Genomic DNA, 55,173 nt, shown 5'->3' with positions numbered 1-55,173 from the left:
CGATCGCTCCGGCAAGGGGCTTTCCGTCGCCGCCGCTCACACTTCCCGAGACGTAGAGCGGCTGGCCCTCCATGCCGGCGGAAATGTCTTCGCCCAGCGTCTTCTCCGGCGGGGACTCCACATAGAAGGGGCCGAGCACTGTCGTTTCCGTCGCGCCGCCGCCCGCGGGATGGTTGATGGCGTCGATGAGCATGGAAATGCCCAGCGTGTCGGAAAGCAGGATGAACTCCTGCCGCTTGTCGTCGGATATCTGGCCCGTGCGGGTGAGGAAGTCGATGACAAATTTCCATTCCTCCTGGGAGGGGCGAACCTCCCGCACAAGCGCATGCAGATGCCGGACCACCGCCTCGCTGATTTCGCGGATGCGCGGGTCTTCGGCCTCGTGCACGCGCTCCACCACTGCATCGGTGATTGTGAATTCGTTGAAGTTACCCATCAGCATCCCTCGATGTCCTGCGTTCGGGCTCGCCGAGCCCGGCGAGCCACTCGGTGTGTTTGACGGGGGCGATGAAGTCGAGCGCGCCTTCACCGCGGGCGACGATGGCGGCATAGGTCTCGCGCACCAGCGCGGTGAGCGGCATGGGCACGCTGCCGGCCCGGCCCGCCCCGATGATCAGGTCGAGATCCTTGATCATCTGCTTGCACGAAAAGGTGGAGGTGAAGTCGCGCTCTGCGAGCGGGCCGACCTTGTACTTGACCATGGGCGAGGCGGCGGCACTGTCGGCGAGCACGTCGAGCATGTCCTGCCAGTCGAGTTTGCCCCGGCGTGCGAGCGCCAAGCTCTCGCCCAGCATCACGGCGGTCGCCGCCATCATGAGATTGATCGCCAGCTTGGCGTAGCGCGCCTCCTCGCCCGGGCCGAGATGGACCTGTGCGCGCGTGAAGGTGGCGAGCATCGGCAGGATCTCTTCGAAGACCTCTTTCGGCCCCGAGGCGAAGCAGGAGAGATTGCCTGTATGCGCTATGGAAGCGTTGCCAGAGATCGGCACGCGCAGATAGTGGACACCGGCCGCCTCGGCGGCTTTCGCGACCTCGGCGGAAGCCTCCGGGCTGACGGTGCTGATCTCGACGAAGACCGCGCCCTTGCGCATGAGCGCCAGCAGCCCCTGCTCGCCGAGCGTGGCGGCGCGCAGCGCCCGGTCGTCGGGCAGGCAGGAGAAGACCACGTCCGCCCGGGCGGCACTTTCCATCGCAGCCGTCCCCTCGATGCCGCGCCCGGCGGCAAGCGCCAGGCGGTCCGATGCCGGGTCATAGCCGGTCACGGAATAGCCGGCTTCGGCAATTCTCCCGGCGATGGGCAGGCCGAGCTTTCCCAGACCGATCCAGCCGATTGCTGGCTTTTCCGTCATTCCCTCCTCCTCGCTCGCGCGTTCTTCCTTTGCCGCCCTCCACACTAGCGCAAGGCGGACGGCGGCTCGCCCGCCCAGGCTCTTGCGATCAGCGTTTCTATGGCGTCCCGCCCGATCGGGCGCGGATTCCAGTAGGGATTCTCCAGCGCCAGCTCTGCGGCAGGGGCAATGCCATCCTCCGGCATTCCGATCTGCCTGAGCGCCCGCGGGGCGCCGAGCTTCCCTGCCAGATCGAAGAGGGCCTGCGCCGGATCTTGCGTACCGAGCGCCCGCGACAGGGCCGCGGCCGCGCTCTGCGCCGCCGCCGCATTGTAGGCGAGCGCATGCGGCAGCACGATGGCGTGGGTTTCGGCATGCGGCAGGTCGAACGCGCCGCCCAGCACATGGCAGAGCTTATGATGCAGCGCCATCCCCACCGAACCGAGGCACATGCCGCACAGCCAGGCGCCGTAGAGCGCGTCCGTGCGCGCGCGCCTGTCCACGCCATCGGCTACGACCTTCGGCAGGGCTGAGGCGAGCGCGCTGACCGCCTCTTCCGCGAGAAGCGCGATCACCGGATTGCGGTCTTTGGCGTAGAGTGCTTCCACCGCATGCGCCATCGCGTTCAAGCCTGAGGTCGCCGACAGCAATGCAGGTAGCGTGAGCGTCAGATCGACATCGTAGATGGTGACCTCCGGCAGCACCTTCTCGGTGCGCTGCGTCGTCTTCACACCGTTCTCGGTCTGGCCAATGATCGGCGTCATTTCCGAGCCGGCATAGGTGGTTGGGATGCAGATCTGCGGCAGGTCAGCTCTGAGTGCGATCGCCTTTCCCAGCCCAATGGTGGAGCCGCCGCCGAAGGCGACCGTGCAGTCGGCTTCGAGTTCCCGCGCTATTGCAAGGGCACGCTCCGTCACCTCGACCGGGGTATGCATCGTAGCGCCGTCGAAAAGCCCTGCGCCATGCTCGCCCAGATCTGAGAGGAGCTCGCGCGCCTTGTCGGCTTGTTGCGGCGTGGAAAGGACGAAAGCACGACGGCACTCCAGCCGCTCCATCTCCTCGGAAAGCTGCGCCAAGGTGCCTGTACCGAAGACGACGCGGCCGGGAAGTGCGGTATAAGCGAAGGCATCCATCCTCTCACGCATGAAGGCACCTCCAATCACCGGCATCAAGTTTAAAGGCAGCCGGGAACCCACGCCGGCCTCCCATTGCCTCGCACACCGCACCCACCGGCAACATACCAGGATATGCGCACGTGGCTCGGCCCGTCATTGCTGCCGCTCAAACCTCAGCTACACACGTTCAGCTGAGATATACACGTTTCATTTGCATTAACAAGCAAGCTTCACAGCGACGCCATTATGGCGCAGCTTCCCTTACGGGAGCGCGCCTTCTTGTGCTTCAACTAGCGACGTATTGTTCAGTATAGATGCACGATTGGTTCTGGTATATGCTCCCAGCAAGGGAATGGGAAAGCCCCGTGTGGGCTGGCGTGCTGGCAGAACAGGGAGGAGACTCACATGTGCGCGATCTGCGGTCACGAGCATTCGCATAGCAACATATTTCCGCATCTGGCGGCTGCAGGTCCCCTTTCAGCGGCAGGCGGATCGGCGCCGCAGGAGCAGCCCCGGACGGGCAGAAACCCCGTGCCGGTCCCCTCCGAAAGCGGCATGCCGGGCCGCAGAGTTCTGATCCGGGGCGGCGCTGTGCTCAGCATGGATCCGGCGGTCGGCGACTTCGTGGAGACCGACGTGCTCATCGAAGGCAGCAGGATTGTGGCGGTAGGGCCCGATCTAACAGCCTCAGACGCCGCCGTCATCGACGCCAAGGGCATGATCGTCATGCCGGGCTTCATCGACACCCATCATCATCAGTTCGAGACCGCCCTGCGCGGCTTTCTCGCCGACGGCATTCTCATCAATGACGGCGCACCGCATAGCCTCGTCAATTACTATGAGCACATCCTGCAAAAGTTCTCGATGGTCTACCGACCCGAGGATGTCTACATCAACGAGCTCTTCGGCTCGATCGCCCAGCTCGACGCCGGCGTAACGACGGTGATGGACGTGTCGCAGATCCATCACTCGCCCGAGCATACGGACGCCGCGGTCGCCGCGCTGAAGGATGCCGGACGGCGCGCCGTTCTCGGCTACTTCGAAGGGTGGGGAGAGAAGTCGAAGTATCCGCTCGATGCCCAGCGCATCAAGACGCATCATTTCGCTTCGGACGACCAGTTGCTGACGATGGTGATGGGCGGCGAGATCTACCTGCCGGGCTACGAGACGGCATGGCAGATCGGCCGGGAGATCGCCGTGCCGGTGGCGCTTCACGTGGTGGGCACCTTCGGCATGGCGTCCACTTTCGACGAGCTTGCCAAGGCCGGCCAGTTCGGCCCGGACAACATCTTTATCCACATGACCGGCATGAGCGATTTCGCCTGGCAGGTGGCGGCCGAGGCGGGCTCGCATGTCTCACTCGCCGTTCCCATCGAGATGACGATGCGCCACGGCATGCCGCCGATCCAAAAGGCGCTCGACCTCGGCATGCAGCCGTCGCTTTCCAGCGACGTGGAATGCACCATGACCGCCGATCCGTTCACACAGATGCGCTGTGCGCTGACGCTGCAGCGCGCTTTCGTGAACGAGATGGCGCTGGGCGGCGAAACGGACCTGCCGCCGCTCCTGACCTCACGCGACGTGATCCGCTTCGCGACGGTCGAAGGGGCAAAGGGCCTGAAGCTCGACGCCAGGACGGGATCGCTTACGCCCGGCAAGGAGGCCGACATCATTCTGCTGGATGCGACCGCTCTCAATGTTGCACCTCTCAACCACGTGCCTGGCGCGGTGGTCACGCTGATGGAGCGCAGCAACGTCGATACCGTCATGGTGGCCGGCAGGATCCGCAAGTGGAGGGGCGAACCTCTGGATGTGGACGCGGGGAAACTGCGGCGCGAGTTGGAAGCCTCCCGCGATTATCTGTTCGAGGCGGCGGACGTGGAGCATAACCTTTTCCGGCTCTAGAGCGGAACCGGCACCTATGCCGTACAGATTGCCAAAACGCTCGGGGCTGAAGTACCGGGAGTGCGCAGCGGCGGCCGCGCGCGCCGGATCTCAGATCGGCAGCGGCCGGCGCTCCTCGATCGCCTCCATGGCGAAATAGGATGTCACGGATTCCAGCTCCACCTTCTGGATGAGGCGCTGATAGACGGAATCGAAGCTCGCCATGTCGGTGGTGACGATGCGCAGCATGTAATCGTAGTCGCCGCCGATGCGGAAGAAATCCACCACCTCGGGAATACCCGAGACGTGCTGGCGGAACGTCTGCAGCCAGGCGGCGGAATGGTGGCGCGTCTTCACCATCACGAACACCACCAGGCCGAGGCCCAGCTTTGCACGGTCGAGCCGGAGCGTGCGGCCGCGGATAATGCCGCGATCCTCCAGCGCCCGAAGCCGGCGCCAGCAGGCGTTCTGGGACAGGCCCACCTTGTCGGCCAGTTCGCGCTGGGACAACGAGGCATCCTTTTGAAGCTCGCGCAGGATGCGCACATCAAATTGATCTATTTTTTCCCGTTCCATTCGTTCATATGAACGAGAACATGGCATTTTCACAACGCTTTTTGTGAAAATCATCGCACCGGATTGTGCGAAGCTTTTAGTCGAGCCGAGTGCACGATCATTCGCGAGGACCAGAATGCGCGCAAGCGTCCTAACGGAATTTTCCGAAAGCCTGAAAGGCGACGACCTGCCGGCGCGCCTGCACGGGGGGCTGATCGGCGAGAGCGCCTCGATCGGCGGTCCCTATGGGACTAAGCCCCTGATCTACGCCGATTACGTCGCGTCCGGCCGGGCGCTCGCCCAGGTCGAGGATTTCGTGCGCGACCGCGTGCTGCCCTACTACGCCAATAGCCACACCGAAGCCTCCTTCTGCGGGTCCTTCTGCACGCGGCTGCGTGAGGAGGCGCGTTCGGTGGTCAAGCGCGCGGTGGGCGCGGACGAGGAGACGAGCGTCGTCTTTGCCGGCTCCGGCGCCACCACCGGCGTCAACAAGCTCGTCCGCCTCCTGCAATTGCCCGAAATGGCAGCAGCAGGGCGTCGGCCGGTCGTTTTCATGGGCCCGTACGAGCACCACTCGAACATCCTGCCCTGGCGCGAAAGCGGGGCCGAGACGGTTGAGATCGACGAGACGCCCGATGGCGGCCCGGACCTCGACATGCTGGCGCACGCGCTGGAGCGGCACGCCGATGCGCCGCTCAAGATCGGTGTCTTCTCCGCCGCCTCCAACGTCACCGGCATCCTCACGGATACCGATCGTGTCACGCGGGTCCTGAAGGCCCACGGCGCCCTGGCGATCTGGGACTACGCAGGCGGCGCGCCCTATCTCGCCATGGACATGCGCGCTGGCACGGATTGCGCCAAGGACGCCATTGTCTTCTCACCGCACAAATTTCCCGGCGGCCCCGGCGCGTCAGGCGTTCTCGTCCTGCGCGACGGCATCGTGCGCTCTGTTCGGCCCAGTATGCCGGGCGGCGGTTCCGTGACCTTTGTCTCGCCTTGGACGCACGACTATTCCAGCTCAGTCTCGGCGCGCGAGGAAGCCGGCACGCCGAATGTGGTGGGCGATATCCGTGCTGCGCTCGTGCTTATGGTCAAGGAGGCGCTGGGGCAGGATTTCATCAACCGGCGCGACCGCGAACTGCGAGAGCGCACCCTGGCCGTGTGGGGGGACAATCCGTATCTCGAGCTTCTCGGCAAGCGGGAGGCGCCGGCATTGCCGATCTTTTCCTTTCGCGTGCGCGGCGAGAACAGAACCTATGTGCATCACCAGCTTTTCACGCGCATGCTTAGCGATCTTTGCGGCATCCAGGCGCGCGGCGGCTGCGCTTGCGCAGGGCCCTACGCGCACCGCCTGCTCGGCATCGACGAGGGGCGCTCTACGGCCCTTCTGGCGGCGATACGCGCCGGCCATGAGATCGAGAAGCCGGGCTGGGTGCGACTCAACCTGAGCTATCTTCTCAGCGATGATAAGGCCGATAAGATCGTATACGCTGTGGACGAACTTGCGCGCCATGCCGGGCGTTACGTCGGCGACTACGGCTTTGATGCGGCCACCGCACGGTTTAAACACAGCACGGACGCAAAGGAGGAGCGAAGGCTCGCGGGTTGAGGCGGCGCAAGCGGGTGCCGCGCGCGAATGACAACAATGCCGCCGCGGCGGCAAGAGGGGCACATGCTATCGGTTCTGAAGAATCAGCAGTTTCGTCGGCTCTATTCGGCGCAGGTCCTGTCGCTGCTCGGCACGGGGCTGATGACCGTGGGGCTGGCGCTTGTCGCCTACGAGCTGACGGGCGAGGACGCCGGCATCGTCATGGGCACGGTGCTGGCCATCAAGATGGTAGCCTATGTGGGCTTTGCCCCCATCGCCAGCGCGCTGGCCGCCCGCGCCCCATTCAAGCCACTTCTGGTTGGCCTCGACGTGCTGCGGTTTTCCTTTGTGGCGTTCTTGCCCTTCGTCACGGCCGTGTGGCAGATCTATCTGATCGTCTTCATCTTCCAGCTTTGCTCGGCCGCCTTCACGCCAACGTTCCAGAGCGTCATTCCCGACGTTCTGCCCGACGAGGAGGGGTATACCTCCGCCCTCTCGCTGTCACGCCTGGCCTATGACATGGAAACGCTTCTAAGCCCGCTTGTTGCCGGCCTGCTCCTGGGGATCATGGACGCGCGGCTGCTCTTCGTCGGTACGGCGCTCGGTTTTCTCGCCTCGGCTGCTTTCGTTCTGTCCGCCAAGCTGCCGGAACGCGGGACGGCCAAGTCCGCGCGGCCCTTCGTCGAGCGTCTTTCGCGCGGCTTTCGCATCTATGCTCGGACGCCGCGCCTGCGCGCGCTGTTCGCGCTGGGCATGGCCGTCTCCTTCACTGGTGCGTGGGTGATCGTCAATTCCGTCGTCTTCGCCCGCGAGACCCTGGGCGGTACGCAGCAGACCTACACCACCATGCTCGCCTGCTACGGTGCCGGCTCGATGCTGGCAGCCATTTCGATGCGGGCGCTCTTGAAGCGGGCGCCGCCGCGTCTCTCCATGGGCGCCGGCGCGCTCATTCTCGGCCTTGCGCCCTGGACCATTCTCATCGGCCTGCCTTTCGCCGGCGTTCTGGCCCTGTGGCTCATCCTTGGCGCCTCCGCCGCACTGGTGCTGACGCCCGGCGGACTGCTGATCGCCCGCTCCAGCCATAGCGAGGACCGGCCAGCGCTGTTCGCCACGCAATTCTCGCTCTCCCACGCCGGCTGGCTTGCGACCTATCCGCTGGCGGGTTATCTCGGCGCGCATCTGGGGATGGAACTCTCCTTCGCAGCCATGGCGTGCGGGGCGCTCGCCTCCGGCCTTGTCGCGCTCACAATCTGGCCCGCGCACGACCCGACGGAGCGTGAGCACACGCACGCGGCGCTCCACCACGACCACATGCATGTTCATGACGAGCATCACGACCACGAGCACGAAGGATGGGAGGGACCGGAGCCGCACGCGCACCCGCACCGGCACGCACCCCTTCGCCACCGCCATGCGTTCGTGATCGACGACCACCACCCGGTCTGGAATATGTAAAAAGAGATTGGAACGAGCCGTGGCAGAAGGGAAAGACATTCCTTTCCAGGGCGCTTGAGAAGGCTGAGACTGGCAAAGATGCAGCACTCCGCAGACATAAACCCGGCAATCGGTGCCGAGCGCCTGGCACGGCTCGAAGATCGGGTTCGACAGGATCTCGCCTATCTGTGTCTGCCGCCGGCCAATTGGGTGCCGTCGCGTGAAAAAGACGGCGAGCGGGTGCACGACGTTGTCATCATCGGCGGCGGCATGGTGGGGCTTCTTGCGTATTTCGCGCTCTGGAGCAGCGGCATACGCAACACGCGCATCCTCGACCGCAACCCGGCGGGGCTGGAAGGGCCGTGGCTCAACTACGCGCGCATGGAGACGCTGCGCTCGCCCAAGCAGCTCACCGGCCCGGCCTACGGCCACGCCTCGCTCACCTTCCGCGCCTGGTTCACCGCGCTTTACGGAGAGGAGGCGTGGGAGGCGCTCGACAAGATCCCACGGCCCATGTGGATGGAGTACCTCGTCTGGTACCGCAGGGTGCTGGACATTCCGGTCGAGAACGAGGTCGAGGTGAAGCGTGTACGCCCCGAGGGCGAGTATCTGCGCCTCGAGCTTGCCGGACGTGGCGCCAAGGAAAAATCCATCCTGACGCGCAAATTCATCATGGCCACGGGGCGGGACGGCACGGGACAGCCCAATATCCCCGACTTCGTCAACGGCCTGCCCGACCATTCTTGGGCGCATTCGGCCGACGATATCGATTTCCCGGCGCTGAAGAACAAGCGCGTGGTCGTCATCGGTGTCGGCGCCTCGGCGGTGGACAATTCGGCCGAGGCGCTGGAAGCCGGCGCGAAAGAAGTGCGCCACCTCATCCGCCGCAAGCACATGCCGACCATCAACAAGATGATGGGCATCGGCTCGCCCGGCTTCACGGCGGGCTATGCCGCGCTGCCGGACGAGTGGCGCTGGCGCTTCATGCAGTATTCCTTCGTTACCCAGACCCCCGCCCCGCGCGGCTCCACGCTTCGGGTGAGTCGGCACAAGAACGCCTATTTCCATTTCGGTCAGGGCATCCGGCGGATGAACTACGAGAATAGCGAGGTCGTCATCGAGACGACGATGGGCAAGCGGCTTGCGACGGATTTCGTCATCCTCGGCACCGGCTTCACCGTCGATCCGCTGGCGCGCACGGAGCTTGGCGCGGCCGCGGGCGAGATCATGCTGTGGCGCGACCGCTACACGCCGCCGGCGGGAGAGGAAAGCAACGAGCTTTCCAACTTCCCCTACCTCGACAAGGATTTCACCTTCCGCGAGCGCACGCCCGGCAAGGCGCCCTGGCTGTCGAAGGTCTATTGCTTCAACTACGGTGCGTCGGCGAGCCTGGGCAAGGTATCGGGTGATATCCCCGGCATCAGCGACGGCGCGGCATGGCTGACGCGCTCGATCGCCGCCACGCTCTACCGTGAGGATGTGGAGACGCACTGGCAGGGTATGGTCGACTATTCCAAGCCGGAGCTTCTGGGCGACGAGTGGACCGAAACCGACATCGAGGACGCCGCCGAGGCAACGCCCGCACCGGCATTCACCAACGGGAGCTAACAGGTATGAGCGAAACCCTGGCCGACGATGTGGTGACCCGCCTTTCCAGCGCGGCGGACGCCGCATCGGTGCGCGCGGCGCTGTCCGGCCGCGCCGACGTGATGGAGATGACGCAGGCCACGCATGACGCCGCGCTGATGCCGGCCGATCCCGGCGGCCTGTCGCACGGTCTGCGCGCCGCACTCGCCGTGCGCATCGCGCGGCTCAACGAAGATGAGGCGCTGGCCGCACATTACGCACGCCTGCTGGAAAACGCCGGTGCAAGCGCGGACGAAGCCGCGGCGGCCGACCCCGACTTCAAGGGCGGCGGGCGGCTCGCGGCGGCAATTGCCTTCACCGACCTGGTGACGATGCGGACGCGCGAGACGACCGCAGCGGATATCGAGGCGCTGCGGAAGGTGGGCATCAGCGATGCGGACATCGTGCGCCTGGCCGAGCTCAACGCCTTCCTGGCCTACCAGGTACGCGTGATCGCCGGGCTGAAACTGATGAGGGCGACGGCATGAGCACGGTCATCCGCGAGTTCACCACCAAGATTCCACACTGGCGGCCCCGCGTGAAGCCGATCGATCTCGCCGCGGCGACACCGGAACAACTCGACGCGCTGAAGGTCACGCCTTCCAACACCAAGGTGTCGGACTACGTGCTGGTGCTGGCCAACGACGTCGAGACGCTGAAGGTGCGCACGCCGCTCTTCAACGCCATCATGTACAATCGCGGCGGCCTGGGCAGGGCCGAGCGCGAGATCGGCGCGACGGCGGCCTCCGTGGTCAACCATTGCATCTATTGCGCGGCCGTCCATTCCAGCCGCTATAACCAGCTCGCCAAGGACGAAAGCGTGATGGAGCGCATCTTCCGCGACGGCGAAGAGGCGGAGCTGGACGACAGGCAGGCCGCGATCTTCCGCTTCGCCACCCGGCTTTCCAAGGCGCCGAGCGAAGCGGATGAGGCCGACGTCCAGGCGCTGCGCGACGCGGGGCTGGACGATGCGGAAATCCTCGACCTCATCCTGTCGGCCTCGCTCTTCGGCTGGGCGAACCGGTTGATGCATGTGCTGGGCGATCCGGTCGCGCACGAAGGCTAGGAGCGACACGACTTGGAGGGGACGGCGACACGGAAACGGAAACCGCCTGCCTGGCGCAAGGCCGCTGCGGTCAGCGCCCCGGCGGTCGCCGCTCGCCCTTGCAAGAGCCCTTCACACGTGGACGCGCGGCTCGAACTTGAGCCTGTCCAGCGTGATCATGCTGCGGAACTTGCGCAGGTTTCTGTTGGCGTAGAGCTTAGACTTGACGAAGTGGTCGAAGGTCGCGATGTCCTCAACCGTGACCACCAGCACGAAATCGGCCTCTCCCGTGACCATGTAGCATTGGCTGACCTCGTCGGCGGCCTGCATCTCACGCTTGAAGTCGTCGAGAAGGTCGAGCCGCTCCCGCTCCAGTTCGACCAGGACAATCACGGTCAGCGACTTGCCGACCGCCTTCGGGTCCACCAGGGCGAGATCGCCCACGATGACGCCCTCCTCGCGCAGCCGCCTGACGCGGCGCATGCAAGAGGCGGACGAGGAGTTCACGCGATCCGCCAGTTCTGCGTAGGAAAGGCGGTTTTCCTGCTGGAGCACGCTCAATATGCGGCGGTCCAGCTCGTCCAGTTCCTTCGGCATCGCGCAATGTCTCCAAACCGGTCGATTGAAACGTGTGTTTCAGGTTCCCGCGCATTATCGGTGCGATTGTTGCACCGAGCTATGTCTTTTGGCGACAAATATCGGTCTGAACCCTGTCTCCTTTACGCCGTCCACCACGGCCTTCAAGGAGAGGTTCAAGCATGACAGCACCACAGCAACAGCCCGATACGCTGTTTCCACGGGTGAGCGAGCGCTACGACGACCGGGCCCGCTACCCGCGGGGCATCGCCTATACGGAGGGCCAGTACCTGCCCATATCCGAGGCGAAGATCTCCATTCTCGATTGGGGGTTTCTGCACTCCGACGCCACCTACGACACGGTGCACGTCTGGGACGGGCGGTTTTTCCGCCTCGACCTGCATCTGGACCGGTTTTTTTCCAGCGTCTCGCGGCTGCGCATGCGGCTTTCGCAAAGCCGCGAAGAGATCGCCGCCGTTTTGAGCAACTGCGTGGCGTTGTCGGGGCTGCGCAACGCCTATGTCGAGATGATCTGCACGCGCGGCGTGTCGCCCACTTTCAGCCGGGATCCGCGGGATGCGGAAAACCGGTTCCTCGCCTTTGCCGTCCCCTTCGGCTCGGTCGCCAATGAAGCGCAGATGGCCGATGGCCTGCATGTAATCATCTCGGACGTGCAGCGCATACCGCCCGCCTCCGTTGATCCAACCATCAAGAATTATCACTGGCTTGATCTTGTCGAAGGGGTTTATCAAGCGTTTGATCGTGGGGGAGACACAGTGCTGCTGCGCGACCAAGCGGGCAATATCGCCGAAGGTCCGGGCTTCAACGTCTTCGCTGTCAAGGACGGAGCATTGACCACGCCGGAGCGCGGGGTTCTGCCGGGCATCACCCGCCGAACCGTGTTCGATCTATGCGCCCGCCTCTCCTTGAAGGCCGAGGCCGCTCCGCTGACGGAAAGGGCATTGCGCGGCGCCGACGAGGTGTTCGTCACCTCGACGGCCGGCGGCATCATGCCGGTGACGCGCATCGACAGGGCGCCGGTTGCCGACGGCCGCGTCGGCCCGGTGACGAAGCGGCTGAGCAGTCTCTACTGGGAGATGCACAGCGCCGACGAGTGGTCGACGCCGGTGCGATATCCCGCACAGGACAAGAACGACAAACGGACCGAAACCGGGGGGCTGAGCCAATGAACACGCAGAAGGATCGGCTGACCGTGGGGATCGCCGGGGCCGGGGCCATCGCCTTCGGCGCGGCGGCGTTTCTGGAGCAGGCCGGGCACCGGCCCGTGCTGTGGTCGCCCTCGGGCACGCGCACCGAGCGGCTCGCCGCGGGTGAGCCGCTGACGGCAACGGGCGCTGTCGAAGGCACGTTCCATCCCGGCGTGGCCTCCGATGCCGCGGCGCTGGTGGAGGGTGCCGACCTCATCCTGATCGCCCTGCCCGGCTATGGCCACAAAACCGTTTTCGACGCCATCGCCCCACATGTCCGGCCCGACCAGGCCGTTATCATCTCCTCCCACGCCTCCTTCGGCGCACTCTATCTCTCGCGGCTTCTGGCGCAGCGTGGGCTCAGCGTGCCCATCGTCGCCTGGGGCACGACGGCCACCACCGGCCGCCAGCCGAGCTATGTGGAAGCCAGCGTCAACACGGTGCGCAGCAAGATCGACTTGTGTACCGTGCCGAACGCGCGCGCGACCGAGGGCGTGGCGCTCTGCCAGCGGCTCTTCGGCGACCGTTTCGTGGAGCGCGACGGGCTCCTTGCGATCTCGCTCAGCAACCTCAACCCGCAGAACCACATGGGCATTGCGCTCTGCAACATGACGCGAATGGAGCATAGCGAGACCTGGAGCCAGGGCTACAACGTCACGCCCAATGTTGGCCGGTTGCTGGAGGCACTCGACCGCGAGCGTTTGGCGATCGCCGAGGCGCTGGACCTATCGGTGCGCACGATCTTCGAGCACTTCCACCTGTCCTTCCATGTGCCGCAGGACACAGTGTCCAACATGAACCAGGAGATGCACCGCCAGGGCCGCGGCGGCACAGGGCCGGCGACGGCCGACAGCCGCTATGTCACGGAGGACGTACCCTACGGCCTCCTGATGACCGTAAAACTGGGCGAGCTTACGGGCCGTGAGGCAAAACTTCACCGCTCGGGCGTCGAGATTTTCTCGGCCCTCTACGGCCGCAACTTTTTCACCGAAAACCAGCTCCTGGATGCGCTGGCACTGAATAGATTGACACTCGACGAACTAAAGATCCTATCACAGGAAGGTTATGAAAGGGCAACCCAGCCCGGGTGACAGGCGAGATCAGGATGCGATGGCAAGGGGGCGCCAAGAGCCCCGCCGAACAAAGGCGCCAAGCGCCGCAACACATGCCAACCAGAAGAGGGAATGGACTCATGGGTAAATTCATCACCAGCCGCAGAGGTTTCATCAAGTCGGGTGCAGCGGGTGCCGCCGTTCTGGCAGCGCCGGCCTATCTGCGCTCCACAGCCGCGCGGGCCTCGGGCGTCGTCAATGTCTGGACTTACGCCAACTTCATCCCCGACGACTTCAAAGCCGAGTTCGAGAAGGAAACGGGCATCGAGGTGCGCGTCCGGCTGGTCGACGACCAGGGCAAGCAGTTCAACCTGCTGGCGGCCGAAGCGCCGGAGCCGAGCGTCGACCTCGTCACCGTGGCCGGCCATCGTTTCCTGCAGTTCATCGACTCCGACCTTCTGGCACCGCTCGATACGGACCGGCTCAGCAACTGGGGCAACATCAACCCGGTCTATTCGGAGAGCGACTGGGCGACCATCAACGGCAACAAGTGGGGCGCCCCCATCCTGTCCGGCGCAGAAGTTATGGCCTACAACTCCGAGGTCGTGGGCGAGGATGAGGTCAAGAGCTGGGATGTCATGTTCGACCCGAAATACGAGGGTCAGACCGCCTACATCATTCAGGACATGATGTCGGTCGTCATGCTGTATCTTGGCTACGACGGCAACATGATCGCCTATAAGGACGACCCGGAGAAAGCCGCCGAAATCGTCAAGGAAGCGCGCGACTTCCTCATCGAGCACAAGCCGATGGTGCGCAAGTTCTACGATTCCGGCGCCGAAGTGCAGCAGATGTTCATCAATCAGGACATCGTCCTGGCGCACGCCTGGAGCGGCCCGATCTCGAAGCTCATCATGGACGGCTTCCCCGTCGACATGACGATCCCGAAGGAGGGCTCCTACGGCTTCGTCTACACGCTCAACGTGACCAATAACGGCCCCAACCAGGATAATGCCTATGCGCTGCTGGACGCGCTTCTGTCCCGGCCGGAAGTCGGCGCGCAGATGACCAAGACATCCGGCTTCATCTCCACGTTCAAGGGTGTCGACCAGCACCTGACCGAGCTGGAGCAGAAGGCGGCGTCCTTCACCGAGGAAGAATTGCAGGGCCTGCAGTTCTTCCGCGCCGAGGCGAACGACCTGAAATACAGCCTCGTCGATCCGGCCGTGGAGGAAATCAAGGCGTCCTGACAAGTCTGCCGTCGGGGGCGGAGCACAGCTTCGCCCCCGCTCAATGCAGGCGGCATCCCGCATCTTCGCGGCCGATGACAGGTCGCGGAGAAAAGTTTCAGTCAATCAAGTGCGCGAAGCGATGAATGGGTAGCCAGCAAGACATGGCCCATGCAGATGTAAAACGGCAAGCCGGCGTCGGCACGCCCACAGACGGCGCCGGACGGCGCAGCGTCTGGGGTGCGCTGATGAACAACGGCCTTTATCAGTCGGTCACGGGAATGCTGTTCAAGACGCAGCGCCGGCAGTTCGTCCTGCTGGGCAGCTTTCCGTTGTTGTGGGTGCTGGTCGCCCATCTCGGGCCGATTATCCAGATGTTCTGGATCAGCTTCCTCGATTCCTATCCGCCAACCGCCGGCCAGGAACCGCAAGTGACGTTGGCCAACTGGCAACGCTTTTTCGAAGAGCGGTTCTTCATCATCCCGTTCTTCCGTACGCTGGCCTTCGCCTTCGTGCTGACGGCGTCGACGCTCGTCATCACCTATCCCGTGGCCTACTTCCTGGCCAAGCATGTCACTCGCAAGAACCAGCTTCTGCTACTCCTGCTTCTGCTCGTCCCCTTCTGGGTGGGCGAGATCGTGCGCACCTACGCGATCATGATTCTCCTGGGCAACAACGGCGCCGTGAATCTGGCGCTGAAATGGCTGGGCCTGATCGAGCGGCCGATCCCCTTCATGTACACGAGCTTCTCGCTGGGCATGGGTATCATCTATCTGACCGCTCTCTACATGCTCCTGCCGCTCTACTCGGCGCTCGAGAAGATCCCACGCAACTATCTGGAGGCCGGCGCCGATCTGGGCGCGGGCGCCTGGACGCGGTTTCTGCGCATCACGCTGCCCCTTTCGAAGGAAGGTATCGCCTCCGGCTGCACGCTCGTCTTCCTGATATCGACCGGCTATTACGCCACGCCGGTGCTTCTGGGCGGGCCCAGCACCACCGTCTTTGCCGAAACGATCGCCGGCTTCTTCCACGTCGCGGGCGACCAGTGGCCAACGGGTGCGGCCTTCTCCTCCATCATGCTCATAGCCACGCTGACGCTGACGGGTATTTTCCTCAAGCTCATGGGCCGCGACGGGAAAGGAATGATGCAATGACCCGGCACACCCGCATCCTGATGTCGGTCATCTATTCGGCCTTCGTCGTCTATCTCTTCGTGCCGCTCGCTCTCATGGTGATGATGGGCTTCAAGGACTCGAAGTTCATCGGCTTTCCCATCCGCGGCTGGACCACGGAGTGGTATGCGGGCGTCTTTCAGGACTCGGAGGTTCTGGGGGTCTTCGCCTACTCCATGACCATCGCCGTGTCCTCTACTCTGCTGTCGCTCGTAATCGGTGTGTGGGTGGCGACCTTCCTCGGCCCCAACAAGTTTCGCGGCAAGCTGATCGTGTTTGCGCTGACCTGCCTGCCGGCAGTCATCCCCGGCATCATCTCGGCTATTTCGCTGCGCATCTTTGCCCGGTTCCTATCCATCGAGCCGGGCATGTTCGCCATCATCCTCGGCCACACGGTGCACAATGTGCCCTTCGTGGCGCTGGTGGTGATGGCGCGGCTGGCGACGCTGCCGAAAAGCCATATCGAGGCGGCGCAGGATCTGGGCGCCGACAAGATGGTCGCCTTCTTCCGCATCACCCTGCCCTACCTCCTGCCGGCGCTGATCGGCGCGGGCATCTTCTGCATGCTTCTGTCCTTCGACGACTTCGTGCGCGCCTTCTTCCTCGGCGGTTACCAGCCGACGCTTCCCGTGCTCATCTTCGCGATGCTGCGTACGGGTATGTCGCCGGAGATCAATGCCATCTCGACCGTAGTCCTCATACTGACCGCCGTGCTGGGCCTTTGGGCCGAACGTTCCATGCGGCGCATGAACAAGGGTGCCTGACATGACCGATCAACGCGATGTCATCGTCCATCTCGACAAGATCACCAAGCGCTTCGGTTCCACCGTCGCCGTCGACAAACTGGACATGGAAATCATGGCCGGCGAGTTCGTCACCTTCCTCGGCCCCTCGGGCTGCGGCAAGTCGACGACACTGCGCATGCTTGGCGGCTTCGAAACCCCGAACGAGGGGCGCATCACTCTCGGTGGGGCCGATGTGACGCGCCTGCCGCCCAATCGGCGCGACGTCAACATGGTGTTCCAAGACTATGCGCTGTTCCCCCATATGACGGTGGGCAAGAACGTGGCCTTCGGACTGGAATTGAAGGGCAAGACGCGCAGCGAGATCGACAGGCGCACCGAGGAGCTTCTAGAGTTCCTGCAGCTCGGAGGGTTCCGCGACCGCACGCCGGACCAGCTTTCCGGCGGCCAGCGCCAGCGCGTGGCGCTGGCGCGCGCACTCGCCCCCGATCCCAAACTCCTGCTTCTCGACGAGCCGCTGGGCGCGCTGGACGCAAAGCTGCGCGCGCAGGTGCAGGTGGAACTGAAGGACATCCAGAAACGCACCGGCAAGACCTTCTTCTTCGTCACGCACGACCAGGACGAGGCGCTGACCATGTCCGACCGTATCGTGGTGATGAACGCTGGACGGGTGGAGCAGGACGGCACGCCCGAGGAGCTCTATTTCCGCCCGCAAAGCCGGTTCGTTGCCGAGTTCATCGGCGAGACCAACCTTTTGGAAGGCACGGTGCGCGGCAGCGACGGGGATGCCATTGTTATCGACTGGAACGGCATCGAGGTACGCGGCTCCGCCCATGGCGCCAAGCCGGCGACGGGCGACGCCGTCATGGCGGCGCTACGGCTGGAAAACGTCAACTGCTATTCCACCAGGCCGCAAGCGGGCAATGCCATTGAGGGCCGTATCGTCAATAAGCTCTTCAAGGGCAGCCGCACCGCGCTCGACATCCGCGTCGGCGAACGCGACGACGCCGTTATCAAGGCGTATCTGGACGCGCGCGAGGCCGATAGCCTGCCGCCCGAGCAGCTATGGATCGACTGGGACGCGGACCGGCTGAGCGTTCTCAGGGACTAAAAGCCGGCCGCCAGTCCACGGGCGCCTGCCGGCCGTCGCTTGCCGGCATTTCCGCAGCTCAACGTTCCTTTTCGGGAGGGAAAACTGGCCCGGAGCGGCCTATTTCGGCCCAATCGAGCCATTTTTCGTGCGCGATTTCACCTAAGGGCGTGTTTTGAAGTGACAGCCGGTTCAGCAACGCCAGCGGTCAGATGGCCGAGGTGATCGAACACTCCACCCGACCTGGGGCAACGCGGCGCCGCGATCGCGCTGGTTCACTATCGCAGTGGCGCAAGTTGAGCAGACCGTCCTGGATCAGGGCGCCTGGTCTGCTTCGTCGGCAAAGCGCAGGACCATTTCACATTACCTCAATGCCTCGCACTGCTTCTCGGCAGCAGACAGTCAAGGAGTAGCGCGGCCAAATTCTGAAGAACAGCTACACTAGTCTGTAATTTTTCATAAAGGACGACTGGCGCGTTCCCGGTGTAGCCATTCTCCCACAGTTCGAAGGCATAAAGCCAAGCCGGGAGGAATTTATGGAAGGCGCTGTCCGCACTGTCCGCGGGTCGAACATGACGTTGGCGCAGCGCGCATGGAACATTCGCCGCAAAGCGCTGCTGATGGGCGAGGTGCAGGGGCAGGGTTATATAGGCCAGGCTCTCGGCATTGCCGACGTGCTTGCCGCCTCCTATTTCCACGCTCTCGAATACCGCGCGGAAGACCCCGAATGGGAGGGTCGCGACCGCTTCCTCCTGTCAATCGGGCACTATGCAATCGCACTCTACGCCGTCCTCATGGAAGCCGGCATCCTGCCCGAGGAGGAACTTGAGACCTATGGGATGGATGACAGCCGCATGCCCATGTCGGGCATGGCCTCCTACACGCCGGGCATGGAAATCACAGGCGGCTCGCTCGGCCACGGCCTGGGAATTGCCGTCGGGATGGCACTCGGTTTGAAGCGCAAGAAGAACCCCGCCCTGGTCTACAATCTGATGTCGGATGGCGAGCTTGGCGAAGGCTCGACCTGGGAAGCCGCGATGTCGGGCGCGCACCATAAACTCAACAACCTGATTTGCCTCGTCGACTTCAACAACCAGCAGGCCGACGGAAAGTCGACCGAGATGCTGTGCTCGGAGCCCTTGGAAGCGAAGTGGGAGGCCTTCGGCTGGCATTGCCAGCGCGTGGATGGAAACGACCTCAACGCCGTCGTCGCGGCGTTCGATAAAGCGCGTGCCGTCAGCGAGCCAAAGCCGCGCGTCATCATCTTCGACACCAGGATGTGCAAGGGCGTGCCTTTCCTCGAGAGCCGCGAGATCACCCATTTCGTCCGTGTCGAAGCCGACGAATGGAGCAAGGCGCTGGCCGTTCTGGAAGAAGGAAAGCCGCAATGACGCTCGCTTCGATGGCCCGCAAATACGAGCAGCGCCGGGTTCCGCGCATCACGGACGGCGAGCGGATGGCCACCTCCGCCATGATCGCCTCTCTGGCGGCGGAAGGATACGACACCGTCAACGCTCCTTTCGGCCACGCGCTGGTCGACCTGGCGAAGAAAGACGACCGGATCGTCGGACTGACGGCCGATCTGTCGAAATACACGGACCTGCATGTCTTCGCGAACGTGATGCCCGACCGGTTTTACCAGATGGGCATGGCCGAGCAGGTCCTCGTCTCGACGGCCGCCGGACTAGCGCGAGAGGGCTTTATTCCCTTCGCGACGACATACGCCGTCTTCGCCTCGCGCCGTGCCTACGATTTCATCGCCATGGCCATCGCTGAGGAAAACCTGCCGGTAAAGATCATCTGCGCCTTGCCCGGCCTCACCACCGGCTACGGTCCGAGCCATCAGGCGACCGAGGATCTTGCGATCTTCCGCGGCCTGCCGAACATGACCATTATCGACCCCTGCGATGCCGACGACATCGCCGGCATGGTGCCGCAGATCGCAACGCACGACGGTCCGGTCTATTCGCGGCTCCTGCGCGGCAAGGTCCCCTCGGTGCTGACCCGCCACAAGCCCGACTACAAATTCCAGCTCGGCAAAGCCCAGATGATCCGGGAAGGAAAGGACGTCCTCATCATTTCCTCCGGCTTCATGACCATGCGGGCGCTCGATGCCGCCGAGAGACTGGCCGCTGACAATGTGGATGTCGCCGTCCTGCATGTCCCCACGATCAAGCCGCTTGACACGGAGACGATCCTTGCCGAGGCGGGCAAGGGCGGGCGGCTCGTGGTGACGGCGGAAAACCACACAGAGGTGGGCGGCCTGGGCGAGGCGGTGGCGCGTACATTGCTGACGAATGGTGTCGCGCCTTCGTTTCGGATGATCGCCCTGCCTGACGAATTTCTCGAGGCGGGCGCGCTGCCGACGCTGCACGACATGTATGAGATTTCCGTCGACAAGGTCGCCGAACGCATCAAGGGGTGGCTTTGATGCCACTCGCCCTGCGAGGGAAGACAGGCACTCAGCAATGGGAGGAATGCGGCCAATGGGCCTTCTGACGAACAGATATGCGGTCGTTACCGGCGCGGCCTCCGCACGCGGTCTGGGCAAGGCGACGGCAAGACTTTTCGCCGAGCATGGCGCAACGGTAGCGATTCTCGACCTTGATGCCGAGGCCGCCGTCGATGGCGCCGCAGATCTCGGCCCTGATCACGTCGGGCTCGCCTGTAACGTGACCGACAAGGCAGCGTGCAACACAGCCGTTGCAGAGCTGGAGGGCCGCTGGGGGCGTATCGACGTGCTCGTGAACAATGCCGGCATCACCCAGCCGCTCAAGATCATGGAGATCGAGCCCGGCAATTATGACGCGGTGCTCGACGTGAATTTGCGCGGGACGCTCTATATGAGCCAGGCCGTCATTCCAGGCATGCGTGCGCGCAAGTCCGGCAGCATCGTCAATCTGTCGTCGGTTTCCGCGCAGCGTGGCGGCGGCATCTTCGGAGGGCCGCACTATTCGGCGGCCAAGGCCGGCGTCCTCGGCCTGACCAAGGCCATGGCGCGCGAGCTCGCACCCGACAATGTGCGGGTCAATGCGATCTGCCCCGGCTTCATCGCAACCGACATCACGGGCGGGAGGCTCACGCCTGAGATGCTTGAAACGATCGTCGCCGACATCCCGATGGGACGCGCGGGCGAAGCCTCCGATGTCGCCGGCTGCGCGCTGTTCCTGGCGTCCAATCTCGCGGCCTACTGCACGGGCACCGAGGTCGACGTCAACGGCGGCGCTCTGATCCACTGAGAAGAGAACGCCCACTCACTGAACGCGGGCCGAGGAGGGGATGATGGGCCTGCAACAATGTCATCATCAGAAACCAACGGAGGAGAATAACGATGAAACGATTGGCTATGGCCCTGCTGGCCACGACAATGATGGCGTCGGGCACAAACGCTGCCGAGGTCATCTTCGCTCACGGCGCGAACCCCGGAAATCCGCGCTATGTCGCTGCCGAGGAATGGGCAAAACTCTTCACCGAATGCACCGGCGGCGCCGACACCGTCAACGTCGCTCCGTCCGCGACCATGGGCGACGATGTCGAGATGCTGACTTCCGCTACCGCAGGCGTGATCAACGTCACCGCGAACAGCCAGGGCGCCATGTCCCAGATCGTTCCGGAGATCGGTCTGCTCGGCTTGCCTTTCCTGTTCGAGGACCTGCCTTCGGCGTGGGAGGTTCTCGACGGCGAGGTCGGCGGCATGCTCGATGAACGCGCGCAGCAGGCCGGATTGAAGATCCTCGGCTTCTGGGACAACGGCATCCGCAATGTGAGCCACGTGTCGAAGACTGTTCCCGAGCCGGTCGACATCAAAGGCATGAAGATCCGCACCCCGCCGGACCAGATGACGGTCGACATCTTCGAGGCGCTCGGCGCGGCCCCAGCCCCGCTCGCGTTCTCCGAACTGCCAACCGCGCTTCAATCAGGCGTGTTCGACGGCCAGGAGAACCCGCTGACGAACATTTACTCGTCAAAGATCCACGAGATAACGCCATTTATTACGCTCACGGGTCACAAATATGAATCGACGCCCGTGGTGGCGGGGCTTGCGTGGTGGTCTTCTCTGGATGAAAAGACGCAAGGCTGCGCGCTCCAGGCAACTGCGGAGGCGGGAGAGCTACAGCGGCAGGCTTCGCTCGAAGGGGACCAGACGCTCCGCCCGAAGATGGAAGCGGAGGGCGTGACCTTCGCCGAGGCTGACAAGAAAGCCTATCAGGAAGCGACCGCGTCGGTGTACGAGAAATATGCCCAGCAGTATCCGGAACTGGTCACCGCACTCAAGAAGGCCGCGGGTCAATGATGACCAGTGCCGGACATGAAAGTGCCGGCAAAGGGAGGAAGGGGCGTATCCCCTTCCTTCGCCTCCTTGGCCGACTGATCGATCTTCTCGAAGCCAGCGGCAAGATCGTCGCCGTCCTGTGCCTCGCGTTCATGTTCGTGGCGCTCTTCGCCAACGTTGTCCTACGCTACGCATTCGGGTCGGGGATAGCGTGGGCCTACGAGATTCACGCCCTGCTTTTGCCATGGCTCGTCGCGGGCGGCATCGTCATTGCGGCGGCCCGCGGGCGGAACATCGCCGTCACGCTCCTGGCGGAAATGTTGCAGGGGCGGGCGCGAATTCTTCTTTGTCTCGTCATCCAGATCGTCATCTTTGCGATTTCGGTCGGCGTATTGTGGTCGGGCCAGCCGATCCTGCGTGCGGCGCAATTCCAGACACTTTCGACGCTCGGCATCAAGCAGATCTGGGGCTATACCGGTCTTGTCTATGCCTTCGCCGCCATGGCGCTCATCGCCCTATTTGACGCGCTTCGGTATCTGGCCGGTGTCGACGCGATGAGCCACGACCCGGCCCGGTCAAGCTTGAGCTAGCGGGAGCCTGCAATGACGGCGGTCATGGTCTGGGTCTTCTTGTTGCTGATGGTGCTCGCGGTGCCGGTGGCGCATGCGATGTTGGGCGGGGTGGCGATCGTACTCCTCGCAGATGGCAAGCCGCTCGCGGTGATCCTCCAGCGTCTCTATACGCCGACACAGAGCTTCCCGATGCTGGCGATCCCGTTCTTCATCCTGGCGGGAAGCCTGATGATGTCCGGTCGCTTCGGCGTCTACCTCGTCAATATCGCCCGCCTACTCGTCGGCAGTTTCAAGGGCGGGCTGGGCCAGGTGTCGATTATCGGTTCCGTGATGTTCGGAGGCGTTTCCGGGTCGGCTGTTGCCGATGCAACCGCGCTGGGAAACGCGCTGATCCCGGTGCAGTTGAAGGAGAATTACCCGAAGGGCTTCGCCGCGGCCATCAACTCGGCCTCGTCGACAGTCTCGGTTCTCATTCCGCCGTCGATCCCGCTCATTCTCTACGGTCTCGTTTCAAACGTCTCCATCGTCGACCTGTTCGTGGCCGGCATTCTGCCGGGCATCATGCTGGGCATCGGGATGTTCGCCGCCGTCTGGTGGGTCGCGCGTCGCAAGAACCTGCCGCGCGCCCCGCTGGAAGGCGGTTTTCGCGCCTTCAGGAGCCAGGTGCTCGCCGCCGTTCCCGCCTTGCTCATGCCTGTCTTCGTCATCGGCACGCTGCGCTTCGGCGTAGCGACGCCGACGGAGGTCAGCGTCATGGCCGTTGCCTATGCGCTTCTGGTCAGCGGCCTGATCTATCGCGACCTGAGCTGGCGTGTGATGTGGTCGGCTGCGGTGGAAACGGCAATGATGACGGGCGCCGTCATGTTCATCATCATGGCGTCGTCGACGATCCAGTGGCTGCTCACCGTCGGGCGCGTGCCGCAAGAGCTTGCCGCGTGGGTCACGTCATCCTTCTCCGATCCATGGATGATCATCCTGGCGATGAATATCGTGATGCTTGTTATCGGCGCCTTTCTCGATCTGCCGGCCGCCGTGCTCCTCCTTGGCCCCCTATTCGTCATCATCGGTCAGGCGATCGGCCTCGACCCCGTGCAGCTCGGCCTGATGATGGTGGTCAACCTGTCGATCGGGCTCTACACACCACCGGTGGGGACAACACTATTCATCTCGTCTGCCATCGCGCGGGTCGGCATAGGCGAGACTGTCCGGGCGCTGCTTCCGTTCTATTTCATCGCCCTGACGGTATTGCTGCTGATCTCGTACGTCCCGTCACTCACGATCTACTAGAGTGCCGAGGGACTGACCTGGATCAGCCCCGATCCCGTCTCGGGCCTGAAGCTGCATCCCAGGTCTTTAAGCGTGTTTCTGGCAACACGTTCATGCTCATCGCTTTCGTTCCCAAGCCACTCCGCGAAACGATTGACAATCCGGCGGCTGAAGTGCCGCGGCGGACAGACGAGCCAGTAGGCGGGAAAGTCGATGACCGGGATCTCCGGGCAAAAGGGTACGAGCTCACCGCGCCTCAGCTCGGGAAGACAGAGATTTACGCTATCGAGCGCCAGGCCTCCGCCCTGTTTTGCGAGCTCGATCGACATTGAGGAGCGATCGAAACGGAGCGGATAGCTCAGGTTGGGGATCTGGATCTTGTTGGAAGCGAGCCACAAATCCCACCGAAACAGTGTTTTGACGCTGTCGATCAGCCGAGCATGCTGCAGTTGTTCAGCCGGGTCGGCTGATATGGATCGCAGATGCTTGAGATAGTCGGGACTGCACAAAGGTAGCACCAGGTCGTGCATGACGCATAGCTCGGTCAGCCCGGCCCAGCCACCTAGCCCGTATCGCAGATCGAAATCGACCACCTCCATCTCGAATGACGTGAAGTCGGGTGTGGCATCGATGCGGATGTTCCAGTCCGGATTCTCTGACAGAAACCCGTAAATGCGCGGACCAAGCCAGCGCACGCCAAAACTCGGGCTGACGCGAATCGTCAGGCTGCGGCCCTCGCGCTGACGGGAAATCGCGTTGCGCGCATTTCGAATGGCGCTGAAGGCCTGCGTCGTCGTCTGAAACAAGCGATCGCCGTCAAGCGTCAGGATGAGCTTGCGCTTCTCCCGCCGGAAAAGCTTCACGCCGAACTGCTTTTCAAGCAGCCGGATCTGCTGTGAAACCGCCGATGGCGAGACTCCAAGCTCTCCAGCCGCCTTCGTGACCGAGCCTAGGCGCGCAACGGCCTCGAAATACTCAGTCGCCTTGATATTGATGTCGCGCATGGTGCCTTGCATAGGACGGGATAGTCATCCCGCACCATATCCGTGGATTCCCGTTTGAAACATCCTCACTTGCGTCTCGGAGACCTCATGACAATCAGGACCGGTGCTAGTTCAGCCATTCAGCCGGCCAAAGAACGATTTCGGGGAAAGCGGCAATCACTGCCAGCATGGTGATGTTGATCGCGTAGAAAGGCAATGCGGCGAGCGCGATCCTTTCCATAGGCAATCTCGAGACGTAGGCGGTCGCGAACAGGCAGGTGCCGACCGGCGGCGTCGCAAGCCCGACTGCAAGGCTCGCTGTCATGAAGACGATGAAATGGAGCGGGTCGATTCCTGCGGCAGTGGCCGCCGGGAGCAGAACGGGAATGAGCATCAGCGCGGCTGCGACGATATCCATCAGCAACCCGACAACAAGGAGACGACGCCCATGAGCAGGAGCTCGCCGGCGCCCCTCTCGATCCAAGAAGAAGCGAATCGCCCAAATCTGCTTGGGCTTCAGTGCTCGCTTCGCGCCGACTTTCTTGCCTGCATTCCAGGCAGGTCTCCCCTGCCCCGCAGGATCATACCGGGAGTATCCCATAGTGTTTCTCCTTCGGCCACCATTGGCCAAGAAAGAAACGTGGCCGCTGAAAGCGAACTTTCTCCAGAATCGACATCGCTGACACTGCGCGCTGAATCATCCTGGCGATGGCAAGTGCTGGTTGCACCGCACGTCGTGGCATTCTCCGCTGCTTTACTCGGCCGCCCGCGTATATCGACGCGTCGCCGGCATGTGCTCTCGCTCCCAATCCACCATGTAATCACGCGTTAGCGGAACAATGTGAGATTGCTTGGCAAGCTGTACCTGGAAAACCATCATGGAACGAAAGCGAAATCCGATCTCGCACAAGACGAGATAGAACTCCCACATGCGGCAGAACCGTTCGTCGTAGAGCGCCGCGACGCGCTGCCGATTGGCCATAAAGCGCCTGCGCCAGTGGCGGAGAGTTTCCGCGTAGTGAAGACGGAGGATCTCGACGTCGGTGACGATCAGGCCCGAGCGCTCAGCGGCTGAGCAGACTTCGGACAAGGATGCCAGGTCGGCACCCGGAAAGATGTATTTGCGGATGAACGGGTTTATTGGGGCCGGCGCATCCGAAAACCCGATTGCATGCAAGAGCGCAACACCATCTTCCCTGAGCAGGCCGTTGAGTTTGGCAAAGAACTCGTCATAGTTCTTCTTGCCCACGTGCTCGAACATGCCGACCGAGACGATGCGGTCATACTCGCCGGCCACTTGGCGATAGTCGCGCAGTTGAAAGCGGGCTCGATCCGCAAGGCCGGCTGTCGCCGCCCGCGTCTCGGACACTTTGTGCTGCTCGACGCTCAGTGTGACACCAGTAACGTCAGCGCCCGTTTCTTCGGCCAGATACAGGCCCAGCCCTCCCCAACCTGAGCCGATATCCAGTATGTTGAGGCCCGGCCGATCGAGCAGCAGCTTTGCCGCGATATGGCGTTTCTTGTTCTCCTGTGCCGTCTCCAGGCTGTCGCCGGCATTGATGAAATAGGCGCAGGAATACTGACGGTCGCTGTCGAGGAAGAGATCGTAGAGTTGGCCCGATAGATCATAATGATGGGCGACGTTGCGTTGCGCCCGATCGATCGGATTGTACTGCTTGAGCCGTCGCATCATACGCGACAGCAACGAGAACCACGGCATCTTTTCGAAATTTTGGAGGTTTCGTGCAGCAATCTCAAGGAGATCGTAGAGCGTTCCGTCCTCGACGGTCAGCAGGCCGTTCATGTAGGCTTCGCCGATCGAGAGCTCCGGATTCAGGGCAAGCGTGTAGTCAAGATGGCGAGCGTGCAGCCGAACGGTACAGTGGGGCGGGGAGCCATCGCCATACACGTGAGTTCTTCCCGCACCATCGATCAACCGCAGGCTGCCAGTGCGGATGGTAGATTTGAGGATGACGGGAAACAGCATGTGGCGATCCTCCAGATTGATCGCGAATTTTAGCGCGATCGCGTGCGGCGAAAAGTCAAATGTCCTGCGAAGCAAAATCCAGCACGCAGCAATTGTTGATTTGGCTGGAACGAAAGAGACCGTCGACCAATTGAGTCAAGTCGGGGTGCGGCCGCGTAAAGCGCGACGTCGGCTCCCAGGGGAGGCAGATCGTCCCTGATCTCGCGGATCTGCTCCTCGACCAGGTGATAATTGTCCAGCAGCCATTCCGCGGCGGGGACCACGCCCCTGCCGCTTTCCAATTCCGCGGCACTCGCCCGATAGGCGGCAAGCAAAACGGCGGCATTGTCGTTGAGCCTCGTGTGCAGGGGCAGGACGGCGGGAGGCCTGTCGGTTACCGGCTGTGCGGCAGCAAGGCTTTCCGCGTGCTGCTCCAGCCGCTCCACGCTGAAGAGCTCCTCCCTCACCGGCGCCCCATCGTTCCATGGCGGTGACGAAGAGCGAAGCCCGAGGAGGCGGTGGATCGAGTTCAATGAGTGCCATTCCAGCCGATGCGACTGCGCCGGAATCGGCGGATTTTCTGAGGACCCTTCCCGCAGGGCCAGGATCGGATGGCACGCGGATCGATGATCCCGCGCCGCCGATTACAGGGCATTCAGTGCCGCCACTCGGATTGCGGCGGCAGGTCGCCGGTGACATCAACATGGGCAGAGTCGCTGGCTACAGGCAATTGCTTTTCAGAAAAGCGAAGGCTGAGAAGCCTCCCGTCATCAGTCAGAAGATCAAGATCCTCGCGACCGAATACCTGCCGTAAAGCATCTGGAGGCATGCGGATTTCGCCGCTGCCGGTCACCTCCCCGGGTCTCCTCAGGAAGCCGTCAAAATCATAGTCCGCTCGTGCAAGTGTGTTTCATCCTTGCATTTCATGACACCGGCCCCGCAAATTCCACCAAGATACTGCATGTGCGATTTTCCTTTTTGGGATTCCAGCTAGGCGAGCGCATCCGCGTCCAGAGCTGCGGCCAGTTCCTCCGGGTCGACTTCAACCACCTGATGTCGGTCGCTTCGGACGGAAATCCCTGGAATGTGCAACATTGTGGCCGTGCGCCGGTAGGCGAGGAAGGAAAGACCGAAGATCTCCTCCTCGTCGACCACCAGACGATAAGTCCCGCAGGCTGCCGGACGCCAAGGGCGCTCAGCATGAACGGCTGCCTGAGGCAGCATCCAGCCTTTCTTTGGCCGCAGAACCTCCGGCTACCGGAAATCCGCTGCCGTCAACACATAGACCGCCCTGCGAGCGTTCCCGTAGATTTCGCGCGCGACATCGTGGATCGTGGCGCGCGCTGCATCGAACGCGGCCAGATAATGCGCTTCTCCGGCGGCTGCCGTAGAGAGCGCATCGGACTCGACGGAGAAGGGCACCTCGAACATGCCATCATGGCCGATGAAGCGAACGCGCTGCCCAGCTTCGTCAAAGCTGCGGCTTCTATTGGGGAAAGTGAGCGTCATGATCATATACCTCATTGGATAGAACTGAGTACTCTCGATTCGCGGCCCTGCGACTCTCCGCAGAATCAAGCCGTGCTTACATTATTCAGTTTATTGCCTTGCCACGCGGTATGTTGCTGTTGCTCGCCTGCTTGACTTGAGAGCCGGATGACGCCTCCATTTTCGAAGCGCCTTCGGTAGTCTCGCGCAATGCGCGGAAAACCGCTTAGGCCGCGAGCGCGACAGCGCAGCCCTCGGCCGCACGACGGCTGGCGGACGTGTCGCCGGGCATCGTCGCCCAACCGCCGGCCTCGATGAACTGTCGCTGCCTGTAGGTGCCGTCAAGCGCCTTGAGCTCGATGAGGCGAGCCCTCGAATCGGGTGCCCCGTTGAACCTCTCCACGCATATGAGCGCGGCCAGTTCTCCACGTGAGACATCTCCGGCGGTCGATGCGAGCGTGCGCGACGTGCCGCCCGTGACCCAACCGCCCCAACTGAATCCGACGACCATCGTGGCAACGGCCGTCATGGCGCATGCCCAAACGAGCGTCGATTTCGATGGCTCATAGTTGTTCCAGCGCTGGGCGATGGATGTCTTGCCGTTGTTCTGCGTTGCCATGGAACCCCTCCTTTTCGATTGCTTGCTCCAGCTATATGCCCGGCCGTTTCCGACAAGGCTGTTCAGGCACTGCTCAGTAACCCATCCCGCCCATGCCGTTTGCGCCGGCCATGGCTGGCGCATCCTTCTGCGGAATATCGGCGACCATCGCCTCGGTCGTGACCAGAAGTGCTGCGATGGAGCCTGCATCCTGCAGGGCCGTGCGAACGACTTTGGCCGGATCGACGATGCCGGCCTCGATCATGTCGACGTAGAGTTCGGTCTGTGCGTTGAAGCCCGTATTGGGATCCTTCGCGTCCATCAGCCGGCCGACGACGATCGAACCTTCGACGCCGGAATTGTCGGCAATCTGCCGGATCGGCGCTTCGAGTGCCCGCAGCACGACGGAGATGCCCGCCGTCACGTCCGCGTTTATCCCTGTAAGGCCGGCCAGCGCCGCCTTGGCGCGCAGAAGCGCCACGCCGCCGCCCGGAACGATGCCCTCCTCGACCGCCGCGCGGGTGGCGTTCAGTGCATCGTCGATGCGGTCCTTCTTTTCCTTGACTTCGGTCTCGGTCGCCCCGCCTACGCGGATGACCGCAACGCCGCCGGCAAGCTTGGCCAGCCGCTCCTGCAGCTTCTCCTTGTCGTAGTCCGAGGTGGTCTCCTCGATCTGCCCCTTGATCTGCTGGATGCGCGCGGAAATATCGGCCTTCTCCCCGGCACCGTCGACAACCGTTGTCGTGTCCTTCTCGATGAGCACGCGCTTGGCGCGGCCGAGCATCTCGAGCGTGACATTCTCGAGCTTGATGCCGAGATCCTCGGAGATCATCTGACCGGCTGTCAGCACTGCGATATCCTCCAGCATCGCCTTGCGGCGGTCGCCGAAGCCCGGCGCCTTGACGGCGGCGACCTTGAGGCCGCCACGCAGCTTGTTGACGACCAGCGTGGCGAGCGCTTCGCCCTCCACGTCCTCGGAGATGATGAGGAGCGGCTTGCCAGTCTGCACGACGGCTTCGAGGATCGGCAGCATCGCCTGCAGATTGCCGAGCTTCTTCTCGTGGATGAGGATGTAAGGATCCTCGAGCTCCGCCCGCATCTTCTCGGCATTGGTGACGAAATAGGGAGAGAGATAGCCGCGGTCGAACTGCATGCCTTCGACGACGTCGAGTTCGGTCTCGGCGGTTTTCGCCTCTTCGACCGTGATGACGCCTTCGTTGCCGACCTTCTCCATCGCCTTGGCGATCATCTCGCCCACCGACGCATCGCCATTCGCCGCGATCGTGCCGACCTGGGCGATCTCACCGGAGGACTTCACCTTCTTGGAACGGGCCTCGATGTCCTTGACGACGGCTGCGACCGCAAGGTCGATACCGCGCTTCAGATCCATCGGGTTCATGCCGGCCGCAACAAGCTTTGCGCCCTCGCGCAGGATGGAAGCGGCAAGCACGGTCGCCGTGGTGGTGCCGTCACCGGCGAGGTCGTTGGTTTTGGAGGCCACCGCGCGCACCATCTGCGCGCCCATATTCTCGAATTTGTCGTCGAGCTCGATTTCCTTGGCGACGGTGACACCGTCCTTGGTGATGCGCGGCGCGCCATATGCCCTGTCGATGATGACATTGCGGCCCTTGGGGCCGAGCGTCACCTTGACGGCGTTGTTCAGCAGTTCGACGCCGCGCAGCATCCGGTCGCGCGCGTCGGTACCGAATTTGATTTCCTTGGAAGACATGATTTTTATCCGTTCGTTCTTGAAATTGGCTGCGCGGAAATCGCTCGCTCAGGCGGGCTTTTCGACGATGCCCATGACGTCGGTCTCCTTCATGATCAGGAGATCCTCATCGTCGATCTTGATTTCGGTGCCGGACCATTTGCCGAAGAGAACGGCGTCGCCTGCCTTCAAATCGAGCGGAACCAGCTTGCCGCTTTCATCGCGAAGACCCGGACCGACGGAGACCACGTCGCCTTCCTGCGGCTTTTCCTTCGCATTGTCGGGAATGATGATCCCACCCTTGGATTTATCATTGCTTTCGCCGCGTCGAATGACGACGCGGTCGTGGAGGGGCCGGAATTTCATGGAGGGGTCTTTCTGCGGCCGGGTGTAGGGGGCCACACCCCTCATATAGGCTCATTGGCAGTCGATTAACAGGAGTGCCAGGAACAATCTTCTCGTCAGAAAGACATTCCGAGCGTGCCAGCAAGCCCTTCGATCGATAATCTCTCAGCAGAACGTCAGCAATTCGGGCGGCCGATTCATATGAAAGAAGAGAGCTCTCTTGCCACACGGACATAAGCTGGACAACGCCATGACACTGATTGCGACGATATCCGCTCGCGGGCAGGAGATTCGGCGGGTCAACCGCGCTGGCAGCGCTTGATCTCCGGTTTTGGGAGGGGAAACGGCCTGGGAAGTCGGTACTGGGGATATCGTCGTGAATTCACGCTCGGGCAAACAAACTCTGCTCGGGCTCGAATCCAGCCATCTGAAGGTGCGCTATGACGAGCGGCCGCGAATGACCGATAATGGTGCAACATCGACCTACAGCTTCGGCTTCGGCGATGTCTGCTTTGGGCGGTGGCAAAGAGCCCTCTACGGCCAACATGCGGCGCATTGCCGACCGGCGGCCTTGGGGCCGAATGCTGTCTGTCCGAAATTGGCTCAAAGGGTACGACAAGCGGTCATTTTGCTCACAACCCATATCAACCCCTATTCCCTAGAGAAGCCATTGATTAGGCGACGCGCCGGCAAGATTCTGGAATAAGATGAGGTAAGATCGACCCGAACCGGCCGCCGCACGCAGCCGGACCGCCTTATCCGGCGCTGTTCGGGCTCGAGAACGGTTCATGATTCTCCGATACGGCCTGTTCGGCTATCATCGGTGCAGATATTGGGAACCATCTGGGGAATGTCAGTTTATATGCTGCGAAGCTTATTTCACAATCATCGTGCCTGAGACTGGCAAAGGTTGGATAACAGGGGCCTCACCGGATTTTGCCTATGTCTGATATCGTGATCGTCAATCGCGACAATGTCGACGTCATTTCGCGCGGGCTGCCGCTGCCGCTGCGGCTGGCGTTGCGTTTCATTGCCCGGTTCGAGTACGGCCGCCTGGAGATTGGTCTTCCCGACGGCCGGCGCTGCGCCGTTTTCGGCCGGCAGGAGGGGCCTTTGGCGGCCATCGAGATCCGTGATCCGCACTGTGCCTGGCGGATGCTGGCCGGCGGCGACCTGGGTGCCGCGGAGGGCTATTTGCGCGGTGAATGGGACACCCCGGACCTGTCCCGGTTGTTGTATCTGTTTGCCCGCAACAACGAACCCGCCAACGAGCTTTTGAGCAGCAACCGCCTCGTGCGCATGTGGCAGCGCTTCGGTCATTGGCGGCGGCGCAATACGCTGCGCCAGGCACGGCGCAACATCCACGCCCATTACGACCTCGGCAATCGCTTCTACGCCGCCTGGCTCGATCCCTCGATGACCTATTCCTCGGCGATCTATGGTCCCGAGGCCGACGATCTGAAGGCCGCCCAGGAGCGGAAGTACCGCACCCTTGCCGAAGGCATCGGCCTGGCGCCAGACCAGCGTGTGCTGGAAGTCGGCTGTGGCTGGGGAGGCTTTGCCGAATTCATCGCCCGAAGCTATGGTGTGCACGTCACGGCCTTGACCATCAGCCGTGAGCAGCACGACTATGCCAGCCGCCGGATCTTCGAGGCCGGACTTTCGGAACGCGTCGAGATCAAGTTCCAGGACTATCGCGAGGCGGCGGGGATGTATGACCGCATCGCCTCCATCGAGATGATCGAGGCTGTCGGCGAAGCCCACTGGCCGCGCTATTTCGCCCAGCTCCGCGACCGCCTCGGCCCCGATGGGCGGGTTGGCATCCAGGCCATCACCATCCAGGATCGGCTGTTCGCGGAGTACCGGCGCAGCGTCGACTTCATTCGCGGCTATGTCTTCCCCGGCGGCATGCTGCCGGCGCCGCAGATGCTGGTCGACCTGGGCCGCCGGCACGGCCTCGCGCTGGCCGGCGAGAGAATCTTCGGCCAGGATTATGTCCGCACGCTCGGCGACTGGCGCACCCGTTTCCGCTCCGCCTGGCCGTCAATTGAACAGATGGGCTTCGACGAGCGCTTCCGGCGGCTCTGGGAATACTATCTCGCCTATTGCGAGGCCGGCTTCCGGTCCGGCACGATCGACGTTCGCCAGATGGTGTTCGCCCGCCAGAACTGAAAGGCGGATTGTATTCCATCCTGCGAGGACGACCATGCTGAGCCGTCTCTACACTCTCTGGGCAACCCTGCGGACCGGCCTCTGGTTTGTGCCGACTCTCATGGCGGTCGGCGCGGTCGGGCTGGCTACTATCGCCCTCAACCTCGATGCCGGCCTGCCGGAGGAGAGGGCCCAGCAGTTTTGGCTCCACAGCGGCGGCCCGGAGGACGCCCGCAATCTGCTATCGACCGTCTTTTCCTCAATGGTCACGATGGCGACGCTGGTCATATCGATCACCATGGTTGTGCTGACGCTGGCCGCCAGCCAGCTCGGACCACGGCTGGTCCGAAACTTCATGGGCGATCTGCGCACACAGCTCGTGTTCGGCATGTTCCTGATGACTATCATTTATTGCCTGCTCGTGCTTCGCACCCTCAACAGCGAGCTCGACATTTCCGGGGTGCCTCACATTGCGGTCACGCTCGGGACCGCGCTCGCCCTCATCAACCTGTTCGCGCTGCTGTTTTTTATCCACAATTTGGCTCGGTCGATCGTTTCCGATACAGTGGTCCGGCGTGTCGACAGGGATCTCCGCAATACGATCTCACGGCTACTGCCGGCGGAGGACGACGGCCAACCGCCGGTCGAACAGCCGACGGCCGATGACGTGCTGCCGGCCGACTTCGATGAACGTGCGGCCTCTTTGTGGCTGTCCGGCGAAGGCTATGTGCAGGCGGTCGAGTATGAGCGGCTCGTGGAAATCGCCTGCCGGCACAAGGCGGTGGTCCGCCTAGACTTCCGTGCCGGTCATTTCGTCATTCGCGGATCGCACAAGGCCGATATCTATCCAGGTCGCCTGCTCGGGCCGGATTTAGCGACCGAGATCGAAGGCGCGATCCTGGTCGGCGAAGACCGCACGGCGGTCCAGGATCTGGAGTTCTCGATCCGCCACTTGGTCGAAATCGCCGTGCGCGCGCTTTCGTCGGGAATCAACGATCCCTTCACCGTCATTGCCGTTATCGATCGCTTGGGCGCTGCGCTCGGCGACCTGATGCGGCGGGAACTCCAGCCTGAGGTGTTTTGCGATGAGGCCGGCGTGGTGCGCGTGGTCGGCCGAGCGTCGAGCTTCCATGGTCTTGTGGACGTCGCTTTCCGCCAGATCCGGCAAGCCGGAGCCACCCACCCCGCGGTCATCATCCAGATGCTCAGCATCATTGCGCGGCTCGCGGTCAAGGTCCGCCTGTCCAGCCAACGCGACGCTCTGCTCGATCACGCCGCGATCATCGCCGAAGCCGGTCGCCGCGGGGCATCGGAAGCCTCCGACATCGCCGACATCGAGCACAGCTATCAGGCAGTTCAAATGGCGTTAAGTAAAAGCCATGCCTCGGGGAAGACCACCTTTCAGGGGGCAGACCAACAGCCCGGCGACGACTTTCGCGAGGGTGACCAGCCCCGGATGGTCAGTCCACGGCGACTGCTAGACTAGGCAAATTCAACACGCAGCAATTGTTGATTTGACTGAAACGAAGGGGCCGTCGCCTGCTTGGGAGCGGCTGGTATGGTCGCCCGCTGGTACTGAGCAACGTCCTTCGACGAAGGAAGGAACGTTAGCGGGCCGACTTCGTTGAGTTATATCAAGCCGTTGAATCGTGAGGACGTCGTCGTGAACAGCATGGACGCCACCCATCACATTCCAACCGACGTGCGGGCCGCAATCCGGGCATTCCTGAACGCATGCCAAGAAGAGGGGACGCCTTTTGCGACCGTGGAAGCCCTTGGCGCGGTGCGTCGCGTCTTTCCCGATCTGGATATCTCTGATGCCGATCTCATGGATGCAATCACCAGCGAGGCGTCCGCGGCAGGCTTCGATGTAGACGCAGGCAACGCCTCAAACACGCAGAAGCGGAAATCGCTCGAACGATGGGACAATGAAGGCGGGGCTATTCGCTGAACCCGAGCGAGGATCAGGCTGGTAAGCTCCATCGCGACTCCGCCACCGGCAAGCCGCTTTTGCCTCAGTCTTCCTAGCTCCTATATGTCGCAACGGCAGGAAGATAAGGGCAACATCATCCGCACAGCTGGGCATCTCCGGACCGCATGTCAACTGTACGGCGCAGCAACGATCGTGCGACAGGTGCGTTCTCCATCACGTCGGCGGCCATTTCTGCCCTGTACCGGAGGCTTCGCATGAGAGTTCCATCCAGGACGATCGAGCAGCCGACAACCTTTCGACGGTATAGATGAAGTTGAAAGTCCACCACAGGACAACCTATCGCTACGCACGTCCTGTCGCGCTGCAGCCGCATCGAATGATGCTATGCTCGCGCGGCAGCCATGACGTTGTCGTGGTGGCGAATTCGCTTGTCTGTTCGCCTGATGCGCAACTCGACTGGACGCAGGACGTCTTCGGTAACTTGATCGCCATGGGCATCTTCTCGGAGCCAACCGCCGAATTGGTCGTCACAAGCGAACTCACGGTCGAGCAGTCGGCGATGGCGTGGCCGGTCTTCCGGATCGCGCCCGAGGCGCATTCCTTTCCGTTCGAATATTCCCACGACGATCTGGCCGATCTCGGCGCGTTTCGCATTCCCGAGCATGGCGATCCGGAGGGACGGCTGGAGGCATGGGCGCGCGCCTTCGTCCGTGGCGCGCCAACCGACACGCTCTCGCTTTTGAAAGACCTCAACGCCGGTATCCTCGACTCCGTTGCGTATCGCGTCCGTGACGAGGAAGGGACGCAGACACCGCTGGAGACGCTGGCACTGGGGAGCGGCTCGTGCCGCGATATCTCCGCGCTGTTCATCGAGGCGGTCCGCCATCTCGGCTTCGGCGCCCGCGCGGTCTCGGGCTATCTGTTCGATGCGCAAGCGCCTGCCGACGATCCCGGGTCGACCCATGCCTGGGCAGAGATCTATCTTCCCGGCGCGGGATGGATCGCCTTCGACCCGACGCACCGCCGGCTCGGCGGAGCCAGTCTCATTCCGGTCGCCGTCGCCCGCAGCAATCGCCAGATCATGCCGATCGTCGGCAGCTATGTCGGCACGCCGGAAGATTTCCTCGCCATGGATGTCGCTGTGAGCGTCACGCCGGAAGCATAACCATTGCACCGCGACCCAGTGACAGATGCGGGGTTGAGAAACCCAACTTGGCGAGCGCTTAAAAGCCCCAGGAACAGGAGCGCGCTTTCCACGACGTCGCCACCATCGTCCTTCCGGCTGATGGGAGGGTCGCTCCGGTCCGCCCGTCGATGAAATGCGGGAACATGCCGTCATATCGCGCGAGGCCGCTTACCGGATGCACGCCTTCCCGGAAGAAGCGAAACGTCTGCCTCTGGACCAGATCGAGAAGCTCGTCATCGGCTTCGGGAGAAGGTCAGCCAAGGGCATCTGTTCGCAGGTTCATGGAAAGACCAGTAGGCCGGATCTTGGCGACTGGCCAGGCAGGGCGGACTCGGGCACGGGAAGCCTGCGCGCTGGGAGTCGCGAGCATCAAGCGAGTAAAGAAGCCCGCCGCATTCCGGCGGCGGGCTTTGCATAGCAGTCTTCGTCCGGTTCAGGACGGGATGCACTGCCGGCGCCGGAATTCGTTGTCGCGCCCTGCGCACCGCCTGCGGCCATGCTGGAAGGGAAGACCGGCATGATCGGCCGGAACAGAATCCGGTCAATACCAGCGACGGGAATTGCCGGAGAGCGCATGGCCGACGAAGAGGCCGATCAGGAAGCCGACAACGCCAACCGTGGACAGCACGGTCGCCGCCGTGCCCGGGTTCTCCTTGATTGCTTCCGAGACTTCATGAGCCTGCTGGCGAGCCTGCTTGCCCGCCCCGCGAGCGCGGCGGGTTACCCTGTCGTAGGCACCCTCGGTCTCCTCGCGGAGGTCATCGTAAAGCTCATCGCCACGCGCCGACAGCGACTTCCCGATCTTCGTCACTTCCTTCTTCAGATCCGCGACCTGCTTCTCGAGGTCCTTGCGGACGTCTTCCACGTTGGGGCTATCTGCCATAGGGTGTCTCCCTGATAATGCGAGCGCGTTCAGCGTCCAGCTCGCCGAGTTCCACATTCAGTTTTCCTGAACGGAGATACCGGTTTCGTCGATGCGGAGTTCGACGCCCGATGGTTTGGACTCTTCTCGAAAAATATAGATCGCGAGGCCGACGGCGACGATCGCAAGCGCTCCGATAATCAGGTAAAGCTGATTCTGCTTCATGTAACGCCATCGCTGGAGAGAAAGTTCCGAATAACCGCCGTCGCGCTTCGCCGACGGCAACGACGGCGGTAGCCATCATCCGAGAACTTTTGATACGGGCGTACACCGCCTCCAGATCGTCCTGTTGGAACAACCCGGCGATACGGAACGTTGATCAAAGTTGGAGTGCCATCGCGATTATAAGCTGCCCTGGTCAAGAGTGGCGCAGACGGTGGAGAGCACTCCCAGGAGTCTGACATGGATCTCACCACACTTCTCATTATTGTTCTTATCGTTTTGCTTCTGGGCGGAGGCGGATGGTACGGTCGTGGACGCTGGTACTAGGCCGCGTGGGGCAGCCGGAAACTCATCATTCCGTGGGTGATCGACACCGACGTGCCGCCCGACCCCTTCGAGATCTTCACGCGACCTTCAAGCTGTTTGGCGAGCGCCTCGACAATGCCTGTCCCCAGTCCGGGACTTGCCTCGTCCATGTGATCCTCTGATTTCCCGATCCCATCGTCGGAAACCGTAAGCCGCCAGCCCGATTCGGCGACCTCATGAGTGACGACGATCAGGCCCGCCGCCGCATCTGCCACAAACGCATGTTTGAGGGCGTTGATCACCAACTCCGTCACAATGAGACCGATGCTGACTGCCGCCGCGGACGGTACTTTGGCCTCGTCCGCCTGGGCCCTGATCGAAAGCGGGCGGCTGACGCCGATCAACGAGGCAGCCAGCGTCTCGCAAAGCCGCGACAAATAAGGGGCGAGTTCGATCTGTTCTCCATGCCGCGCGATGCCGAGTTGCTGTTGCACGGCCGCAACCGACATGATCCGCTGATGGGTATCCTTGAGATGCGACCGCGCCTCCTCCGACTGCACCGCACGCGCCTTCATGAGAAGGATGCTCGCGATGATCTGAAGGCTGTTGGCGATACGGTGCCGCATCTCCTCAAGAAGGGTCTCCTTCTGATGCAGCAGTTCCGCTATCTGCCGTTCGTCGGCGCGGCGCTCGCTGATGTCCTCGATCGTCAGAAGCACCAGCGCGCGGTCGTTGCACTCGTGGAACAGCTCGCGCGCATTCAGCTGCATCGTGCGCCGCCCGTTCCCAGGAACGTCTGCCTCGACCTCGCAAACGTCCATCGGCAGGACATTCGCCAGCAGGAATCTCAGTTCGGGGATGTTCCACCGGCCACCGCCCAACGCGTAGAAAGGACGACCCTGAACCTCGCGCCGGTCGACTTTGAACATGCGGCGGAAGGAGCGATTGGCGGTGATGACGCGCAGTTCTTCGTCAAGAACCAGCAGGGGTTCGCGGATCGTTTCCACGATTGCCTCAGCCAGGGCGCGCGCTTCATCCAACTTCGGGAAATACCGATTGGCGGGCGCCACCAATTTGTGTGCCCGAAATGGAGGCACAGGCTGGAATTGCGTTTTCATGTCAGTTCTCCTGCAACAGGCGCTCAAATTCGTACCCCATCGGGCGCGCAGGGGATGAATATCCGGGCGGCCTCGGCCGCAAACGGACATTCCGAAGGAGGAACTCTCCATAGCTGCAATATTACGCTCATGCCGGGGTGATGGCTGTGCAGAATTGACCACATCGCGAGGATATGGGGTTCAGGGTTCGATGTGCGGCTGATCGTGCAGGACGGCGTTGAGCAGCGAGCTGTGGACTTCGATCCCACCATTGTAGGAGATAAAGCCCAGCTTACGGAACTTGTTCATGAAGAAGCTCACGCGCGCCCGCGTCGTTCCGATCATCTGCGCAAGCGTCTCCTGGCTGATCTTCGCGATCATGGGCTCCGGCTGTTCGTCCTTGCCGAAATTCGCCAGCAGCAGGAGCAGCCGGGCAAGGCGCTTCTCGCTCGAATTGAACAACTGATCGACGAGGTCCGCTTCGACGCGAACGGCCCGGCTCAGAAGATGGGCGATGAACAGTTCGGAAAATGCCGGCTCCTCGTGGATCACGCGGAGGATTGCCGTCTTGTCCAGTCGCGAGATGACGGCATCGGAGATGGCCTCGACCGTCGAAAAGCGTTTTACCTGTCCAGCCAGGCATCCCTCGCCGAAGAATTCGTTCCTCCCCAACATGGCGACGACGGCTTCCTTGCCTTGCTCTGAAACGACCGTGACCTTTACCTTGCCTTTCTGGAGATAGAAGACCGCATCTGCCGGGTCGCCCTGCGAGAAGACGATCTGGCCTTTGTCGTAGTTGCCGATGCTCCTGCCCTTGCCGACACGGGCGAGAAAGGTTTTGGGATCGAATGTCGGCTGGCGTTTCGTGGTCATGGCGCCCCTTCCTGTACCAGGTCTCTCGACAGCCCTAACATAGAGGTGGACCTGGCCGGTAGCATAGCATAATGGACTGTGCAGACGGACCCGGAGAATGCGGACAACAACGGGGCGTGCGCCGCATTCCCTAACCCGCACCTGGTTCGCAAGAATGTTCAAAATTGCTCAGACGCTGCCCGCGATCGTGTCTAGTATTCGAAATTCCGGGCAGCCGCGATTTCGCCTGTTCGTTACCATCGACCTTCCGGCGTTCACCGCCAGCATTCAGGTGACGTTGGAGGATGTTCCAGTCGAGCCCCGCTTCGACGGAACGGTTGCAACATCACACTCCACGGCCTCGGCATACGGTCCCGTTTTGGCCCGAACCATGATCTGCGTGCCGAGCCTGATCGAGAGGTTGCGCATGCCTGAACGACATTCGAACGCCAACATCACCCCCGATTCTCGCGCATTGATACGAGATCTTGCCCCATACCGGGAGCCGAGCAGCGCGCGCAGCGTGTTCGAGCTGGTAATCACGGCCGTGCCGTTCGTGCTGCTGTGGGTTTTGATCTGGGCTGCATTGGACGCTGGTTACTGGATCGGTTTGGCTTTCGCCGTTCCGGCGGCAGGTTTTCTCGTTCGTCTCTTCCTGATCCAGCATGATTGCGGCCACGGTTCATTCTTCCGTCATCGTTTCACGAATGATTGGGTCGGGCGCGCTATCGGCGTTGTGACGCTGACGCCTTACGACTATTGGCGGCGAGCCCACGCACTCCACCATGCGAGCTCGGGCAATCTCGACCGTCGCGGCATCGGCGATATCGACACGCTTACCGTTGATGAGTTTCGGGCGCGGACGCCATGGCGCCAGCTCCTTTACCGCCTGTACCGGCACCCGACCGTAATGTTTGGCCTGGGGCCGGCCTATCTGTTCATCCTGCGCCACCGGTTGCCGATGGGGCTGATGCGCAACGGTTGGGGCCCCTGGGCAAGTGCGATGGCGACGAACGCGGCAATCGCGATCCTGGTCGCCGCGATCATCTGGCTGGTCGGCGTAGGTCCGTTCCTGCTCGTGCAGATGCCGATCACGCTTCTCGCTGCTTCGATCGGTGTCTGGCTGTTTTATGTCCAGCATCAGTTCGAGGATACGTTCTGGGAGCACGAAGAGGGCTGGAGCTTCCACGAGGCGGCGTTGCACGGCAGTTCGCACTATGATCCGCCGGACGTTCTGCGCTGGTTCACCGCCAATATCGGGGTGCATCACGTGCATCATCTGTCGAGCCGGATTCCGTACTATCGCCTGCCGGAGGCGCTGCGGGACCGTCCCGAGCTTCGGAGTGTCGGCCGCCTCACCCTGCTTCAAAGCCTCAAGGCCGTGCGGCTCGTACTTTGGGACGAGGAGAACCGCCGCCTGATCTCCTTCGCGGAGGCGCGCAAATTTGCTTAGCCGAGTCCCGGCACTCGCTGCAATCGAAAGCGCATATGGACGAATATCGGCGTGATTTCTGTAGGTCAAAGTCGTTTATCGTAAGACCGGCACCCCCCGGGCAAGTGAGGCGCTCGGCTTTGCATTCAGCGACGGGCAAGAAAGCGCAGAAATCCGCGACAGCAATGGTCAATCCTACGCCCGATCGAAGCAATGCTGCACCCGCGTGCCGGGATTTTGCTGGTATTACCGTTTATCATGTAGATAACAACACTTCTCACGCAGACACCGCCGAACATGGACGGTGGCGTCTGCCCCTCTGGTCCCACAAGCGGGGAACTCAACCCGGCTGTGGTGCGCTCTCTCTAGTTCCATCCGTCGCAGATGAAATGACCGGATCAAGTTGCAACCGAGACAATACCTGCGCGGGCGCGTGAGCCGGCTTGGCCCTGATCGGCAGGTAAAAAAACAGTCATCCCCACGAAGGTCACCCGCGTTAATATTGGTTGCGAGGTGATTTGAACCTGCAAGCTAAGCCACTGAATTTCGATGATGCGAATGACGGGTGAAATGGCCTATCTTGGATAACCGCTTGCCAATTTGGATTAAGCATGATGGGCCAACATAGTCCAAGTTTGCTCTAGATTGCTCATTCCAAGGCGCGCGCCCAGTCCTCTCCGGTGCCAGTGTCGCCGAGCTGTTGTGAAGACATGAAAAGACTATAGGCTCGACATGACGAGTATTCCAAGAGAGGGAGCAGGCGTCAAAGTAGCGCCAGTTGCCGGTCATTGAACCGGCGCGGAATGAACGGCTCAAGCCGACCCTACTGAGACATTCCACTTGTCGACCGGAGACGTCAGCAATACAAGGCATTTTAGTCGTTTGCCGTGGGCGCGAGATCAGAGCGTTCCCGAACCCACGCTGCCAACGATTAGGCGAAGTGCTGCATTCGGCAGATTGTCGGCGTTGCGGCAGGATGGGTGGCCTTCAGCCGCCCACACCCGGCGTTCGCTTCAAACTATAGCGCCTTGCTCGGGCCTCCAATGTTTCACGAGGATGACGAAAGCGATGTAATGGGTGACAAGTAATGCGGGCACCCAGAACGCCGGAATCCAATAGGCTGCGCCCATGAAGGGCTCCGCATTGTAAGCAGTGGCGAGTGTGATCGCGACGGCTAGATCGGCAGCTCCCCACAAACTGAAAATCCAGACCATGCCGCGTTGCCCCGGCAAGCGCTTGAGGATCAGGAGCAACGAGATTGCGGCCAGAACGGCAGCGATGAAATCGCCAAGAGCTGCCGGGTAGGTGAACTGTTGAGACAGACCCGGATAGGTGGCGCCGGGCGAAAGAAACATAAGGCCGAGGTGCCGAGACATGTGTAAAAGGAGTATCGGAACGACGATCGCCTTTGCTGTGATAGGAGATAATCTCGGCATCAGGTAGATCCGGGCGATCAGCCAAAAAAGAAAAGTGCTGAGCACCAGATTGACCGTCAGTATGCTGACCATAACTGCACCTTCGATTTGTTGACGCCCGCGTTGTGGAATACACCTTGAGCGAGAGGCCGCCGTAAGATTGGTGGAGACGCTTTTTGCATGCGTCCACTGTTCCAACTCTCCAGAATGCCAATGCGCGGCGTAGAACCGCGCGCGTCTTGCCAACTGATGGCAGCCAAAGGCCTTCCGGCGGTAGCACTCATTTCCATCCAGCACTGTCCGCGGCGGCATCTCCAAGCCCCCTCGAAAGGACGCATCACTCGAAAAACGCACTCTTCGGCGTTTCACCTTTCAGGAAGGGCTCGATGACGCCGTGCAGGAGATCCACTTGTGATATTACTGCTGTGTGCGAAGTCGCTGGAAGAACGGCAAGGCGCGAGGCCGGCAGCGGCTGCCCCATGTCACCCATGACGCCGCCGCCAAGGTGACGGAATAGCGAGACCGAGTGCTCCAGCGTGGCGATGTCGGCATCGCCGGTGATGATAAGCACCGGAGTTTCGAGCGCCTTGACGTCCTCTTCCCAGGCCATCGGCTCATGCTCGAGCGCGATCAACTTCTCGACCAATGCGGGGAAGCCATCGGGATTGGGGGCGAGCTTCCTGTAGTCGTCGGCAAACGGCATGGCTGTGAACATCTCTACCGTCATCTGCTGCTTGAGATCTTGGAACACAGGCTGCCAAGCCTCGGAGTCGTAAGCAATGGAAGCGGCGGCAAGCTTGTTCACCTTCTCGGGGTGCCGGATAGCAAGTTGCAGTCCGGCAACACCACCCATCGAATAGCCGAACACGTCGGCCTTCTCGAGGCCTACGGCGTCCATGAACGCGGCCACGTCATCTGCTAGGTTCTGGTAGGTAATGGGGCGATTGATGTCGGTCGTGCGACCATGACCCTGGAATTCCAAGGCATAAACCTTGTGCATCTCGGCAAGCTTCGGGATGATCTCTCCCATGGAAAGAATGTTCGTGTGGGCGGCGTGCAGCACGATGAGCGGATCGCCCTTGCCGGAGACTTCGTAGTACATCTGCATGCCGTTGACCTCGACGCGAGCACCCGTTGGCTCGGATTGGGCGAAGGCGTGGGTGCCGATAAGCAAGGCCGTAGCCATGACGATAGCGCGGAACATCGGTTTTCTCCTCTCATGTTCATAGGGATTGGGGATGCGCTGGCCAGCGCCATGCGGCTCAAATGGACCAGTCCTCGCGCAGCTCCGGGTAGAGCGTGAGACCGCCGTCGACGTAGAGCGTTGCCCCGGTAATGTAGCGGGCGTCGTCGGATGCGAGAAACGCGAAGGCGCCAGCAATCTCCTCGGGGACGGCGGGCCGCATCAGGGGAATATGCTTGGAGATATTGGCAGTCTTGACGGGATCACCCGCCCAGGCCGCGTTGAGCGGTGTGACGACGGCTCCCGGCGCGACCGCGTTCACCCGGATGTTGCGGCCTGCATATTCCAGAGCAAGCGTGCGGGTAAGCCCCCGGAGGCCAGCCTTGCTGATGCCATAGGCGATGTATCCTGGCTTTGGCATCTCTTCGTGATTGCTCGAGGTGTTGATGATCAATCCTCCGTCTGGCTGCGCGAGGAAGATTTTGAGCGCGGCACGACTGCACAGGAAGACGCCTCGGAGGTTGACGCCGAGCACCGCGTCCAGCGCCGCCGACGGAAATTCGTGGGAAGCGCAGGCATGATTGATGGCGGCGTTATTGATGAGCACGTCGAGGCCACTGAAGTGGTGTGCGACGCGGGCGATGGTATCCTCGATTGCTGCCTCATCCGACATGTCGGCGTGCAGCCATATGAGCCGCTCAGCGCTAGAGGCGTGCTTCGTTGTGAGTTCGCGAGCGACGGCCTCCAGTTCGGCGGACGGCATGCGATCGACCAGTGCCACTGAACTGCCTTCGGAAAGGAAGCGGTCTGCGACCGCCAATCCTATACCCTGGCCAGCTCCGGTCACGAGAATGCGCTTCGACTTGAGGCCCAACATTCGTGAACTCCTTTCGTTGGGACGCAGGCGGCTCGACGCGGGGCTGACATCCGGACCATCTCCGCCGAACTCAGATCAAAATACTGGAGGCAGCGGATGGCCGTGCGGTGTCGTCGACTCGCGGGCCGCCTGTAGGAGGGATCCCGCGTGGAGGATTCCGGAACGGAGTGGCTTGAGGCCGCTCGAAGGTCGCATTTTCGAATCGCGATGGGGAGCCGACGCGAACCCACCTATACGAGGCGGCCAAACTCAACCTGAGGTGACAGATTGGAAGCATCGATCGAGCATGCCATCACCGCCACCTGTATCGCCATGCGAAACGATGATCCTCAAGGTCTGCACATGTTGTGGCAGATCGATTAGGAACTCGGGATCGCGCTCTAAGTGGCGGATACCGGTCGGGTCGTCGCCAGCGAAACGGGACATCGCCTCAATGCTTTCCCAATATGAGATCACAACAAACTCAGTTTCCTCTCCTTTATCCTCCCGGAGAACCTGCACGCCGATCGCATTGTCTATGAGAGGCTTGATACCAGCTTCGTAGCTGTACGCTTCATATTCGTCGGCCCTCTCCCGCCTCGTCCGGCCTCGCCAGATGCGGGCGATCCTCGGCCTTTTCAACTCATCGTTCATTGTCATCCTCCTCGAAGTGGAGCGAATACTCCTGCAGGACCAAGAACCGAACGCTGCCCGATTTCTATCCGGCACCGGATCGGTGAGGTAACTTGCCATAGCTGTTCCGGTAATCTTTCCCCGGCTTGGGGTGGGTGAACCTGATTGCCGACCACGTATCGTCGATCCCTACCGTGGTGCTCTCAACCAGGCCGTTTTCGTAGCCGATGCGGATCACGTCACGTAGCGTCAGGTCTGCGCCCATGGCCCGGCCCTTCGGCCACGACACCCAAAGCATGCCGCCTTTATCCAAGTGACGGGCCAACTCGAGGAAACGGCGTTCCATATCGGCCTGCTTCGTCACGAACATGTGGATGTAGCCGAACGTGCCATGCCGCGACTTTTTCAGATCGATTTGCGGAAGCTGCATTGCATCAACCGCTTCTTGCGGCGCATCGACAAGCAGGCTCCTAGTTCCTGCCCTGATGCCCATCTTGTTGGCAACTGATCTGGTCAATCCAACTCACTCCCGTTCGCGATCTCCCAGGATCTCAAGATAATGGGGGCTGTAGATCAGACCCAGAAAAATAATCGCCGCCATGTTTGTTGTATTGAACAAAAGCGACAACAGCTTAGGGAGCACTCCGCCAGATCCGGCCCGGCATTTGCCCCATGAAGCGTTTCAGGGATCGCGTGAGGTGTGCCTGGTCGGCGTAGCCGGCCTCGATGACGACGTCCGAAATGGCTACCCCCGCATCCAGCAACGCCGTGGCTTTGTACGCCCGATCGATTTGCCTGATCGTGCCAAGTGTCAGACCCGTTGCCCTTCGAACCCGGCGTTCCTTCGAGCGCTGGGACAGGTCCGTCGCCCTGTCCTCCACGATCTCCTCGACGATGGGATCGAAGGCAAGCAAACCCTCCCGCGCGAGCCTTCCCAGAAAAATCTCGACGTTTTCGTAGCCGGGGATCTCCCAGGCCAAGCCGCCGAGGCGGAAGGTGTCTCCAGCAGATGAAGGCAACGTCAAGTCGCGATCGACGAGTCTCGAAACAAGCAGACCGGGCATGAACGCAGCCAACTTGAACTGGACCCCGAAGAACTCCGCGTCCGCGGGGATCGGCATTTCCGTCGCCCTTGTCTCCGGACCTCGCATCGTGACATGCGTGTTCCCCGCCTGCCGCCAGATCACGATCTCCCAGTGACTTGCAGCCACCGAGATGAACGCCGGGGAGGGGACGCTGCGTGCACGCCAGATCTTGTCGACGAAAGGTGAATCGGCGGCCCGCTCTTCAATATCGAACAGCTTTTCTGCTCGTTGCATCTCAGCAGACCCGTAAATCCTGGTCATTGATCGCATCCTATTGGTACCGACAGGATGATCGACCGAGCGACACGACACGGCAATCGCCTTCAAAAGATCGCCAAAGCCGACGGCCGGAATGTCCGGAGCGAGCCGCGGAACGGACAGATAGCGTCCGGCCGGTGACGTTGGCGAAGACTTACCGCAGCTCCGGGCCTGCTTTGATCATTGACTTGCATCGAAGCAACCGCCCGCCGTTCGATGCGCCCTTCCTGCGAAATCGGCAATCCGAACCGGCGGAGCTGACGCGATGGCCATGCGGTGTCAGGCATCCAATCTCGGCTCTTAGGCGCGCAGGAGATATTCCGCATGGACGATTCCAGAGCCGAGTTGCTTGAGGCCACCCAAATCGAAGGTCGCAGCGTAGTTCGCCGGGAAGAGGCGGGTGCCCCGTCCGAGAACGGTCGGGTAGATCAGCATATGCACCTTGTCGACGAGGCCGTGCGGCAGCAGCGAGTGAACGAGTCCGGCGCTGCCATAGACGACGATGTCGCCGCCGCCCTCGGCCTTGAGTTCACGTACGGCTGCGGCCACATCACCGGAGAGAATAGAGGTATTCGTCCAGGTCGCTTCCTTGAGCGTGTTCGAAGCGACGTATTTGCGCATCGCGTTCAGCTTTCGCGCGAAACCCGCCGGATCGTCGATGGTCGGCCAAACCGGGGCGAAACCCTCGTATGTGGTCCGGCCGAGCAACACGATGTCGGCCGCCCAGAGCTCCTCATGCATGATGTCGTCACCCTCGGGGCCACGGCTGAAGGGACCAACCCAGTTACCCAGGCCGGAATTCTCCATTCCGACTGGGTCCTGAACGACGCCGTCGAGAGAGCTGTAGACGCTCACAACCAGTTTGCGTGACATTCGTTCTCCTCCTATCGAGCGCCGGATCTCAGGTCTCTTGCTCGGCGAGACAGGCGCCAACCGCGCTCATCCCTTCCCGGCCTCCGGGTAACCCGGTCCCGCGCAAAGGCAATGGCTGGTCTGACGGCTCGACGGCAAAAACGTCGATGAGAATGGAATGGAACACTTTGAGCATTCGACCTCCCGGCAACCCTCCGCCGCTCGCGAAAGTTATGGGCACCATAGGACTGGTTGAAGAGCCAATTCTTAAATACTATGATAGACCAATTTTTCGAACGCAACGGATTTAACGGTGTTCCACGTCAGTCTTGTCGGCCGGAAGGATCTCAGTGGAGAAATCTACCGCCAGATCCGGAAGGCGATTCTCGACGGGCGGCTTCGGCCCGAAGATCGCCTGCCTCCTAGCCGTGAACTTGCCCGGACGCTGGCCGTGTCGCGGGCCACTGTGACCGTGGCCTACGAGCGGCTCGCTGGAGAGGGCTTCGTCGTTTCCCTGCAAGGAGCAGGGACATTCGTCAGCGAGTGGGCTGCACGACAGGGGCGCGAGGCGGCACACCAACGCTCCGATGGCGCGATTCAACCCCGCCCGGTCTGGCAGTCCATCCCACTTCCCACCGCATTCGAGAGGCCGGCCCAGTTCGATTTTCGTACGGGACTTCCCGACGCTACGCTCTTCCCCCACAGGACGTGGCGGCGGCTGGTCGCTCGGGTGCTGCGTTCGAACGAACTGGCATCAAAAATCACATACGAGCACCCCGCCGGGCATGGCGATCTCAGGGCGGCGATCGCGCGCCACATCGGCAATTCCCGCGGCGTCGAGGCGTCGATGGATGACATCATCGTCACAAACGGCACGCAGCAGGCGCTCGACATCCTAGCACGTGTCCTGCTGGAACCGGGTGACCGGATTGCGGTCGAAGATCCATGCTACGAACCACCGAGACGATCATTCGAATCGCTGGGTATCCGAGTGGTCGGTGTGCCGGTGGATCGCGACGGGCTGGTCGTCGATGCCCTGCCGCGTGGCGTTCGGGTGGTCTATGTGACCCCCTCCCACCAGTACCCGCTTGCGGTGACGATGACGCTGGCACGCCGGCAGGCGCTGCTCGCTTGGGCCGATCGGAACGGCGCCGCCGTCATCGAAGACGACTACGACGGCGAATTCCGCTTCGAGGGGCGTCCTCTTGAGCCATTGCAGACGCTCGACACCACCGGTCGGGTTATCTATGTCGGCTCCTTTTCAAAGACGATGCTGCCGACGCTCCGGTTGGGCTTTCTGGTGACACCGCCTTCGCTTCGGATGGCGGTGCAGAAGGCGAAGTACGTCAGCGATTGGCATACCTCGACACTTGAACAAGCGGCTCTCGCGCGTTTCATCGATGACGGGGGCTTTGCACGTCATGTCCGCAGGGTGGGCGGAATCTACCGCGAGCGGCGCGAGATGATCGCCGATGCGATCAGACGGGATTTCGCCGACCACCTCGAACTCATTCCATCGACCTTGGGTCTACACCTCACGGCTATAGCCCGAAATGCAACGGTTGAGCAGATTACCGGTGTATGGGAACGCGCCGCCGATGCTGGCGTCACCGTCCATCGATTAGCGGCTTTCGCTGTGGGTGAAACGGCGCGGCCAGGGATCGTGCTCGGATACGGCGCCATCCCCGCTTCAGATATCGGCGAAGGGTTGCGGCGGCTGCGGGCCTGTTTCAATCATTGAACAGGGCCGAAGTCAGGACGGGACGGCGTTACTAACACCGTCTGGCGTTCACCACCTCCGGCGACAACACCGACGGGCTAGTGCGGCGGCCGCGAATCCTGCCATAGGCGCTTCAAATGGTGGCTACGTCGATGACGAGCTGGCCGCGACCCGCGCGATAAGCGCCAACAGGAACGCCGCGGCCGCGGCAATGCCCGAGATCGCGCGCACGTGATTCCAGAGCAACCAGCGATCCAGAAACGTCCGCCAGACGTCGGCCGCTGCTGCGCTCGCCGGATTCATCCCGACCAGCGCATCATTGAGCGGCACGTGAATGCCGACGGTGACGCCGATTACCCCGACCACGATCAGCACGCTACCAATGAGGATTGCTCACGAGCCCGGCCGGCCGATCTCTCTCAACGCGACGATAGCGAGGATCAGAGACAGAATCGGCATTCCCAAAAAATACGGGGAAGAAAAGGGCGTTCTTCAACACGACATCAATCATCGCCTGCATGGTGGTGATCCCCATCGCGTCCGGAACCCGTTCCAGACCGCTCGCTACGTCGGGAAGGCGTTGATGTATCCGCCGAGTAAGCCCGAGCCGAGGGTCGCGACCAGAATTGCTGCGGACATGACTTTGCCCATACCCTTCTCCGTTCCAAGACCGGCGGCGGTGCTCCGCGCATAGTCGGAAAGATCGCGCGGTGGTTACCGAACGCGTCGGCCACGCCGTCTGCCAGGGTGTTCGTTGCGCCCGTCGAGAATTGCCCTCCGGCCGATAAGGCTGACGTGGAACACCGTCAAATCCGTCGCGCTTGGGAAATTGGTCTATCACAGTATTTGAGCATTGGCTCTTCAACCAGTCCTATGGCGCCCATACTTTCGCGAGCGGCGGAAGGTTGCCGGAAGGTCGAATGCTCAGAACAGTTCCATTCCATGCGAGCGCACGACCCACGTCGTTGCGATGCAGCTCCAATATCCGCGGTCCGGCGAGACGGATGATGGGTTCGGATCACGAAATCACACGGCAAAAAATGTCGGTCGGTTGTCGGGAGACGCGCCGCTCGTTCGTCCTCGAGATGCTGAGCCAATGAATACCGGTGAAAGAGCCATGAGAAAGGGGCATCGCAAATATCTCATTCGTCGGTGTGATTCAGTCGCCCGGCGACGCAGACGGGTCGACGCTCGAGCACGCAATGGTCGGCATTGGCAAGCCGATCTGATGATCGATTCACCGGTCGCTTCCTGGCCGGCGAGGCGCGCAGCACTGATTTGACTAAGGTCCCGCAAGCGCCGGCACGAACAAATACAAGAACCGAGGAGATGAGACATGACCAAACTCGTGACCTGCCTGTGGTTCGACCACGGCGAAGCAAGCAAGGCGGCCGCATTCTACGCCGCCACCTTTCCCGATAGCCATATGGACCGGGTGAATGCGGCCGCATCCGACTATCCCGGCGGTCGGGAAGGCAACGAGCTGACGGTCGAGTTCACCGTGCTCGGCCAGCCGTTCCTGGGCCTGAACGGCGGCCCGAATTTCAAGGCGAACGAATCCGTCAGCTTCATGGTGCTGACCGAAGATCAGGAAGAGACCGACCGCTACTGGAACGCGATCGTCGAAAACGGCGGCGCGGAGAGCGCCTGCGGCTGGTGTCGGGACCGCTGGGGTTTCTCGTGGCAGATCACGCCGAAGCGGCTGATGGAGCTGACGACCAGTCCCGACCGCACCAAGGCAAAGCGCGCGATGGAGGCGATGATGACGATGAAGAAAATCGACATCGCGGCGCTGGAAGCCGCAGCAGCAGGCTAAACGCCCAAGGCAACGATGTCGTGGTTAGATCAATGAATGGAGATGGTCATGTCCAACACCGTTAAGTTGCACCGAGTTTTCGCCGCCAAGCCCGAAAAGGTCTACCGCGCATTCCTGGAACCTGACGCGGTTGCGAGCTGGCTCCCGCCCTTCGGCTTCACCTGTACGGTCCATGAACTTGAGGCGAAGGAGGGCGGCAAGCACAGAATGTCCTTCCGGAACTTCACGACCGGGCAAAGCCATTCCTTCGGCGGCACTTATCTGAAACTCGTGCCCGGCGAGATGCTCGTCTACAGCGATGTGTTCGATGATCCTAACCTTCCAGGCGAGATGAAAGTGACCGTCACGCTGAGGACCGTTTCAGTCGGAACGGAGATGACTGTGGTTCAGGAGAACGTGCCCGATCTGATCCCCGTCGAAGCATGTTATCTCGGTTGGCAGGAGTCGCTGCGCAAGCTTGCTAAACTCGTCGAGCCCGAAATCACCCAATGAACTGACGGCGAAATCTCATCCAATCATTCCACGTCATCGGCGTCTTTGCCGTCGAGCCGTCAGAGCGGCAATCCCGTTGCTGTGGGCCACATCACGGACCACCTGCCGCTCTAACTGACGAAGCGCATCACGGCGGTAGCTGATCGATATGACTGATATGGCGATTAAATCTGGCGGATGCACGAGAGGGATGGTGCACTGAGCTGTATTCCGCCTGAGGGCGGTGGCGTTGGAAATTTGAGGTCTCTGAACCATAGGGTTGCGAAACAAGCCATATGTGCTGCGCTCTGTTCGAAAGTCGATGGAGGATATTGGTTGTCGTGGAAACTCGATGAGAACGTGCAAACGTCTGCTGGCATGGTGGCAGCGGGTCGAGTCGGTAACGGGCATGCACTCGTGCTGGCTCACGGCTGGCCGTGGTCTTCGTTCTCATGGCACCGTGTCATTCCCGACCTTGCGAGCCGGTATCGGGTCCATTGGTACGATATGCCCGGATACGGGCAATCCGACAAAGGCGCCGAGCAGCGCACGTCGCTCGACGTGCAGGGAAAGGTTTTCGCGGAGATGCTTGCGCATTGGGACCTCGAGCGGCCGTTGGTCGTTGCCCATGACATGGGTGGAGCGACGACGCTGCGGGCGCATTTGTTGCATCGCTGCGACTTCGACCGCTATGTCCTGATAAACGTCGTCGCAATGCGGCCCTGGGGATCGGAGTTCTTCGATCACGTCGGTCGCCATGTGGATGCCTTTCTGGGCCTGCCGCCGCATATCCACAGAGCGGTCGTGGAGGCATATATCCAGGGGGCGATCGTAAACGACATCGACCCCGCGGAATTCGAAAGGCTCGTCGAGCCGTGGCTTTCCGAGGAGGGACAAGCAAGTTTCTATCGGCAATTCGCGCAAGCCGACGAGAAGTACACCGCCGAAGTCGAGCCGATGTTCGGGAAGATCCGGTGCCCGGTAGAGATCATCTGGGGCGAGAATGATCCATGGATTCCGCTGGAGCGAGGCAAGGCGCTCCACGCGCTGATCCCACAGGCATCCTTCGAAACGCTGCCCGGCGTCGGTCACCTGCCTCAGCTCGAAGCACCGCGTCTCGTTCTGGAGCGGCTGAAGGCATTTCTATCACGCGGTTCCGATGACTGACGAACGAGGAGAGCGCCTAGCGGGCGCCGTCTCAACATGGGGATGAAGTGGAACGGCTGAGCCGGCGTACGGCGCCGGGCGGCGATCCGACAGGAGACAAAGGCATGATCTTCCGGAAATGGTCGGCGCACATCCGCACCGCTCAGGCGTAAATGCCATCGGCCCCGGGTATGTGGCGACGCCGCGCATGAAGGAAATGGGCGAGGAAGCGCTGGCCGGACTGGCAGAGCAACATCCGCTGGGACGGCTGGCGGAACCTGCGGAAGTGGCCGATCTGACGGCATTCCTGCTCTCAGACAGGGCGCAGTTCTGCACGGGTGCTTTCTATCCGTTGGACGGAGGTTACACCGCTCAGTGATCTGATCTCGATGCAGCCTGCGAACTTGGAGGGGTAAACCTGAGTGCATCGCAACAGGTGACGCCGGTTGCGGGAGAGTTTTTTGGCTTTCGACGCCAGAAGGGTTTTCGGCTTTCGCGCATGGCGTCGGTTGGCCTGATACCTATGTCGAGCAGCTTGTCCGGTTCCAGTTCTCGCTATTGGGCGCGCTGCCGGCGTTGTTCCGGCCACACGCACAGGCCCAGATGCACAAACCGGGCAATGCGCGCCCACATGGTCAACCCGCGGGGGCAGGCTTACGGGCGGGGACGGTCATTGCAGCCACGCCAGCAATGACGCACACCAGCCCGATCAACCCTGTCGAGGACAGGCTTTCCCCGAGGAAGAAGATACCGATCGCTACTCCGATAGGCATACGCAGATAGGCTTGTGCTGTCGTGCCGACCGAGCCGAGTGTCTGGACAAGTTGGAAATAGATCACGAAGGCGAGCGCGGTGGAGAAGACCGAAAGCGTCAGCAAGGCCATGATCGATTCCGAAGACGGAGCCAAGGTCCAAGGACGTTCAGTGATCAGGCCGGCGGGAATGAGGACGGCCGCCCCGCAGATCATTGACCCAGCCGCCGGCATGATGGGATTGAGCCCCTTGAAGTTCTTGCCGAAGATCGCGGCGCCGGCATAGCAGATCGTGGCTCCGACGATGGCAAGCTGCGCCCACAGCTCTCGCCCCAGGCCGCTAAGAGCCTGAACGCCGACGATCAGGCAAATGCCGACAATGCCAACCCCTACCCCGAACAGCTTACCGCCCGTCACGGCTTCGTGGCGTGTTACAAGCACCGTCAGCAGGAAGGCGAATATAGGCGACGTGGAGTTTAGTATTGTCGCCAACGCGGCGTCGGTGGTCTGTTGCGCCCATGCAATAAACGTGAAGGGGATGACACTGTTGAGGCACGCCTGAAACAGAAACCGCCGCCAGGTGGCTGCGTCCTTCGGCAAGCTCAGGCCCCGCCAGCGAATGACAGCGACCAGGATCAGTCCGGCGATGAAGGTTCGGGCCGCGATCAGCGAAACGGGCGGGATGGTTTCGACCCCGATCTTGATGAAGCTGTAGGAGGCACCCCACAGCGTAGAAAGCGCCAGTAGCAGCGCTAGTTCTTTCGTCAGATTCAGCTTGTCCGTTGCCATGTCCTGCCCACGTTCAAAATCGAACCGCTGAATTCGTCTACCGCCGGCGTGGCGGCAGATGTTTCGGCATTGGCCGAAGTATGAGATGCTGACGGCCTTGCGAACACGGGATAGCTTTGCCCCATGTCGGAAGCGGTGCAGGCCATGCAGTCACTGATGGCGGTCGCGGCGGCCGGACCGAAGCGGCATCATCCGATGACGGCGCAACCTCCCACCGGACATCTGTCGCGGCCGTCCCGCCGGGGCACCAGTCCGCGACAGGTGCTCACGGCACAGGGGGCTTTGGGTTGCTCCCGACGGGAAGGCCCGGGCGCGCCAGTCTACAACTCACACCGGCGCGTCGACATGAAAAGGTACAGGGGGCACGCAACCGTCGATATCAGCAGGGCCTTTTCCAGGCGGCGGCATGATGGGCCAATGTAGTCCAGGTTTGCGCTCGAAGGTTCGTTCGGGAGCCCGTCTTGTCTCATTTCGGTTCCCTGCCTTGCCGACCCAGCGAACGCCATAAAAAAGAATACGCGCGTGCTATCCGCAATACCACGTGGGCATTCTGATCTCAAAGACCAAGGGCCAAGTTGCGCCAGGAACCGGCGGGAGTGATAGAACGACCGCAACCGTAGCCGTTAGCCGACCGTCCGCTCTCGGGCCGAAGATAGCAGAAAGCGGCCGTTCAGCTGACGACCCTCTGCGGTCGTCCACGTCAAACACGAATGGCTCAATTGAGCCTATTCCGTTGAAAAACTCGAAGTTTCCTCTGCTCTGAAGATGTGTCGGAGATCGGATGCCCGAACTCCTTTTCATGCTGCCCGGATGATCTGTGGGGCCGGGATGAGCGTTGCGAGTTTCCGCAGGTTCTGAGCGGTTGCGGCGAGGTGGAATTCATCGCGGGCACCGGTTGGTCCGCGCAGTCGGAGCCGGTCGAGTTTCAGAATTCGTTTGAGGTGGGCAAACAGCATCTCCACCTTTTTGCGCAGCTTGCAGGAGATTGCGTATTGTGGGGTCTGTGCGATGGCGCGCGCCACGTCGCGCGAAGGTTCGTACATCGACCTTGCAACCTTGCGCTGCGGGTCTTTCGGGCAGCACTTATGCTTCAGTGCGCAGGCATCGCAATCGGCCTTGCGGGCGCGGTAGCGCAATGTGCCGTCCTTGTTTGCACCCGATCGTGGTTTCGTAAACGCACGCCGGTATTGTTTGAGTTCTTTGCCTCCGGGGCAATATAAGCGTCGTTCTCAGTGTCATAGGTGAAGTCGGCCCGCTCAAAGATCCCATCCTTGCGTCCGGAATGGTCGATGACCGGGATGTGCGGGGCGAT

At 61.8% G+C, this 55,173-nt stretch carries 56 protein-coding genes and 3 pseudogenes (1 of these 59 only partly in view); 29 read left to right on the top strand and 30 right to left on the bottom strand.

From position 1 onward, the window contains the following. The 3 genes in view from N5A92_RS06090 to N5A92_RS06080 are tightly spaced (at most 44 nt apart) and all read right to left on the bottom strand, a layout consistent with a single transcriptional unit that may run on beyond the window. Positions 1 to 436: the 5' portion of an intradiol ring-cleavage dioxygenase gene (locus N5A92_RS06090; protein ID WP_260902281.1), read on the bottom strand. 443 nt of this gene lie to the left of the window's left edge; only the first 436 of its 879 coding nucleotides appear in the window; the start codon lies at positions 434 to 436; its stop codon lies off the left edge, out of view. Continuing rightward, positions 429 to 1,349 carry an NAD(P)-dependent oxidoreductase gene (locus N5A92_RS06085; RefSeq protein WP_260901088.1) on the bottom strand — a complete coding sequence of 307 codons (921 nt, stop codon included), beginning with the start codon at positions 1,347 to 1,349 and terminating at the stop codon, positions 429 to 431. Before N5A92_RS06085 ends, N5A92_RS06090 begins: the two co-directional genes overlap by 8 nt. A 44-nt stretch (positions 1,350 to 1,393) precedes the next feature. Further along, a complete protein-coding gene (locus tag N5A92_RS06080) occupies positions 1,394 to 2,473 on the bottom strand; it encodes a maleylacetate reductase (protein WP_260901087.1) in 1,080 nt (359 codons plus the stop codon). A 525-nt stretch (positions 2,474 to 2,998) separates the two neighbouring features. On the opposite strand from N5A92_RS06080, the gene N5A92_RS06075 reads away from it, so the two are divergent. Continuing rightward, entirely contained in the window at positions 2,999 to 4,348 is a 1,350-nt protein-coding gene (locus tag N5A92_RS06075; protein WP_260901086.1) for an amidohydrolase family protein, read from the top strand. A 90-nt stretch (positions 4,349 to 4,438) separates the two neighbouring features. Here the strand turns inward: N5A92_RS06075 and N5A92_RS06070 are convergent, their stop codons facing one another. Continuing rightward, positions 4,439 to 4,903 carry an Lrp/AsnC family transcriptional regulator gene (locus N5A92_RS06070; RefSeq protein ID WP_260901085.1) on the bottom strand — a complete coding sequence of 155 codons (465 nt, stop codon included), beginning with the start codon at positions 4,901 to 4,903 and terminating at the stop codon, positions 4,439 to 4,441. A 115-nt stretch (positions 4,904 to 5,018) separates the two neighbouring features. Here N5A92_RS06070 and N5A92_RS06065 point away from each other — a divergent pair, with 115 nt between their 5' ends. The 5 genes from N5A92_RS06065 to N5A92_RS06045 all read left to right on the top strand — a co-directional run bounded on the left by N5A92_RS06065 (position 5,019) and on the right by N5A92_RS06045 (position 10,596). Continuing rightward, a complete protein-coding gene (locus N5A92_RS06065; RefSeq protein ID WP_260901084.1) occupies positions 5,019 to 6,491 on the top strand; it encodes an aminotransferase class V-fold PLP-dependent enzyme in 1,473 nt (490 codons plus the stop codon). 63 nt (positions 6,492 to 6,554) lie between these two features. Then, positions 6,555 to 7,925 carry an MFS transporter gene (locus N5A92_RS06060; RefSeq protein ID WP_260901082.1) on the top strand — a complete coding sequence of 457 codons (1,371 nt, stop codon included), beginning with the start codon at positions 6,555 to 6,557 and terminating at the stop codon, positions 7,923 to 7,925. A gap of 78 nt (positions 7,926 to 8,003) precedes the next feature. Beyond that, a complete protein-coding gene (locus N5A92_RS06055; RefSeq protein ID WP_260901081.1) occupies positions 8,004 to 9,512 on the top strand; it encodes an NAD(P)-binding domain-containing protein in 1,509 nt (502 codons plus the stop codon). Between the two features lie 5 nt (positions 9,513 to 9,517). Then, complete coding sequence (locus N5A92_RS06050; RefSeq protein ID WP_260901080.1) at positions 9,518 to 10,018, top strand: CMD domain-containing protein; 501 nt, start codon at positions 9,518 to 9,520, stop codon at positions 10,016 to 10,018. Next, on the top strand, positions 10,015 to 10,596 hold the full coding sequence (locus N5A92_RS06045) for a peroxidase-related enzyme (protein ID WP_260901079.1): 582 nt from the start codon (positions 10,015 to 10,017) through the stop codon (positions 10,594 to 10,596). The genes N5A92_RS06050 and N5A92_RS06045 overlap by 4 nt, the downstream gene beginning before the upstream one ends. Before the next feature lie 111 nt (positions 10,597 to 10,707). Here N5A92_RS06045 and N5A92_RS06040 read toward each other — a convergent pair whose 3' ends face one another. Next, positions 10,708 to 11,172: an Lrp/AsnC family transcriptional regulator gene (locus tag N5A92_RS06040; RefSeq protein WP_260901078.1), complete on the bottom strand. Its 465-nt coding sequence runs from the start codon at positions 11,170 to 11,172 to the stop codon at positions 10,708 to 10,710. A 161-nt stretch (positions 11,173 to 11,333) separates the two neighbouring features. Between N5A92_RS06040 and N5A92_RS06035 the strand changes: the two genes are divergently transcribed. From N5A92_RS06035 to N5A92_RS05980, 12 genes are all read left to right on the top strand, one after another. Then, on the top strand, positions 11,334 to 12,341 hold the full coding sequence (locus N5A92_RS06035; RefSeq protein ID WP_260901077.1) for an aminotransferase class IV: 1,008 nt from the start codon (positions 11,334 to 11,336) through the stop codon (positions 12,339 to 12,341). Positions 12,342 to 12,358: 17 nt separating this feature from the next. Beyond that, positions 12,359 to 13,450, top strand: a complete 1,092-nt coding sequence (locus N5A92_RS06030; protein ID WP_260902280.1) for an NAD/NADP-dependent octopine/nopaline dehydrogenase family protein — start codon at positions 12,359 to 12,361, stop codon at positions 13,448 to 13,450. A gap of 101 nt (positions 13,451 to 13,551) precedes the next feature. After that, the gene (locus N5A92_RS06025; RefSeq protein WP_260901076.1) at positions 13,552 to 14,661 is read left to right on the top strand and encodes an ABC transporter substrate-binding protein; all 1,110 of its coding nucleotides are present in this window, start codon (positions 13,552 to 13,554) and stop codon (positions 14,659 to 14,661) included. Positions 14,662 to 14,786: 125 nt separating this feature from the next. Further along, positions 14,787 to 15,794, top strand: coding sequence for an ABC transporter permease (locus tag N5A92_RS06020; RefSeq protein ID WP_260901075.1), 1,008 nt, complete (start codon positions 14,787 to 14,789; stop codon positions 15,792 to 15,794). Further along, positions 15,791 to 16,576, top strand: coding sequence for an ABC transporter permease (locus tag N5A92_RS06015; protein ID WP_260901074.1), 786 nt, complete (start codon positions 15,791 to 15,793; stop codon positions 16,574 to 16,576). The genes N5A92_RS06020 and N5A92_RS06015 overlap by 4 nt, the downstream gene beginning before the upstream one ends. Before the next feature lies 1 nt (position 16,577). Then, positions 16,578 to 17,666: an ABC transporter ATP-binding protein gene (locus tag N5A92_RS06010; RefSeq protein ID WP_260901073.1), complete on the top strand. Its 1,089-nt coding sequence runs from the start codon at positions 16,578 to 16,580 to the stop codon at positions 17,664 to 17,666. A 515-nt stretch (positions 17,667 to 18,181) separates the two neighbouring features. Next, positions 18,182 to 19,036, top strand: a complete 855-nt coding sequence (locus tag N5A92_RS06005; RefSeq protein ID WP_260901072.1) for a transketolase — start codon at positions 18,182 to 18,184, stop codon at positions 19,034 to 19,036. 11 nt (positions 19,037 to 19,047) lie between these two features. Beyond that, positions 19,048 to 20,076, top strand: coding sequence for a transketolase family protein (locus N5A92_RS06000; RefSeq protein WP_260902279.1), 1,029 nt, complete (start codon positions 19,048 to 19,050; stop codon positions 20,074 to 20,076). A 55-nt stretch (positions 20,077 to 20,131) separates the two neighbouring features. Then, entirely contained in the window at positions 20,132 to 20,884 is a 753-nt protein-coding gene (locus tag N5A92_RS05995) for an SDR family NAD(P)-dependent oxidoreductase (protein ID WP_260901071.1), read from the top strand. Positions 20,885 to 20,976: 92 nt separating this feature from the next. After that, positions 20,977 to 21,939: a TRAP transporter substrate-binding protein gene (locus tag N5A92_RS05990; protein ID WP_260901070.1), complete on the top strand. Its 963-nt coding sequence runs from the start codon at positions 20,977 to 20,979 to the stop codon at positions 21,937 to 21,939. Continuing rightward, positions 21,936 to 22,508 carry a TRAP transporter small permease gene (locus tag N5A92_RS05985; RefSeq protein WP_260901069.1) on the top strand — a complete coding sequence of 191 codons (573 nt, stop codon included), beginning with the start codon at positions 21,936 to 21,938 and terminating at the stop codon, positions 22,506 to 22,508. The genes N5A92_RS05990 and N5A92_RS05985 overlap by 4 nt, the downstream gene beginning before the upstream one ends. 12 nt (positions 22,509 to 22,520) lie before the next feature. After that, positions 22,521 to 23,777 carry a TRAP transporter large permease gene (locus N5A92_RS05980; protein WP_260901067.1) on the top strand — a complete coding sequence of 419 codons (1,257 nt, stop codon included), beginning with the start codon at positions 22,521 to 22,523 and terminating at the stop codon, positions 23,775 to 23,777. On the opposite strand, the gene N5A92_RS05975 is transcribed toward N5A92_RS05980, so the two are convergent. The 10 genes and pseudogenes from N5A92_RS05975 to N5A92_RS05930 form a co-directional block, all read right to left on the bottom strand. Continuing rightward, the gene (locus N5A92_RS05975; RefSeq protein WP_260901065.1) at positions 23,774 to 24,760 is read right to left on the bottom strand and encodes a LysR family transcriptional regulator; all 987 of its coding nucleotides are present in this window, start codon (positions 24,758 to 24,760) and stop codon (positions 23,774 to 23,776) included. The two genes, N5A92_RS05980 and N5A92_RS05975, sit on opposite strands and share 4 nt — an antisense overlap. A 106-nt stretch (positions 24,761 to 24,866) precedes the next feature. Next, complete coding sequence (locus N5A92_RS05970; protein WP_260902277.1) at positions 24,867 to 25,340, bottom strand: TRAP transporter large permease subunit; 474 nt, start codon at positions 25,338 to 25,340, stop codon at positions 24,867 to 24,869. Between the two features lie 153 nt (positions 25,341 to 25,493). Beyond that, complete coding sequence (locus N5A92_RS05965; protein ID WP_260901064.1) at positions 25,494 to 26,726, bottom strand: SAM-dependent methyltransferase; 1,233 nt, start codon at positions 26,724 to 26,726, stop codon at positions 25,494 to 25,496. A gap of 179 nt (positions 26,727 to 26,905) precedes the next feature. Further along, positions 26,906 to 27,238 (bottom strand): annotated as a pseudogene (locus tag N5A92_RS27430) (hypothetical protein); the annotation flags it as partial. 122 nt (positions 27,239 to 27,360) lie between these two features. Further along, on the bottom strand, positions 27,361 to 27,558 hold the full coding sequence (locus N5A92_RS05955; RefSeq protein ID WP_260901061.1) for a hypothetical protein: 198 nt from the start codon (positions 27,556 to 27,558) through the stop codon (positions 27,361 to 27,363). Between the two features lie 137 nt (positions 27,559 to 27,695). Then, positions 27,696 to 27,929 carry a hypothetical protein gene (locus tag N5A92_RS05950; protein WP_260901059.1) on the bottom strand — a complete coding sequence of 78 codons (234 nt, stop codon included), beginning with the start codon at positions 27,927 to 27,929 and terminating at the stop codon, positions 27,696 to 27,698. A 30-nt stretch (positions 27,930 to 27,959) separates the two neighbouring features. Further along, positions 27,960 to 28,214, bottom strand: a complete 255-nt coding sequence (locus N5A92_RS05945; protein ID WP_260901057.1) for a DUF1488 family protein — start codon at positions 28,212 to 28,214, stop codon at positions 27,960 to 27,962. 205 nt (positions 28,215 to 28,419) lie between these two features. Next, entirely contained in the window at positions 28,420 to 28,812 is a 393-nt protein-coding gene (locus N5A92_RS05940; protein WP_260901055.1) for a hypothetical protein, read from the bottom strand. A gap of 73 nt (positions 28,813 to 28,885) precedes the next feature. Further along, complete coding sequence (gene groL, locus N5A92_RS05935) at positions 28,886 to 30,520, bottom strand: chaperonin GroEL (RefSeq protein WP_260901053.1); 1,635 nt, start codon at positions 30,518 to 30,520, stop codon at positions 28,886 to 28,888. A gap of 48 nt (positions 30,521 to 30,568) precedes the next feature. Next, positions 30,569 to 30,865, bottom strand: coding sequence for a co-chaperone GroES (locus N5A92_RS05930; RefSeq protein ID WP_260901051.1), 297 nt, complete (start codon positions 30,863 to 30,865; stop codon positions 30,569 to 30,571). A 355-nt stretch (positions 30,866 to 31,220) separates the two neighbouring features. Between N5A92_RS05930 and N5A92_RS05925 the strand changes: the two genes are divergently transcribed. The 5 genes and pseudogenes from N5A92_RS05925 to N5A92_RS05905 all read left to right on the top strand — a co-directional run bounded on the left by N5A92_RS05925 (position 31,221) and on the right by N5A92_RS05905 (position 36,093). After that, a complete protein-coding gene (locus N5A92_RS05925; RefSeq protein WP_260901050.1) occupies positions 31,221 to 31,550 on the top strand; it encodes a hypothetical protein in 330 nt (109 codons plus the stop codon). A gap of 236 nt (positions 31,551 to 31,786) precedes the next feature. Beyond that, positions 31,787 to 33,016 carry an SAM-dependent methyltransferase gene (locus N5A92_RS05920; RefSeq protein ID WP_260901049.1) on the top strand — a complete coding sequence of 410 codons (1,230 nt, stop codon included), beginning with the start codon at positions 31,787 to 31,789 and terminating at the stop codon, positions 33,014 to 33,016. Positions 33,017 to 33,050: 34 nt separating this feature from the next. After that, complete coding sequence (locus N5A92_RS05915) at positions 33,051 to 34,481, top strand: DUF2254 domain-containing protein (RefSeq protein WP_260901048.1); 1,431 nt, start codon at positions 33,051 to 33,053, stop codon at positions 34,479 to 34,481. A 186-nt stretch (positions 34,482 to 34,667) separates the two neighbouring features. Then, positions 34,668 to 34,940: pseudogene (locus tag N5A92_RS05910) on the top strand (hypothetical protein); the annotation flags it as partial. 295 nt (positions 34,941 to 35,235) lie between these two features. Continuing rightward, positions 35,236 to 36,093, top strand: a complete 858-nt coding sequence (locus tag N5A92_RS05905) for a transglutaminase family protein (RefSeq protein WP_260901047.1) — start codon at positions 35,236 to 35,238, stop codon at positions 36,091 to 36,093. A gap of 562 nt (positions 36,094 to 36,655) precedes the next feature. Here the strand turns inward: N5A92_RS05905 and N5A92_RS05900 are convergent. The 4 genes from N5A92_RS05900 to N5A92_RS05885 all read right to left on the bottom strand — a co-directional run bounded on the left by N5A92_RS05900 (position 36,656) and on the right by N5A92_RS05885 (position 39,474). After that, complete coding sequence (locus tag N5A92_RS05900) at positions 36,656 to 36,997, bottom strand: ElaB/YgaM/YqjD family protein (protein ID WP_260901046.1); 342 nt, start codon at positions 36,995 to 36,997, stop codon at positions 36,656 to 36,658. Positions 36,998 to 37,054: 57 nt separating this feature from the next. Further along, positions 37,055 to 37,201, bottom strand: coding sequence for a hypothetical protein (locus tag N5A92_RS05895; protein ID WP_260901045.1), 147 nt, complete (start codon positions 37,199 to 37,201; stop codon positions 37,055 to 37,057). A gap of 320 nt (positions 37,202 to 37,521) precedes the next feature. Continuing rightward, on the bottom strand, positions 37,522 to 38,622 hold the full coding sequence (locus tag N5A92_RS05890) for a sensor histidine kinase (RefSeq protein WP_260901043.1): 1,101 nt from the start codon (positions 38,620 to 38,622) through the stop codon (positions 37,522 to 37,524). Between the two features lie 180 nt (positions 38,623 to 38,802). Continuing rightward, positions 38,803 to 39,474 (bottom strand): Crp/Fnr family transcriptional regulator, encoded by a 672-nt coding sequence (locus N5A92_RS05885; RefSeq protein WP_260901042.1) that lies wholly within the window; start codon positions 39,472 to 39,474, stop codon positions 38,803 to 38,805. 406 nt (positions 39,475 to 39,880) lie between these two features. On the opposite strand from N5A92_RS05885, the gene N5A92_RS05880 reads away from it, so the two are divergent. After that, a complete protein-coding gene (locus N5A92_RS05880; protein WP_260902275.1) occupies positions 39,881 to 40,906 on the top strand; it encodes a fatty acid desaturase in 1,026 nt (341 codons plus the stop codon). Between the two features lie 992 nt (positions 40,907 to 41,898). Here the strand turns inward: N5A92_RS05880 and N5A92_RS05875 are convergent. From N5A92_RS05875 to N5A92_RS05840, 8 genes are all read right to left on the bottom strand, one after another. Further along, entirely contained in the window at positions 41,899 to 42,612 is a 714-nt protein-coding gene (locus N5A92_RS05875) for a hypothetical protein (protein WP_260901040.1), read from the bottom strand. A 25-nt stretch (positions 42,613 to 42,637) separates the two neighbouring features. Continuing rightward, complete coding sequence (locus N5A92_RS05870) at positions 42,638 to 43,504, bottom strand: alpha/beta fold hydrolase (protein WP_260901039.1); 867 nt, start codon at positions 43,502 to 43,504, stop codon at positions 42,638 to 42,640. A 58-nt stretch (positions 43,505 to 43,562) separates the two neighbouring features. Continuing rightward, complete coding sequence (locus N5A92_RS05865) at positions 43,563 to 44,360, bottom strand: SDR family NAD(P)-dependent oxidoreductase (RefSeq protein ID WP_260901038.1); 798 nt, start codon at positions 44,358 to 44,360, stop codon at positions 43,563 to 43,565. Positions 44,361 to 44,609: 249 nt separating this feature from the next. Next, complete coding sequence (locus tag N5A92_RS05860) at positions 44,610 to 44,993, bottom strand: antibiotic biosynthesis monooxygenase family protein (protein WP_260901037.1); 384 nt, start codon at positions 44,991 to 44,993, stop codon at positions 44,610 to 44,612. A gap of 64 nt (positions 44,994 to 45,057) precedes the next feature. Continuing rightward, complete coding sequence (locus tag N5A92_RS05855) at positions 45,058 to 45,489, bottom strand: hypothetical protein (protein WP_260901036.1); 432 nt, start codon at positions 45,487 to 45,489, stop codon at positions 45,058 to 45,060. 115 nt (positions 45,490 to 45,604) lie between these two features. Further along, entirely contained in the window at positions 45,605 to 46,318 is a 714-nt protein-coding gene (locus tag N5A92_RS05850; protein WP_260901035.1) for an AraC family transcriptional regulator, read from the bottom strand. Between the two features lie 297 nt (positions 46,319 to 46,615). After that, a complete protein-coding gene (locus N5A92_RS05845; protein WP_260901034.1) occupies positions 46,616 to 47,188 on the bottom strand; it encodes a dihydrofolate reductase family protein in 573 nt (190 codons plus the stop codon). A gap of 28 nt (positions 47,189 to 47,216) precedes the next feature. Then, positions 47,217 to 47,363, bottom strand: a complete 147-nt coding sequence (locus tag N5A92_RS05840) for a hypothetical protein (protein ID WP_260901033.1) — start codon at positions 47,361 to 47,363, stop codon at positions 47,217 to 47,219. A 117-nt stretch (positions 47,364 to 47,480) separates the two neighbouring features. Here N5A92_RS05840 and pdxR point away from each other — a divergent pair, with 117 nt between their 5' ends. Continuing rightward, entirely contained in the window at positions 47,481 to 48,908 is a 1,428-nt protein-coding gene (pdxR, locus tag N5A92_RS05835) for a MocR-like pyridoxine biosynthesis transcription factor PdxR (RefSeq protein WP_260901032.1), read from the top strand. A gap of 123 nt (positions 48,909 to 49,031) precedes the next feature. On the opposite strand, the gene N5A92_RS05830 is transcribed toward pdxR, so the two are convergent. Next, positions 49,032 to 49,262 (bottom strand): anthrone oxygenase family protein, encoded by a 231-nt coding sequence (locus N5A92_RS05830; RefSeq protein ID WP_260901030.1) that lies wholly within the window; start codon positions 49,260 to 49,262, stop codon positions 49,032 to 49,034. Positions 49,263 to 50,223: 961 nt separating this feature from the next. Here N5A92_RS05830 and N5A92_RS05825 point away from each other — a divergent pair. The 4 genes from N5A92_RS05825 (at position 50,224) to N5A92_RS05810 (ending at position 52,699) form a co-directional block, all read left to right on the top strand. Beyond that, positions 50,224 to 50,703: a VOC family protein gene (locus N5A92_RS05825; RefSeq protein WP_260901029.1), complete on the top strand. Its 480-nt coding sequence runs from the start codon at positions 50,224 to 50,226 to the stop codon at positions 50,701 to 50,703. Positions 50,704 to 50,751: 48 nt separating this feature from the next. Beyond that, positions 50,752 to 51,195 carry an SRPBCC family protein gene (locus N5A92_RS05820; protein WP_260901028.1) on the top strand — a complete coding sequence of 148 codons (444 nt, stop codon included), beginning with the start codon at positions 50,752 to 50,754 and terminating at the stop codon, positions 51,193 to 51,195. Positions 51,196 to 51,510: 315 nt separating this feature from the next. Then, positions 51,511 to 52,341, top strand: coding sequence for an alpha/beta fold hydrolase (locus N5A92_RS05815; protein ID WP_260901027.1), 831 nt, complete (start codon positions 51,511 to 51,513; stop codon positions 52,339 to 52,341). A gap of 118 nt (positions 52,342 to 52,459) precedes the next feature. After that, positions 52,460 to 52,699: an SDR family oxidoreductase gene (locus N5A92_RS05810; RefSeq protein ID WP_260901026.1), complete on the top strand. Its 240-nt coding sequence runs from the start codon at positions 52,460 to 52,462 to the stop codon at positions 52,697 to 52,699. Positions 52,700 to 52,955: 256 nt separating this feature from the next. Here the strand turns inward: N5A92_RS05810 and N5A92_RS05805 are convergent, their stop codons facing one another. Further along, a complete protein-coding gene (locus N5A92_RS05805) occupies positions 52,956 to 53,861 on the bottom strand; it encodes a DMT family transporter (protein WP_260901024.1) in 906 nt (301 codons plus the stop codon). A 797-nt stretch (positions 53,862 to 54,658) separates the two neighbouring features. Then, positions 54,659 to 55,173: pseudogene (locus tag N5A92_RS05800) on the bottom strand (transposase); the annotation flags it as partial.

It is taken from the genome of Chelativorans salis (assembly GCF_025336525.1).
Classification (GTDB): Bacteria; Pseudomonadota; Alphaproteobacteria; order Rhizobiales; family Rhizobiaceae; genus Chelativorans; species Chelativorans salis.
The sequence above is the reverse complement of the archived record's forward strand: the minus strand, read 5'-3'. Positions and strand labels throughout refer to the sequence as shown.

What these genes read in the sequence shown, in the direction of transcription:
- N5A92_RS06045 (WP_260901079.1), top strand. Translation starts at nt 10,015, where the DNA reads ATGAGCACGGTCATCCGCGAGTTCACCACCAAGATTCCACACTGGCGG.
- N5A92_RS06085 (WP_260901088.1), bottom strand. Translation starts at nt 1,349, where the DNA reads ATGACGGAAAAGCCAGCAATCGGCTGGATCGGTCTGGGAAAGCTCGGC.
- N5A92_RS06005 (WP_260901072.1), top strand. Translation starts at nt 18,182, where the DNA reads ATGGAAGGCGCTGTCCGCACTGTCCGCGGGTCGAACATGACGTTGGCG.
- N5A92_RS06015 (WP_260901074.1), top strand. Translation starts at nt 15,791, where the DNA reads ATGACCCGGCACACCCGCATCCTGATGTCGGTCATCTATTCGGCCTTC.
- N5A92_RS05885 (WP_260901042.1), bottom strand. Translation starts at nt 39,474, where the DNA reads ATGACCACGAAACGCCAGCCGACATTCGATCCCAAAACCTTTCTCGCC.
- N5A92_RS06050 (WP_260901080.1), top strand. Translation starts at nt 9,518, where the DNA reads ATGAGCGAAACCCTGGCCGACGATGTGGTGACCCGCCTTTCCAGCGCG.
- N5A92_RS05810 (WP_260901026.1), top strand. Translation starts at nt 52,460, where the DNA reads ATGGTCGGCGCACATCCGCACCGCTCAGGCGTAAATGCCATCGGCCCC.
- N5A92_RS05890 (WP_260901043.1), bottom strand. Translation starts at nt 38,622, where the DNA reads ATGAAAACGCAATTCCAGCCTGTGCCTCCATTTCGGGCACACAAATTG.
- N5A92_RS05820 (WP_260901028.1), top strand. Translation starts at nt 50,752, where the DNA reads ATGTCCAACACCGTTAAGTTGCACCGAGTTTTCGCCGCCAAGCCCGAA.
- N5A92_RS06040 (WP_260901078.1), bottom strand. Translation starts at nt 11,172, where the DNA reads ATGCCGAAGGAACTGGACGAGCTGGACCGCCGCATATTGAGCGTGCTC.
- N5A92_RS05895 (WP_260901045.1), bottom strand. Translation starts at nt 37,201, where the DNA reads ATGAAGCAGAATCAGCTTTACCTGATTATCGGAGCGCTTGCGATCGTC.
- N5A92_RS06065 (WP_260901084.1), top strand. Translation starts at nt 5,019, where the DNA reads ATGCGCGCAAGCGTCCTAACGGAATTTTCCGAAAGCCTGAAAGGCGAC.
- N5A92_RS05865 (WP_260901038.1), bottom strand. Translation starts at nt 44,360, where the DNA reads ATGTTGGGCCTCAAGTCGAAGCGCATTCTCGTGACCGGAGCTGGCCAG.
- N5A92_RS05980 (WP_260901067.1), top strand. Translation starts at nt 22,521, where the DNA reads ATGACGGCGGTCATGGTCTGGGTCTTCTTGTTGCTGATGGTGCTCGCG.
- N5A92_RS06020 (WP_260901075.1), top strand. Translation starts at nt 14,787, where the DNA reads ATGGGTAGCCAGCAAGACATGGCCCATGCAGATGTAAAACGGCAAGCC.
- N5A92_RS05965 (WP_260901064.1), bottom strand. Translation starts at nt 26,726, where the DNA reads ATGCTGTTTCCCGTCATCCTCAAATCTACCATCCGCACTGGCAGCCTG.
- N5A92_RS06070 (WP_260901085.1), bottom strand. Translation starts at nt 4,903, where the DNA reads ATGGAACGGGAAAAAATAGATCAATTTGATGTGCGCATCCTGCGCGAG.
- N5A92_RS05805 (WP_260901024.1), bottom strand. Translation starts at nt 53,861, where the DNA reads ATGGCAACGGACAAGCTGAATCTGACGAAAGAACTAGCGCTGCTACTG.
- N5A92_RS05915 (WP_260901048.1), top strand. Translation starts at nt 33,051, where the DNA reads ATGCTGAGCCGTCTCTACACTCTCTGGGCAACCCTGCGGACCGGCCTC.
- N5A92_RS06080 (WP_260901087.1), bottom strand. Translation starts at nt 2,473, where the DNA reads ATGCGTGAGAGGATGGATGCCTTCGCTTATACCGCACTTCCCGGCCGC.
- N5A92_RS06060 (WP_260901082.1), top strand. Translation starts at nt 6,555, where the DNA reads ATGCTATCGGTTCTGAAGAATCAGCAGTTTCGTCGGCTCTATTCGGCG.
- N5A92_RS05840 (WP_260901033.1), bottom strand. Translation starts at nt 47,363, where the DNA reads ATGCTCAAAGTGTTCCATTCCATTCTCATCGACGTTTTTGCCGTCGAG.
- groL (WP_260901053.1), bottom strand. Translation starts at nt 30,520, where the DNA reads ATGTCTTCCAAGGAAATCAAATTCGGTACCGACGCGCGCGACCGGATG.
- N5A92_RS05945 (WP_260901057.1), bottom strand. Translation starts at nt 28,214, where the DNA reads ATGACGCTCACTTTCCCCAATAGAAGCCGCAGCTTTGACGAAGCTGGG.
- N5A92_RS06010 (WP_260901073.1), top strand. Translation starts at nt 16,578, where the DNA reads ATGACCGATCAACGCGATGTCATCGTCCATCTCGACAAGATCACCAAG.
- N5A92_RS05905 (WP_260901047.1), top strand. Translation starts at nt 35,236, where the DNA reads ATGAAGTTGAAAGTCCACCACAGGACAACCTATCGCTACGCACGTCCT.
- N5A92_RS05930 (WP_260901051.1), bottom strand. Translation starts at nt 30,865, where the DNA reads ATGAAATTCCGGCCCCTCCACGACCGCGTCGTCATTCGACGCGGCGAA.
- N5A92_RS05875 (WP_260901040.1), bottom strand. Translation starts at nt 42,612, where the DNA reads ATGCCGCCGCGGACAGTGCTGGATGGAAATGAGTGCTACCGCCGGAAG.
- N5A92_RS05975 (WP_260901065.1), bottom strand. Translation starts at nt 24,760, where the DNA reads ATGCGCGACATCAATATCAAGGCGACTGAGTATTTCGAGGCCGTTGCG.
- N5A92_RS05970 (WP_260902277.1), bottom strand. Translation starts at nt 25,340, where the DNA reads ATGGGATACTCCCGGTATGATCCTGCGGGGCAGGGGAGACCTGCCTGG.
- N5A92_RS05845 (WP_260901034.1), bottom strand. Translation starts at nt 47,188, where the DNA reads ATGTCACGCAAACTGGTTGTGAGCGTCTACAGCTCTCTCGACGGCGTC.
- N5A92_RS05860 (WP_260901037.1), bottom strand. Translation starts at nt 44,993, where the DNA reads ATGAACGATGAGTTGAAAAGGCCGAGGATCGCCCGCATCTGGCGAGGC.
- N5A92_RS05950 (WP_260901059.1), bottom strand. Translation starts at nt 27,929, where the DNA reads ATGCTGCCTCAGGCAGCCGTTCATGCTGAGCGCCCTTGGCGTCCGGCA.
- N5A92_RS05995 (WP_260901071.1), top strand. Translation starts at nt 20,132, where the DNA reads ATGGGCCTTCTGACGAACAGATATGCGGTCGTTACCGGCGCGGCCTCC.
- N5A92_RS06035 (WP_260901077.1), top strand. Translation starts at nt 11,334, where the DNA reads ATGACAGCACCACAGCAACAGCCCGATACGCTGTTTCCACGGGTGAGC.
- N5A92_RS06000 (WP_260902279.1), top strand. Translation starts at nt 19,048, where the DNA reads ATGGCCCGCAAATACGAGCAGCGCCGGGTTCCGCGCATCACGGACGGC.
- N5A92_RS05880 (WP_260902275.1), top strand. Translation starts at nt 39,881, where the DNA reads ATGCCTGAACGACATTCGAACGCCAACATCACCCCCGATTCTCGCGCA.
- N5A92_RS06055 (WP_260901081.1), top strand. Translation starts at nt 8,004, where the DNA reads ATGCAGCACTCCGCAGACATAAACCCGGCAATCGGTGCCGAGCGCCTG.
- N5A92_RS05870 (WP_260901039.1), bottom strand. Translation starts at nt 43,504, where the DNA reads ATGTTCCGCGCTATCGTCATGGCTACGGCCTTGCTTATCGGCACCCAC.
- N5A92_RS05985 (WP_260901069.1), top strand. Translation starts at nt 21,936, where the DNA reads ATGATGACCAGTGCCGGACATGAAAGTGCCGGCAAAGGGAGGAAGGGG.
- N5A92_RS05900 (WP_260901046.1), bottom strand. Translation starts at nt 36,997, where the DNA reads ATGGCAGATAGCCCCAACGTGGAAGACGTCCGCAAGGACCTCGAGAAG.
- N5A92_RS05990 (WP_260901070.1), top strand. Translation starts at nt 20,977, where the DNA reads ATGAAACGATTGGCTATGGCCCTGCTGGCCACGACAATGATGGCGTCG.
- N5A92_RS05920 (WP_260901049.1), top strand. Translation starts at nt 31,787, where the DNA reads ATGTCTGATATCGTGATCGTCAATCGCGACAATGTCGACGTCATTTCG.
- N5A92_RS06025 (WP_260901076.1), top strand. Translation starts at nt 13,552, where the DNA reads ATGGGTAAATTCATCACCAGCCGCAGAGGTTTCATCAAGTCGGGTGCA.
- N5A92_RS05940 (WP_260901055.1), bottom strand. Translation starts at nt 28,812, where the DNA reads ATGGCAACGCAGAACAACGGCAAGACATCCATCGCCCAGCGCTGGAAC.
- N5A92_RS06075 (WP_260901086.1), top strand. Translation starts at nt 2,999, where the DNA reads ATGCCGGGCCGCAGAGTTCTGATCCGGGGCGGCGCTGTGCTCAGCATG.
- N5A92_RS05850 (WP_260901035.1), bottom strand. Translation starts at nt 46,318, where the DNA reads ATGACCAGGATTTACGGGTCTGCTGAGATGCAACGAGCAGAAAAGCTG.
- N5A92_RS05825 (WP_260901029.1), top strand. Translation starts at nt 50,224, where the DNA reads ATGACCAAACTCGTGACCTGCCTGTGGTTCGACCACGGCGAAGCAAGC.